Source organism: Bacillus sp. 3255 (assembly GCF_031456485.1).
Classification (GTDB): Bacteria; Bacillota; Bacilli; order Paenibacillales; family NBRC-103111; genus Paenibacillus_E.
Genome location: NZ_JAVDUS010000008.1, coordinates 173,015 through 230,685, shown reverse-complemented (window position 1 = coordinate 230,685; position 57,671 = coordinate 173,015). Strand labels below are relative to the sequence as shown.

The 57,671-nt window shown below is 53.2% G+C and carries 52 protein-coding genes and 1 riboswitch (2 of these 53 running past the window's edge); of the genes, 35 read left to right on the top strand and 17 right to left on the bottom strand.

Features of this window, described 5'->3' with window-relative positions:
* The 3 genes from J2X61_RS14645 to J2X61_RS14635 form a co-directional block, all read right to left on the bottom strand.
* Window positions 1–519, bottom strand: partial view of a zinc-binding dehydrogenase gene (locus tag J2X61_RS14645; RefSeq protein WP_310188606.1) — the 5' portion only. Its footprint begins 474 nt before the window's first position; only the first 519 of its 993 coding nucleotides appear in the window; the start codon lies at window positions 517–519; the stop codon falls past the left edge of the window.
* 150 nt (window positions 520–669) lie between these two features.
* Complete coding sequence (locus J2X61_RS14640; RefSeq protein WP_274467349.1) at window positions 670–1,500, bottom strand: hypothetical protein; 831 nt, start codon at window positions 1,498–1,500, stop codon at window positions 670–672.
* 285 nt (window positions 1,501–1,785) lie between these two features.
* The gene (locus tag J2X61_RS14635; RefSeq protein WP_310188683.1) at window positions 1,786–2,475 is read right to left on the bottom strand and encodes a response regulator transcription factor; all 690 of its coding nucleotides are present in this window, start codon (window positions 2,473–2,475) and stop codon (window positions 1,786–1,788) included.
* A 287-nt stretch (window positions 2,476–2,762) separates the two neighbouring features.
* On the opposite strand from J2X61_RS14635, the gene J2X61_RS14630 reads away from it, so the two are divergent.
* Genes J2X61_RS14630 through J2X61_RS14620 form a run of 3 tightly spaced genes read left to right on the top strand, consistent with a single transcriptional unit; the run spans window position 2,763 to window position 8,292 of the window.
* A complete protein-coding gene (locus J2X61_RS14630; protein WP_274467347.1) occupies window positions 2,763–4,049 on the top strand; it encodes an EAL domain-containing protein in 1,287 nt (428 codons plus the stop codon).
* 24 nt (window positions 4,050–4,073) lie between these two features.
* A complete protein-coding gene (locus J2X61_RS14625; RefSeq protein ID WP_310188601.1) occupies window positions 4,074–7,322 on the top strand; it encodes a response regulator in 3,249 nt (1,082 codons plus the stop codon).
* A gap of 55 nt (window positions 7,323–7,377) precedes the next feature.
* Window positions 7,378–8,292 (top strand): PhzF family phenazine biosynthesis protein, encoded by a 915-nt coding sequence (locus J2X61_RS14620; protein WP_310188598.1) that lies wholly within the window; start codon window positions 7,378–7,380, stop codon window positions 8,290–8,292.
* A 15-nt stretch (window positions 8,293–8,307) separates the two neighbouring features.
* Here J2X61_RS14620 and J2X61_RS14615 read toward each other — a convergent pair whose 3' ends face one another.
* The 7 genes from J2X61_RS14615 to J2X61_RS14585 all read right to left on the bottom strand — a co-directional run bounded on the left by J2X61_RS14615 (window position 8,308) and on the right by J2X61_RS14585 (window position 15,400).
* A complete protein-coding gene (locus J2X61_RS14615; protein ID WP_310188597.1) occupies window positions 8,308–8,622 on the bottom strand; it encodes a DUF5658 family protein in 315 nt (104 codons plus the stop codon).
* A gap of 548 nt (window positions 8,623–9,170) precedes the next feature.
* Window positions 9,171–10,727: an ABC-F family ATP-binding cassette domain-containing protein gene (locus J2X61_RS14610; protein ID WP_274467341.1), complete on the bottom strand. Its 1,557-nt coding sequence runs from the start codon at window positions 10,725–10,727 to the stop codon at window positions 9,171–9,173.
* A 116-nt stretch (window positions 10,728–10,843) separates the two neighbouring features.
* Window positions 10,844–12,298, bottom strand: coding sequence for a stalk domain-containing protein (locus J2X61_RS14605; RefSeq protein WP_310188594.1), 1,455 nt, complete (start codon window positions 12,296–12,298; stop codon window positions 10,844–10,846).
* A 164-nt stretch (window positions 12,299–12,462) separates the two neighbouring features.
* The gene (locus J2X61_RS14600) at window positions 12,463–12,966 is read right to left on the bottom strand and encodes an SRPBCC family protein (RefSeq protein ID WP_310188591.1); all 504 of its coding nucleotides are present in this window, start codon (window positions 12,964–12,966) and stop codon (window positions 12,463–12,465) included.
* A gap of 61 nt (window positions 12,967–13,027) precedes the next feature.
* Window positions 13,028–13,363 carry an ArsR/SmtB family transcription factor gene (locus J2X61_RS14595; RefSeq protein ID WP_274467335.1) on the bottom strand — a complete coding sequence of 112 codons (336 nt, stop codon included), beginning with the start codon at window positions 13,361–13,363 and terminating at the stop codon, window positions 13,028–13,030.
* Window positions 13,364–13,594: 231 nt separating this feature from the next.
* On the bottom strand, window positions 13,595–14,419 hold the full coding sequence (locus J2X61_RS14590) for a DUF2935 domain-containing protein (RefSeq protein ID WP_396135448.1): 825 nt from the start codon (window positions 14,417–14,419) through the stop codon (window positions 13,595–13,597).
* A 75-nt stretch (window positions 14,420–14,494) separates the two neighbouring features.
* Entirely contained in the window at window positions 14,495–15,400 is a 906-nt protein-coding gene (locus J2X61_RS14585; RefSeq protein WP_310188588.1) for an AraC family transcriptional regulator, read from the bottom strand.
* Window positions 15,401–15,523: 123 nt separating this feature from the next.
* Here J2X61_RS14585 and J2X61_RS14580 point away from each other — a divergent pair, with 123 nt between their 5' ends.
* The 3 genes from J2X61_RS14580 (at window position 15,524) to J2X61_RS14570 (ending at window position 18,031) form a co-directional block, all read left to right on the top strand.
* Window positions 15,524–16,600, top strand: coding sequence for a Gfo/Idh/MocA family protein (locus tag J2X61_RS14580; RefSeq protein WP_274467330.1), 1,077 nt, complete (start codon window positions 15,524–15,526; stop codon window positions 16,598–16,600).
* A gap of 22 nt (window positions 16,601–16,622) precedes the next feature.
* Complete coding sequence (locus J2X61_RS14575; protein ID WP_274467329.1) at window positions 16,623–17,459, top strand: sugar phosphate isomerase/epimerase family protein; 837 nt, start codon at window positions 16,623–16,625, stop codon at window positions 17,457–17,459.
* A gap of 287 nt (window positions 17,460–17,746) precedes the next feature.
* Window positions 17,747–18,031: a hypothetical protein gene (locus J2X61_RS14570; RefSeq protein ID WP_274467328.1), complete on the top strand. Its 285-nt coding sequence runs from the start codon at window positions 17,747–17,749 to the stop codon at window positions 18,029–18,031.
* An 84-nt stretch (window positions 18,032–18,115) separates the two neighbouring features.
* Here the strand turns inward: J2X61_RS14570 and J2X61_RS14565 are convergent, their stop codons facing one another.
* Complete coding sequence (locus tag J2X61_RS14565; RefSeq protein ID WP_310188584.1) at window positions 18,116–20,440, bottom strand: helix-turn-helix domain-containing protein; 2,325 nt, start codon at window positions 20,438–20,440, stop codon at window positions 18,116–18,118.
* Window positions 20,441–20,595: 155 nt separating this feature from the next.
* On the opposite strand from J2X61_RS14565, the gene J2X61_RS14560 reads away from it, so the two are divergent.
* From J2X61_RS14560 to J2X61_RS14505, 12 genes are all read left to right on the top strand, one after another.
* On the top strand, window positions 20,596–22,110 hold the full coding sequence (locus tag J2X61_RS14560; RefSeq protein WP_274467326.1) for an extracellular solute-binding protein: 1,515 nt from the start codon (window positions 20,596–20,598) through the stop codon (window positions 22,108–22,110).
* A gap of 622 nt (window positions 22,111–22,732) precedes the next feature.
* Window positions 22,733–24,265 carry an extracellular solute-binding protein gene (locus tag J2X61_RS14555; protein ID WP_310188582.1) on the top strand — a complete coding sequence of 511 codons (1,533 nt, stop codon included), beginning with the start codon at window positions 22,733–22,735 and terminating at the stop codon, window positions 24,263–24,265.
* A 115-nt stretch (window positions 24,266–24,380) separates the two neighbouring features.
* Window positions 24,381–25,313 carry an ABC transporter permease gene (locus J2X61_RS14550; protein ID WP_310188580.1) on the top strand — a complete coding sequence of 311 codons (933 nt, stop codon included), beginning with the start codon at window positions 24,381–24,383 and terminating at the stop codon, window positions 25,311–25,313.
* 21 nt (window positions 25,314–25,334) lie between these two features.
* On the top strand, window positions 25,335–26,210 hold the full coding sequence (locus tag J2X61_RS14545; protein ID WP_274467323.1) for a carbohydrate ABC transporter permease: 876 nt from the start codon (window positions 25,335–25,337) through the stop codon (window positions 26,208–26,210).
* A gap of 17 nt (window positions 26,211–26,227) precedes the next feature.
* Window positions 26,228–27,313 (top strand): hypothetical protein, encoded by a 1,086-nt coding sequence (locus J2X61_RS14540; protein ID WP_274467322.1) that lies wholly within the window; start codon window positions 26,228–26,230, stop codon window positions 27,311–27,313.
* 61 nt (window positions 27,314–27,374) lie between these two features.
* Entirely contained in the window at window positions 27,375–28,478 is a 1,104-nt protein-coding gene (locus J2X61_RS14535) for a glycoside hydrolase family 88/105 protein (RefSeq protein ID WP_310188576.1), read from the top strand.
* Window positions 28,479–28,493: 15 nt separating this feature from the next.
* Window positions 28,494–30,011: a glycoside hydrolase family 28 protein gene (locus tag J2X61_RS14530; RefSeq protein WP_310188574.1), complete on the top strand. Its 1,518-nt coding sequence runs from the start codon at window positions 28,494–28,496 to the stop codon at window positions 30,009–30,011.
* 145 nt (window positions 30,012–30,156) lie between these two features.
* A complete protein-coding gene (locus J2X61_RS14525; protein ID WP_310188570.1) occupies window positions 30,157–35,310 on the top strand; it encodes a bacterial Ig-like domain-containing protein in 5,154 nt (1,717 codons plus the stop codon).
* A 77-nt stretch (window positions 35,311–35,387) separates the two neighbouring features.
* Window positions 35,388–35,618, top strand: coding sequence for a hypothetical protein (locus J2X61_RS14520; RefSeq protein ID WP_310188568.1), 231 nt, complete (start codon window positions 35,388–35,390; stop codon window positions 35,616–35,618).
* 26 nt (window positions 35,619–35,644) lie between these two features.
* On the top strand, window positions 35,645–36,010 hold the full coding sequence (locus tag J2X61_RS14515) for an RpnC/YadD family protein (RefSeq protein ID WP_310188565.1): 366 nt from the start codon (window positions 35,645–35,647) through the stop codon (window positions 36,008–36,010).
* Between the two features lie 157 nt (window positions 36,011–36,167).
* Window positions 36,168–36,878: a metallophosphoesterase family protein gene (locus tag J2X61_RS14510; RefSeq protein WP_274467317.1), complete on the top strand. Its 711-nt coding sequence runs from the start codon at window positions 36,168–36,170 to the stop codon at window positions 36,876–36,878.
* A 93-nt stretch (window positions 36,879–36,971) separates the two neighbouring features.
* Window positions 36,972–37,877, top strand: coding sequence for an effector binding domain-containing protein (locus J2X61_RS14505; protein WP_310188561.1), 906 nt, complete (start codon window positions 36,972–36,974; stop codon window positions 37,875–37,877).
* A gap of 159 nt (window positions 37,878–38,036) precedes the next feature.
* On the opposite strand, the gene J2X61_RS14500 is transcribed toward J2X61_RS14505, so the two are convergent.
* From J2X61_RS14500 to J2X61_RS14490, 3 genes are all read right to left on the bottom strand, one after another.
* Entirely contained in the window at window positions 38,037–38,804 is a 768-nt protein-coding gene (locus J2X61_RS14500; RefSeq protein WP_274467315.1) for a DODA-type extradiol aromatic ring-opening family dioxygenase, read from the bottom strand.
* Window positions 38,805–39,031: 227 nt separating this feature from the next.
* A complete protein-coding gene (locus J2X61_RS14495; RefSeq protein WP_310188560.1) occupies window positions 39,032–39,415 on the bottom strand; it encodes an ArsR/SmtB family transcription factor in 384 nt (127 codons plus the stop codon).
* A gap of 1 nt (window position 39,416) precedes the next feature.
* On the bottom strand, window positions 39,417–39,839 hold the full coding sequence (locus J2X61_RS14490) for an SRPBCC family protein (RefSeq protein ID WP_310188556.1): 423 nt from the start codon (window positions 39,837–39,839) through the stop codon (window positions 39,417–39,419).
* Window positions 39,840–40,035: 196 nt separating this feature from the next.
* Between J2X61_RS14490 and J2X61_RS14485 the strand changes: the two genes are divergently transcribed.
* Entirely contained in the window at window positions 40,036–40,770 is a 735-nt protein-coding gene (locus J2X61_RS14485) for an AAA family ATPase (protein WP_310188553.1), read from the top strand.
* 355 nt (window positions 40,771–41,125) lie between these two features.
* Complete coding sequence (locus J2X61_RS14480; protein WP_274467310.1) at window positions 41,126–42,589, top strand: hypothetical protein; 1,464 nt, start codon at window positions 41,126–41,128, stop codon at window positions 42,587–42,589.
* A gap of 24 nt (window positions 42,590–42,613) precedes the next feature.
* Here J2X61_RS14480 and yyaC read toward each other — a convergent pair whose 3' ends face one another.
* Window positions 42,614–43,219 (bottom strand): spore protease YyaC, encoded by a 606-nt coding sequence (gene yyaC, locus J2X61_RS14475; RefSeq protein ID WP_274467308.1) that lies wholly within the window; start codon window positions 43,217–43,219, stop codon window positions 42,614–42,616.
* A 154-nt stretch (window positions 43,220–43,373) separates the two neighbouring features.
* Here yyaC and J2X61_RS14470 point away from each other — a divergent pair, with 154 nt between their 5' ends.
* The 12 genes from J2X61_RS14470 to J2X61_RS14415 all read left to right on the top strand — a co-directional run bounded on the left by J2X61_RS14470 (window position 43,374) and on the right by J2X61_RS14415 (window position 51,833).
* Window positions 43,374–44,120 (top strand): creatininase family protein, encoded by a 747-nt coding sequence (locus J2X61_RS14470; RefSeq protein ID WP_310188551.1) that lies wholly within the window; start codon window positions 43,374–43,376, stop codon window positions 44,118–44,120.
* Window positions 44,121–44,124: 4 nt separating this feature from the next.
* A complete protein-coding gene (locus J2X61_RS14465; protein WP_310188550.1) occupies window positions 44,125–45,528 on the top strand; it encodes a hypothetical protein in 1,404 nt (467 codons plus the stop codon).
* A gap of 124 nt (window positions 45,529–45,652) precedes the next feature.
* Window positions 45,653–46,363 (top strand): iron-containing redox enzyme family protein, encoded by a 711-nt coding sequence (locus tag J2X61_RS14460; protein ID WP_274467304.1) that lies wholly within the window; start codon window positions 45,653–45,655, stop codon window positions 46,361–46,363.
* 109 nt (window positions 46,364–46,472) lie between these two features.
* The gene (locus tag J2X61_RS14455; protein WP_310188548.1) at window positions 46,473–47,942 is read left to right on the top strand and encodes an aldehyde dehydrogenase family protein; all 1,470 of its coding nucleotides are present in this window, start codon (window positions 46,473–46,475) and stop codon (window positions 47,940–47,942) included.
* 28 nt (window positions 47,943–47,970) lie between these two features.
* Complete coding sequence (locus tag J2X61_RS14450; protein WP_274467302.1) at window positions 47,971–48,444, top strand: GlcG/HbpS family heme-binding protein; 474 nt, start codon at window positions 47,971–47,973, stop codon at window positions 48,442–48,444.
* 51 nt (window positions 48,445–48,495) lie between these two features.
* Entirely contained in the window at window positions 48,496–49,086 is a 591-nt protein-coding gene (locus J2X61_RS14445) for a chromate transporter (protein ID WP_274467300.1), read from the top strand.
* Entirely contained in the window at window positions 49,083–49,613 is a 531-nt protein-coding gene (locus tag J2X61_RS14440) for a chromate transporter (RefSeq protein WP_274467299.1), read from the top strand. Before J2X61_RS14445 ends, J2X61_RS14440 begins: the two co-directional genes overlap by 4 nt.
* A gap of 78 nt (window positions 49,614–49,691) precedes the next feature.
* The gene (locus J2X61_RS14435; RefSeq protein WP_310188544.1) at window positions 49,692–50,369 is read left to right on the top strand and encodes a GntR family transcriptional regulator; all 678 of its coding nucleotides are present in this window, start codon (window positions 49,692–49,694) and stop codon (window positions 50,367–50,369) included.
* A gap of 44 nt (window positions 50,370–50,413) precedes the next feature.
* Window positions 50,414–50,698 (top strand): 2Fe-2S iron-sulfur cluster-binding protein, encoded by a 285-nt coding sequence (locus J2X61_RS14430; protein WP_274467296.1) that lies wholly within the window; start codon window positions 50,414–50,416, stop codon window positions 50,696–50,698.
* Window positions 50,699–50,742: 44 nt separating this feature from the next.
* Complete coding sequence (locus tag J2X61_RS14425) at window positions 50,743–51,222, top strand: RidA family protein (RefSeq protein WP_310188540.1); 480 nt, start codon at window positions 50,743–50,745, stop codon at window positions 51,220–51,222.
* Window positions 51,223–51,258: 36 nt separating this feature from the next.
* Entirely contained in the window at window positions 51,259–51,558 is a 300-nt protein-coding gene (locus tag J2X61_RS14420) for a hypothetical protein (RefSeq protein WP_310188536.1), read from the top strand.
* Window positions 51,559–51,683: 125 nt separating this feature from the next.
* Window positions 51,684–51,833 (top strand): hypothetical protein, encoded by a 150-nt coding sequence (locus J2X61_RS14415; RefSeq protein WP_274467292.1) that lies wholly within the window; start codon window positions 51,684–51,686, stop codon window positions 51,831–51,833.
* 477 nt (window positions 51,834–52,310) lie between these two features.
* On the opposite strand, the gene J2X61_RS14410 is transcribed toward J2X61_RS14415, so the two are convergent.
* Window positions 52,311–52,646, bottom strand: coding sequence for a 2Fe-2S iron-sulfur cluster-binding protein (locus J2X61_RS14410; protein ID WP_274467290.1), 336 nt, complete (start codon window positions 52,644–52,646; stop codon window positions 52,311–52,313).
* Window positions 52,647–52,781: 135 nt separating this feature from the next.
* Between J2X61_RS14410 and nadX the strand changes: the two genes are divergently transcribed.
* The 3 genes from nadX to J2X61_RS14395 all read left to right on the top strand — a co-directional run bounded on the left by nadX (window position 52,782) and on the right by J2X61_RS14395 (window position 56,114).
* Window positions 52,782–53,588, top strand: coding sequence for an aspartate dehydrogenase (gene nadX / locus J2X61_RS14405; RefSeq protein WP_310188532.1), 807 nt, complete (start codon window positions 52,782–52,784; stop codon window positions 53,586–53,588).
* A 26-nt stretch (window positions 53,589–53,614) separates the two neighbouring features.
* Complete coding sequence (locus tag J2X61_RS14400; RefSeq protein WP_310188681.1) at window positions 53,615–55,018, top strand: NAD-dependent malic enzyme; 1,404 nt, start codon at window positions 53,615–53,617, stop codon at window positions 55,016–55,018.
* 109 nt (window positions 55,019–55,127) lie between these two features.
* The gene (locus J2X61_RS14395; protein ID WP_274467288.1) at window positions 55,128–56,114 is read left to right on the top strand and encodes a Gfo/Idh/MocA family protein; all 987 of its coding nucleotides are present in this window, start codon (window positions 55,128–55,130) and stop codon (window positions 56,112–56,114) included.
* Window positions 56,115–56,177: 63 nt separating this feature from the next.
* On the opposite strand, the gene J2X61_RS14390 is transcribed toward J2X61_RS14395, so the two are convergent.
* Window positions 56,178–57,509, bottom strand: coding sequence for an APC family permease (locus tag J2X61_RS14390; protein WP_274467287.1), 1,332 nt, complete (start codon window positions 57,507–57,509; stop codon window positions 56,178–56,180).
* A gap of 91 nt (window positions 57,510–57,600) precedes the next feature.
* Window positions 57,601–57,671, bottom strand: a riboswitch (guanidine-I (ykkC/yxkD leader); it runs 31 nt beyond the window's last position.

Below are 57,671 nucleotides of genomic sequence, written 5' to 3'. Positions count from 1 at the left end.
GATGACGGCGAGGTTATGCGCTTTGGCGAGCTTCACGAGTATTCGGCCAAGCGCGCTGGCGCCGGCTGTCTGTACGATCGCCTTGGATCTGTGCTGCTTGGCGATCTTCACCATGGCCAGGGCACTCGCGGGATTCACGAAGAAGACCGCGCCCTGCTCGTCCGACACGTGGTCCGGCAGAACCATGCAGGTCATGGCGCTGGCTTTGGTATACTCACTCCAAGAGCCGTACACTTCCGAAACGAAGGCTACGCGCTTTCCTTTCAGCATACGGGCGACAAGACTGCTGCCGGTTGCAATGACCGTTCCGCAGCCTTCCATGCCTCCAACCGAAGGGAGTGCCCGCTTTATGCCGTAATTGCCGGAAAGAAATAATAAGTCCGCAGGATTAATGGAAGCTGCATGCACTTTAATGAGGACTTCATTGTTTCCGATTGCCGGAATCGGCGTTTCGCCGAATTCTATCCCCGAAACCCCGCTGTACTGCTTGATCAGCGCGGCTTTCATCATTTTCGACATACGTAATGACCCACCCGTCCTAGATGAAATGTTTACTAATGTTCACTGTATTATATAATACAGGGTGATTGGGTGGGAATAATGGCTAACATCAAATTTGCATAAAGATTTGATTAAGTGGGTGCCTTCGAGGCACCCTTTTGCATGAAATTATAATTGCTTCATAAAGCCATGGGCGATATTCAGGTCGGAGGGCATGAATTTGGCGGTGCCCGATTTGATCAGGCCGGCAAGCACAATGCAATTCGAGGCGATGGCGCCGCGCATCCAGTTGGGATCGAAGGGAGAGTTCGCTTCAAGCGAGCCGAGATCCAGCATGGCCAGCTGCTTGGTGAATAAGGTGAAGTCGCTTCTCAGGCAGTATAAGTCTTGTTCCAGCTCGATCTGGAAATGCTTCAGGTAAGTCTTCTCGCCGCCGGTATATGCAAATGGGCCTAACGTAGCGGGGAAGCGGGAGGATAGCCATTTGATGCAGGTGGTTATTTGCCTCTGGTGCGGGGGGCAGAGCAAGTTGAATTGCTGATTCAAATCGGAAATCCCGAAGGGGATCAGATAGGGAGCCTCGCACTCATGCGTAATAATCTGGATGCTGCCGCTTCCGGCGTGGATGACGTCGAGATGGCTGGGGATATCGGATTCGGCTATCGCTTTGCGCAGCAGCTCGGCTTCTTCCTTCTGGGAGATCGTCCGGTAAGCGATGCGGAGATTTCGGCATATTTCCTCCATATGCTCGCACAACTGCGGCGACCTCCGCATCGCATCGGTCCCGATCGCCTCGACGTGGCCTTGCAAGTCCCCGTCCGGCATGGAGCCTTGGCTGGACAACAGCGATTTGATCTGGTTCTCAATCGCCGGCAGACAAACCTCGCTCTCTAGCAGTTCCCACGTAAGAACATCGATTTGCTCAATTCCCTCATCTGACTTCCTGAATACTTTGGCGCTGTGACTGCCCAGATCCAAAATTAATTTATCACTATGCATAAGATTTCACCCGTTTGTTCCTTTGTCATGGTTTACGCGTCTGTGAATCCATGTTAGTTTGCTAGATGCTGTATAATTGGCATTCTCCTGTAAAATAAAGGCTCTCAGAAGTCCAATCATATATGATAAATGTTTCCTGTGTCAACCAGTTTTTGCTAAAAATTAGGATAAGTTCCGATAAAAGAAATTCCAACAAAATGTAAGTATTTCCGACATCGGGCAGCTGATTAGGAGGGGGCGGAACGCAAAAAAAGACCCGTTCCAAGAAAGGACCGGGTCGTTATTTTATAGAACAAATTTATAGCCTACACCCCAAACGGTTTTGATATATTTGGGCTCTTTGGGGTTGACTTCAATTTTCCTTCGCAGGTTCGTAATATGTACATCAATGGCGCGATCGTTGACGTAAGAGTCGAAGCCGCGCAAGGCATTGATCAAGTCCTCCCGGCGGTAAACGCGTTCGGGATGCTCGTACAGCAGCCGCATCAGTTCGAATTCGGAGAACGTCATATCGACGGATTCGCCTCGTACGTAGAGCGTTCTTTTCTCCAAATTGATGTTCAAATCCATGGGCGGCACCGTCACAGGCTGAGGAGCCTGCTGGTCTTCGGACGGTTGGGTTTGCTTGAACCGGCGTAAGAGCGCCTGGATTCTGGCCTTCATCTCATGCATGCTAAACGGCTTGCATAAATAGTCATCGGCACCGACGGTAAATGCCTCGATCTTCTCGCTGACTTTGGAGTTGGATGAGATGATAATGATCGGAACGGGTGTCAAGCTGCGCAAAGAGTTGCATAAGTCCGTTCCTTCGAAGTCGGGAAGCATGAGATCCAGAAGAATCAGATCCGGGTTAAATTCTTGCAGCGCTGCGAGGCCGTCTTGACCATTGTGGGCTCTGTGGACGAGGAAGCCTTCTTCCGTCAGATACATGCAGACCATTTCACCGATTATATCGTCGTCCTCAATTAACAGCACTCTGTCCAATTATAAACTCCCCCAGACTAAGCTTATTTGTAATTCTAAATTGTGAATGAACAGAGGGATCTTAAGTCCTAACAATTAACTCATTAATTCTATTATAAGGTGTCGAAAATTAAGAGTAAACCGCTCACACACATATTTTATCGGGTATTTGTTAGTAAAATGTTAGCGAAAAACCGCTGAGAAATCATACCTTTTAGGTAAGTAACCTAATAAGTGGAAGCTACAATAAGAGACAATACGGCTTTTATGGAAATTTGCATGCAGGAGGTGTTAATGGAATGGGTCTTATGGATAGGTATGGAGTCCTGATTGTAAGTGACTCAGTGGAACTGAGAGAGAACCTGCTCCCCGTCTTCGAACGGGATGAACAGTTCCGGGTTACCGGGCTCGCCAAGCACGGCAACGCCGCACTGGACGATCTGTTGGCAGGGAGACCGGACTTAGCCGTGATCGATCTGGCAATGCCCAATCTTGGCGGTCTTACGGCGCTTCAGCTTATTATGAATCATAGTCCAATTCCAATCGTTGTGCTTAACACGCATACACCCGAAAGTACCATGCAGACCGTCCAAGCTATGCGGATGGGGGCTGCGGATTATTATCATAAAGATATGCTTGTAGGGCCATCCTCGCACGAAATGATGATCTCCTACTTCTTGGAGCGCTGCAAAATGGCGGTGCTGAACGGCATTCAAGGCGTCTATGAATCTCCGGTCAATACGGCTGGAATTGCGGAGGCTGCGCTTACGGACACGCTGCAGGTGAAGCGGCAGCAGTTCCAGAAGCGGATGGACATTGAGTTCCATCTGCGCAAGGCGATCGCCAATCAGGAATTTTATCTGGTGTACCAGCCTGTTGTGGATGTCTATATGAACCGGATCGTGGGATTGGAGAGTCTGATTCGTTGGCGCAATCCATCGCTGGGGCAAGTGCCGCCTTGCGATTTCATACCGGTGGCGGAAGAAAGCGGCCTGATTCATGAGATTGGGGAGTGGGTGCTCCGGGAGGCCTGCACGCAGAACAAGAAATGGCAGGATGCAGGCCTGCCGAAACTGTTCGTAGCCGTCAATTTATCCCGGCGCCAGTTCAATGACAGCGGATTAAGCGTGACGATCCAGAAGATTTTGGAGGAAACGGGCTTGCAGCCGAAGTATTTGGAACTGGAAATTACCGAGAGCATGAGCATGGAAGTGACGTTGGCCGCAGATGCGCTCAGTCAGCTGAAAGGGCTAGGCGTGCACGTAGCGATGGATGACTTCGGCACCGGGTACAGCTCGCTCGGGTACTTGAAGGATTTCCCAATCGATAAGCTGAAGATCGATCAATCCTTCATTAAGGGTTTGAAGCACAGACAGGTGAATGCGGCTATCGTGAATACGGTGATTACGATGGCCAAGAATTTGAATCTGCTCGTCGTAGCCGAAGGGCTGGAGAGCGAGGAGGAGCTGCAGGTGCTGCGGGATTGCGGCTGCCGGTTCGTGCAGGGCTATTATTTCAGCAAGCCGGTACAGGCGGATCATATCGAGGAGCTGCTGCACACGGATACGCGCGTAGTCAACAAATAGGGTAGGCAAGATGAAGATAGGCAGGTGATCGTTCTGCTGCGCGATCTGGTTACGAATTTCGCCATTATTACGGTTTTTGTATTATTCGTCGAACAGTTTTTCATCATGACGAAGCTCGATGAGAAGCCGTCATGGTATTATAAGATTTACGTCGGGATCACGCACGGCATTCTCGTCCTGATCCTGATTAATTCCGGGGTGACGGTTGACGGCCAGTTCTCGCTGAATTTACGTGGCATTGGGTTTCTGCTGGCCGCTTACCTGGGAGGATATCCGTCCATTATCATTGCCTTCGTGGTGTTATGGCTATGGCGCTTCTTCACGGATAGTTTCAACTCACTTCCGGTCATTTTCATCGGACTGGCGGCGATTACGGGCACAGCGTTTATTTTTGCCAGAACGCGTACGTACTGGTTCAAGTGGTTATACGGTGCCACCTTCTTCTATACGTTCTATTACGGGATGATTTGGCTTGTTTACCGAACCCCGGCGACAATCATTTGGAGATACGTGTGTTACCAGATGGTGTGTGTAGCGGTAGTGGCTTGCTTTCTCGGCTATCTGATCCGCGCGCGGGAGTACAAGCAGCAGATTCGGCAGGTGGAGCAGGAGCTCATCGATATGCTGCGCTTCCAGCCGGGCTTAACGTTCAAGTACCATAAGCACCGGGAACATTTTATCTACATATTAATCGAAGGTCAGTTACTCTATCAGCTCGGAATGAGGCCAAACCAATTCATCGGTAAAAGCATACAAGATATCCAAGCGCCAGGCAGCAGCTTCCTGGAACCGTTGCATCCGTTCTTCGAGCTGGCTTGGCAGGGCGAACGGGTTACCTACGAGTATGATTTTGACGGCACCACGCTGCTAGTGACACTGCAGCCGATTAGCAGATTCGGCAGCGTAGCGGAGGTGATCGGATCGGTCGTCGACGTGTCGGAACACCGGGCCGTTCAGATGAAAGCAAGGGTTAGGGACGAGCAGTACCGGACGTTGGTGGAGAATTCGGAGGACTTCATATTCAGGTTCTGGCTGGATGGGAGCATTGCCTCGGCTAATTATAAAATGTATGAGACCTACGGCCTCAAGCCGGACCTGGTCAAAGGCAAGCAATTGACCGAAGTGATACAGATGAACGATCCGCAGAAGTGGGAACGGGCTTTCACACAATCGATTGCCCAAGGCAAGACACAGCAGTTCGATATGAACCTTCTGCTGCCGGACGGCACCGAGCATGCGTACAATGTCACGCTATCTCCGCTATTCGATGAGAAGCGAACCGATATTATCGGAGTGACCGGTACGGTCCACGATATAACGGACCTGAAGAAGCGGGAGGAGGCGGATGAGTCCAACCGGGCGAAAAGTCAATTCCTGGCCCGGATGAGCCATGAAATCCGCACGCCGCTGAACGGCATTATGGGACTGTCGCTGCTGCTGCAGAGAACGGAGTTAACGGCGGTACAGAAGGATTATTTATGCAAAATGGATGCTTCATCCAGCGTCCTGCTCGCTGCGATTAACGATATTTTGGACTTCTCGAAGATCGAAGCCGGCAAATTGATTTTGGAGAAAGCGGACTTCTCCCTGGAAGAGTCGCTGCAGAAGGTGGCGGATCTGATCAGCGTTTCCTTGGGCAATAAGCATATCGAGATTTTGCTGGACACGTCGGCCGATATGCCCGATTTGGTTAACGGCGATTCCTTCCGCTTGGAACAGATTCTGATTAATCTAATGAATAATGCGATCAAATTTACGAATTACGGCCATATCCGGCTGCAGGTTCAGCTGGAGGAGTACGTGGAGGAAGGCGTCGTCATCTCCTTCGCTGTGGAGGACACGGGAATCGGCATCTCCAAGGAGCAGCTGGCTTTGCTGTTCCAGCCATTCTCGCAAGCGGATACATCGACAAGCCGTAAATATGGCGGCACGGGACTTGGCTTAGTGATCTGCCAGCACTTGGTGCAGTCTATGGGCGGCGTTCTGCAGGTGGAGACGATGCCGGGGAAGGGCAGCTGTTTCTACTTCAGCTTGATCTTCGGGCACGATCAACGCGCAGAGGAAACGCTTCGGCGGCAGGGGCTCCCTCCTGCCGCACACCGGCCCGGCAATAAGCTGGCGCTGATCGCCGAGGATCATCCGATCACCGCACGGCATCTGTCCGGACTGCTTGCCGATTGCCGGCTTGAGGTGACAGCTGTGCCGGCGGCAGCGGACATCTTCACTGCGTTGGAGCAGCAGCATGTGCCCCGTTATCTGTTCCTGGATATGCAGATGTCCGCTATGCAGGACCCGTCCGTATGGCAGCGGCTGGTGGATTCGGCCGACCGCTCCCGGACCCAGCTGATTGCGCTAACAACGCTGCAGGGACGTGAGGACATGGCAGCCTTGCGGGACGTTCTGAAGGCGGATGCGGTTCTCGTGAAGCCAGTGAGCAGACTGTCGGTGCGGAAGATGCTTCAGGCGCTGGATACGGACTCGCCATACATGGGGACGGCTGGCATGCCAGCGGAGCAAACCAGGACAATAAGCCATTGCCCGCCCTCCAAAGGGTATATCCTGGTTGCCGAGGACAATGAAATCAATCAATTGGTGATCACACAGCTTCTGGATCAACTGGGGTACACGGCTGTCATTGCGAATAACGGGCATGAGGCGTTGTCGCGAGCGGAGGAGCAAGCGTGGAAGCTGATTCTCATGGACATTCATATGCCTGAGATGGATGGTTATGAGGCGACGCAGAAGTTAAGGCAGCTGAAAGCGATGAAAAGCGTGCCGATTGTTGCTCTGACGGCAAACGGTTTCGTGAAAGAGCCGATGCAAATGCTCAAGCTCGGACTCAACGATATGCTGGTTAAGCCGGTGAACGAGCAGCAGCTTTCGAATATGCTGGAGAAGTGGCAGGATTTAAGCTGGTTGTTGAACCTGCAAGGGCTCGATACGGAGCGCGTGCTGCGCAATATCGATGGGAAAATACATATTTATCAATATATGATCGAAAAATTTAAGCTGGATTACCGGCATTTCGCAGAAAACCTGCTCGCCTGTATGGTCCATCGCGAGGATGCGGCGGCACGCCGTATGGTGCATACGCTCAAGGGGGTTGCCGCGAATTTCTATGCGGAATCGCTGCACAGTGCCGTGATCGCTTTGGAGCAAGAGATGGAGGAGGAGATCAGGCTGGAGGCCTGCAAGGAGGGCATTGTGCGTGTTCAGTACGAGATCGATCAAATTCTGGGAGTGGCGGTAGGCGGCCGGATAAAGAAATACTAGGCTGGATTTCGTGGTATGATAGCAGAAAAAGGAATCGGAAGGTGATTCATAACAAATGGTCACAGTTCATCATTACGATGCTTTCAGCCAAATTCCGAATAAGGGGAATCCGGCTGGTGTCGTGCTTACGGGAGAAGCGCTGACAGCGGATGAGATGCAGCGTATCGCCGCGCAAGTCGGCTTTAATGAAACGGCGTTTCCGCTGAAGTCCGATAAGGCGGATCTGCGCATCCGCTTTTTTACGCCTGGTCATGAGATTAACCTGTGCGGACATGCCACGATGGCTACGATCTATGCTATGCATGCCAGAGGTTTGTTGAACGGTCAAACCGAACTGACGATTGAAACCGGAGCCGGTGTTTTGCCGGTGCACATTCAGGCGGCGGACCCAGCTCCGGCTGAAGCCGAAGCCAGGCGAACAGACGGGGGAGTCATCATCAGGATGCAGCAGGCTCCGCCGCAATTTCAAGCCTTCCATGGCTCTATGGGCGATCTTGCGGCATCTATGGGCATTACCGAAGACGACATCGAGACTTCTCTCCCGACGGTGTATGGCAGCACTGGAACATGGACTTTGCTGGTTCCCGTCAAGTCGCTGGCCGCATTCCGGGCGATGAAGCCGGTTAACGAGCAATTCCCTGCGGTGCTGAAGGAGATGCCGAGGGCTTCGGTCCATCCCTTTTGCTTGGCAGCCTATGACGCCCGTGCGCATATGCATGCCCGCCATTTCTCATCGCCCTACTCCGGCACGGTCGAAGACCCGGTGACGGGGACGGCGTCAGGCGTAATGGGGGCGTACTATGCCAAGTATATCGAGAGAACGACGGGCTCGTTGTTGTCGCTGACGGTTGAGCAAGGCCATGAGATCGGCAGAGACGGGCGTATTGGCGTTTCGGTCGATACCCGGCGTGAGCCGTGGGAGATCGCAATTACGGGGACGGCGGTGCACGTGAAGGATTTTGAGGTGTAGCCGGCAGGCAGCCGCCTAACTGTTCGCAAGGTAAGACAAACCGAACGTCAGCCACACGAAGTGATACACATTAACGGCTCCATAAATAAGAACGGTGGCGGTCAGTGAGGGCTGTACCCAAGCTCTTCTGCGGATATAAGGGTAGAAGGCCATCAGCAGCAGAGGAAGGATGGTTTTTAGCAGATAATACCCTCCGACATGCCACTCGTAAACACTTCGTATCAAGGGGTTCAATTCCTCAATCAAGCGAAGCTGGAGTCCGATGTCCGTGAAGATGGCATCGCTAAGACAAAAAATAAGCAGCCAGACTAATGTTCTACTCTTGAACAAATGCCGAAAGAAGGTCATAGGCGTCCTCGCTTTCCGATCGAAGGAGTGAGTGGGGCGTTCTGGCATATCTTTTATGATACACTTCGTATCGTGGGAATGCAACCGATGCAGCACGCGCGCTATGCCTGGACCGGACAGGACCCGACGAGACCAGACGAGACCAGACGAGACCAGACGAGACCAAACCCGACGAGACCAGACCCGACGAGACCAGACCCGGTAAGGCTCTTGTGTCCGCAGCCGGTTAACGGTTCTAACTGTGTCCGCAACTCTCCGCCTGGTGGGGCGGTTAAGCGGAAATATGGTTCGTAATCAAGCCGGAAACAACGGTTTTTGAGGCTGAAGCGGAAATACAATGCGTTATTTGCATTGATTATGGGGGGTTGACGTTAAAATCAACCCAATAGAGCATCCAATTTCCGCTCAGGTGACGAAAAGGTCAATGTGGGGAGCAATAAGGATCTGTATTTCCCTTTGGCAGAGTGAGCGGCACAACAAAAAGGCCGCCCCGTGCAGATCCATCTGCAGGGAGCAGCCCTTTTTATTTTTTAGAACACTTTTGTTGTCCAGGACTCACAATTCCACGTCTCGGTGACCACGTCGCGATAGAAATCCGGTTCGTGAGAGATGAGCAGGATGCTGCCTTTGTACGCTTGAAGCGCGCGCTTCAATTCATCCTTGGCATCCACGTCCAAATGGTTCGTCGGCTCATCGAGCACGAGCAGGTTCGTTTCGCGGTTGATCAGCTTGCAGAGGCGCACCTTGGCTTTCTCGCCGCCGCTGAGCACGACCACTTTGCTCTCGATATGCTTCGTCGTCAAGCCGCATTTGGCTAGCGCTGCACGTACCTCGAACTGCGTGAACGAAGGGAACTCGTTCCAGACTTCCTCAATACAGGTGTTATTGTTGGAATCTTTGATTTCCTGCTGGAAGTAACCGATTTGCAGGTTATCTCCCTTTTGAACGGAGCCGGATACCGGTGTGATTTCGCCCAAAATGCTGCGCAGCAACGTCGTCTTCCCGATTCCGTTCGCTCCGACCAAGGCAATCTTCTGGCCGCGCTCCATGCGCAGATTCAGCGGTCTGGACAACGGCTCGCCGTAGCCGATCACCAGATCCGTCGTTTCGAAGATCAACTTGCCCGACGTACGGCCCTCTTTGAAATTAAACTGCGGTTTCGGCTTCTCCCGCGCCAACTCGATGACTTCCATCTTGTCGAGCTTCTTCTGTCTGGACATCGCCATGTTGCGTGTCGCTACGCTCGCTTTGTTGCGGGCAACGAAATCCTTCAGCTCGGAAATTTCTTGCTGCTGGCGCTTGTAGGCTGATTCCAGCTGCTGCTTTTTCATTTCGTACACCTGCTGGAAGTGATCATAATCGCCGACATAGCGGTTCAACGCTTGATTCTCCATGTGATAGATCAAGTTAATAACGCTGTTTAGGAACGGAATGTCGTGGGAGATCAGAATGAAGGCATTCTCGTACTCCTGCAAGTAGCGTTTCAACCATTCGATATGCTGCTCATCGAGATAGTTCGTCGGCTCGTCGAGGAGCAGAATGTCCGGCTTCTCGAGCAGCAGCTTCGCCAGCAACACTTTGGTCCGCTGTCCGCCGCTCAAATCGTTCACGTCTTTGTCCAGGCCGATATCGGTAAGACCGAGACCGCGAGCGGTTTCCTCCACCTTGGCATCGATCATATAAAAGTCCTGATTCGTCAGCATATCCTGAATCGTGCCGACATCCTCCAGCAGCTTCTCCAGCTCTTCCGGCGTGACGTCGCCCATGCGGGCGTACATATCGTTCATTTCCTGTTCCATGTCGAACAAATATTGAAAAGCGCTCTTGAGAACGTCGCGGATCGTCATCCCTTTGCTAAGCACCGCATGTTGATCCAGGTAACCGACACGCATGCGCTTGGACCATTCGACTTTGCCGTCATCCGGCTGCAGCTTGCCTGTAATGATGTTCATGAAGGTCGACTTGCCTTCGCCGTTCGCACCGATCAGTCCGATGTGCTCGCCTTTGAGCAGGCGGAATGAAACGTCGTTGAAGATGGCGCGGTCTCCAAAGCCGTGGCTTAATCTTTCTACATTTAATATACTCATGAAACGACACCTTTTCTTTTAAACTTTGTCTCGTTTTATTATAAGCGCTATGGGATGGAAAACTCAATGAACGGCGGGTAAAATTGTTGCAAATCCGCGGCCCCGGGGCTTGGTCCTTACGGCAGTCGCACAGACGCCCGGTACAAGGTGCTGTTCCAGTCCACCTTGCTGTTCAGCGACTCCGCTACGAGACGGAGCGGAACATACATCCGGCTGTCCGCCATGATTTGCAGCGGGACGGGCACGGCGACGCTCTTGCCATTGAGCGTAGCGGTAGAGCTGCCGTCCTTCAGCTTCAACGTGACGCCGGCGCTGGTGATCGTTGCGGTTCGCGCAGCGGCGTCCCATTGGAAGCCGGCGTTCATCGCGGTGATGAACGGGCGGATCGGAACGACCGCCGTCTCCTTGACGATGAAGCCGCTGTAATCATACACCGGCTGCCCGTTGATATCGATCTGCACCTTCGGCTTGTCCAGCTTGCGCACGACAAGCGCATTGCTCAGCTCGCGGCCGGGATAGGTCATCATCGTGTTATTGGCATACAAGCCGGAGCTGGCTCCGCCATCCATGTTCATCGCTTCCTTCAGCCCCAGCTGAATGGCGATGGCGGCGAGCTGGGAGAGCGTTGCGCTGGGCACCGTTCCCATCACGAGACGGTCCGAGCCGTCGATGCCGATGAAGCTGCGGGCGGCCGCGGATTGCGTTACTTTGGGATCGGAGAATCCGTCCCGTTTGACATCAAGGTCGACGGCGCCGCCGGTCACCAGCTTCGGTCCGACGCCGATCGCGGCCAGCCACGACTTGGCGTTCAGCGAAACGCCGCCTTCGCCTTTGGCGACGAGCTCCTTCGTGACACGGTCGCCGACGTCCAGATTCGGCAGCACGTGCTGCCGATTGTTCGCGCTGTTCCCGACGAACAGCACATACCCGCCGTCCGGAACCTGGACGGAATCCGTCGTGATGCGCGTGATGAGCCCGTCCTCGATCACGACTTTGGTGCCGTTCGGGAAGCCGATCCAGCTCCCGAAGTCCGGCGTGTACCAGACGACTTGGTCCGTGCTGGCGTCGCCGAAATATTTGTTCACACCCCAGGGGCTAATGGGGTATGTACCCGATCCTTCGCTGACCCGAACGGCGATGTCGAGGTCGACGAGCTGAATGTCCGGCACCTTGTCCCGGTTCAGGATGAAGGTTTGGTTTTCGCCGGAGTGCACAGCTTCTCCAGCCTCCACCAGGGCTCCGTTCGGATAGCGGACGTACGGGTCGGATTCGTACGCGTTGAAGAACGTGCCGTTAATGGCGGCAACGGCGCCTTCGCGTTCGGCTATGGCCTGCAGCGGTGCATCGTGGCCGATGCCGCCGTCTGCCAGGGCGGGGGCGAGCTCCAGCGTCGGATCCGTCAAGTCGACGGTGACGACGTTGACATTGAAGCTGCGGCCGGAAGCGGAGACCGACTTCGTGACGGCGTTCACGGAGGGGGAATACAGCGCCGAAGCGGGGGAGCCCCCGGCGAACAGGGCGGCAGTCAGCAGCAGGGCGGCACCGGTTTTCATATATCTATAACGGAACATGTGCGTTAATCTCCTTCTTCGGTCGAATGCTGCCGGAATTCGTTCCGGCTATTTATATTATTCGGCCGATTGAGCACGATTTGTGACGTTTGGAGGCTCAATCGCGCCTAGGAGATTGATGGCAACAAAAAACACCGGCTCAAGATGAGCCGGTGTTAGAACGCTTAAGCAAGTTTGGTCAAGTATTCATCCAATTGGCTGAATGTGCCGCCGAAGCCTTGCTGCATGCTTAACTCCATGGATGCGAAGAAGGCAGCTTCCTCTTCGGTTGGGTTGACGGGTGCACCGTGGACCGTGATAACCGTCTTGCCGTCTTGCTCCTCGAACGTCACGGTGTTCATCGCTTCCAACGGGAAAACGGGGCTGAACGGAGCGCGTACCGTGTTGGCATCCGCATCGGAGAACGCATTCGTGTAGACGAGCTTCTCCGGCGGCGTAATTTCGTAGTAGACGAACTTCGCCCACATTTGGAATCCGTCGGGAGATGTCATGCTGAAGTGAAAGGCGCCGCCGGGACGCAGCTCGTGCGAAGCGATGGCCAACTCCATCCCGGTCGGACCCCACCACTGCGCAAGATGCTCAGGCCGAGTCCAGCATTGGAAGACGAGCTCACGCGGAGCGTTGAAGGAACGGGTGATGACGAATGGCTTGGCCGTTGTTTCGGACATGGGTAGATACCTCCCTATTTGGGTTATAGGATAGTACGGAGCGCGGCTGGCGGCGGCAGCGCTATGGCTTGCCGCCGGACTTTTTGTCTTGTTCTTGGAGTTCCTGCAAATAGGCATCCAAACGGTCGAATCGCTCTTCCCATAATTGGCGGAAAGACTTCACCCAAGCATCCAGCTCTTGAAGAGGCTGGGGCCGCAGCTTGTAGATTCGCCGGTTGGCAATCGGTTGTACCTCGACAAGTCCGGCCTCGCTGAGAACGCGAAGATGCTTGGAGGCTTGAGGCTGGTTCATCCCTAGTCGATCGGTGATTTCCCCTACGGTCAGGGGGCCGTCACGCAAGAGTTCGACGATGTGTAATCGGTTAGGCTCAGCGAGTGCGCTCATAGTCGAATTCATAAATGTAATATACCTCACTTGGAATATTCCAGTCAAGGAATACTTAAAATCAAGCCGGCGGGAGCCGGCATCGTATGTCCGAAAGATCCTGACGTTATTGGAGAAAAGGAGGGATCTTGGGTATCTCTCTATCATACATCAAAAATGCAATGCGAGGTATCAGGGCAGTTGAAATGAACGCATAGCAAAAAGGCTGCAGCCTGTGCAGCCTCCGTCCATTCGCAGATAGGCTCATCCAACCTGCCTACCCTTTAGCATGGCTTCAAATTCATCGATGATGAACAGGAATCTCTCTGCCTCCCGGAACACGTGGTCAGCGAGCAGAGGATGGATGATGCTTTTGATCCGGCAAGCTTCAATGAGCTCCCGCGCCGTCTTCTTGAAATCCCGGAGAGACACGACGGATACGCGATTCTGATCAAGGAACTGGCCGAGCAGCGGTTCCGTCTGAGATTGCGGACGCATACCGCTCAAATCAATGGCTTGAAACAGCAGCTGATCGAAATCGTGGCTGAAATTGCGCGCTTGCTCCACGAGCTGCCGTTCCGACGGGTCGAGCAAATGACCGATGAATTTGGCGTGGTCCGCCATAATGCGAAGGAAGAAAACGTTTTCGTTAATAATAGCATCAGGCAGAGCATCCAGGTTCCCGGCGTTCAATTCCTCCAGCCGGTTTCTGAAGTAGTTGGCTTCCCTGCTGATATGATCGACTAACAGAGGGAAATTGTTCCCGCCGGGCAGTTTGCATTGAATAATCAATCCAAGCACCTTGCGTTTGAACGCCCAAATATGCGTAGCTGCCGAATGCACCTCCAGATTGAACCGGGCTATCTGATCCGGATCCGCCGCCTCCGTAAAGGCATGCGATCTGGCCTCGATGTGCTCGAAAATCTGATAAAACTGGTTAGCCTCCTGAATTAACTGCGTATCCTCACAACGAAACCCGAGCTTCAGAAAGAGGGAATGTTCTTTCATAATCCGTGACCAGAAACGAATTTCCTCCAATGAACGCGCAACAAACTCGTTTGACAAGGTTAGCACTCTCCCCACGGTCATATGTTCATAAAATATGTATAGTAACCTGTGGGGACGGATATGCCAGATCCGTTACATTCGCATGAATCGCCGCCGTTATTTCCGCCCTTCGCCGACCATTTTGCGGTAATCCTTCGGGACGATTCCTTTGCTTTCCCGGAAAATACGGGAGAACGTTTTGTACGATCCGTAGCCCACCTCGTGAGCGATTTCCGTTACGCTCATGTCCGTGGATACGAGCAAGGAGCAAGCATGGCGCAGGCGCAGATCGTGCAGGAAATGCACGAAGGTCTGCCCTGTCGTCTGCTTGATTACCTCGGAGATGCGGGAGATGCTCATTGAGAACCGCGAGGCGAGGTCCGATAAAGCAAGCTCCTCCTGGTAGTTGCGGTGAATGTAGTGGATGATCGGCCAGACGGCATGGCTCGTCTTCGCACCGGACTGCGGCTGAAGTTCCCGGGCGGCCTGAGCCTCCGCCTCTTCCATAGGGCCGGCCTGTTTCCAACGGTGCCGGTCGAAGCGAATGAGAATTTCTTTGAGTCTGCTCTTCAGCAGCGTCTGTCTGTAACGTTCGCTGCCGCTATACTCCTGGTACATCTCCTCCAGGAGAGCCAACATAAGCTGTTGGTCGCCACCGCTCAGCTGTACATAGGCCGGCAGGGACGTGATATCGTTCAAGAGGCCGGACAGACCGGGATCGTTCCCCGATTCCATGAGCATATCCATGGGAAACATGCAGTTGTACAGAACGAGCTTCTGCCCGGGATCGGTAAATATTTCATGCACCTGATAGGGCAGCACGAACGTGAACGTGCCGGTCTTCATGTCATGCTTCACATCGTTGACGCTCTCCGATCCCGTTCCTTCGATAACATAGGAGAACTCCAGGAAATCATGGCGATGGGCCCGGAAGCCATGCTCCAGCGTGTTTTTGCTGAGATGAAGAGGAAATGCCGAATGCATATTTGGATACGTTTTCAGGTAATCGGGGAAGTACGTCATAACCAGGCTAAGCTCCTTCGAAGAAATGGGACGTTTTCCGAAATATAAGGTACGTTTCTTTGCTGGCTTTATTTTAACATAAAAGGAGATCGAACAGGATGATCATATGAGGAGGAACGGGCAGTGGGTAGCGATAACAAAATCAGAATCGGCATTATTGGTGCCGGTAATATTGGCGGCGTGCATATTAGGGAGTTCTCGAAACTGGCGGATTCTTGTGAGATTACGACAATTACGGACGCATACCTGCCTCTGGCGGAAGCGAAGGCTAAGGAGTACGGCATTGCAACCGTTGCGGCCACTCCGGAAGAGCTGATTCGAAGTGCGAATGTAGACGCTGTCATTATCGGCGTTCCTAACCAGCATCATGCATCCTTGGCTGTACAAGCCATTGAGGCCGGCAAGCATGTACTGATCGAGAAGCCAATGGGCATTCATGCTACGGCGGCCAAGCAAATCTTGAAAGCCAGTGAAGCATCGGACAGAGTCGTCATGATCGGTCACCAGATGCGCTGGGAAGCCGTGCCGCAGCTGATCAAAGAGCAGGTCGATGCCGGCGAGCTGGGCAAAATTTATACGGCCAAAACCGGCTGGTTCCGCCGCAAAGGCATCCCGGGCTGGGGGACTTGGTTTACGAAGATGAACGAATCGGGCGGGGGCCCGTTGATTGATATTGGGGTTCACATGCTCGATCTTGCCTTGTATTTGATGGGCAATCCGAAGCCTGTGTCGGTATTCGGCGCCACGTATGCCGAATTCGGCCCGCGGAGGAAAGGGATCGGCACTTGGGGGACACCGAACTGGAACGGCACGTATGATGTCGAGGATCTGGCTACGGCGCTCATCCGCATGGAAGACGGCAGCACGCTGACGCTGGAAGTCAGCTGGGCGGTTCACATGGATACGGACAATACGCCGTTCATTCATCTGATGGGCTCGGAAGGCGGAGCGAGCTATAAGGGCGCGACCGGCAAGCTGCTGACGGAGAAGTTCAACCGGGCGATTGAGACGGATTTGAAGAAGCCGGAGAATGATGAAGGCGAACGTCAGCGTCTTAGCCGCCACTTCTTGACTTGCATCCGCGAAGGCAAACAGCCGATCACTTCCGCTCTATCGGGGTACACGAACAACCTGATTCTGGATGCGATCTATGAATCTTCCCGCACAGGAAACGAAGTGAAGCTGAACTGGGACATTTAATTCATATTGGGGAGGAATTACGATGCTAAGAGGGTTAACGGGAGCAGGACTCGGTAAGCTGGAAAGTACGGAGCAATTCTTGGAGCTGGCGGCTCGATACGGCTTCGCGGCCGTCGATCTCGACGCGTTGGCGCTGGTCGAGAGCCATGGCGTTGACGGAGCGCGCGAGCTGCTGAGCAAGCACGGTCTCGTCATCGGCTCGATCGGCTTGCCGGTGGAATGGCGCGGCAGCGAGGAGACGTTCCGCGCCGGCCTGCCGAAGTTGACGCAAGCCGCGGCTGCGGCTGCGGCACTCGGCTGCACGAGCTGCTGCACATACATTCTGCCGTCCACCGATTTGAATGCCGCGCACTTCATGGCGCTGGCGACGCGGCGGCTGCGCACTTGCGCGCAAATTCTCGGCGCTTACGGCATCCGCCTCGGTCTGGAATTCGTGGGACCGCATCATCTGCGCACACGCTGGAAGCACCCGTTCATCTGGACGGTCGAGGAGACGTTGGACTGGATCGATGCGATCGGCGAGAGCAATGTCGGCCTCCTATTCGACGCGTACCATTGGTACACGAACGGGCTCACCGTGGCCGACATTGAGAAGCTTCGCCCTGAACAGATCGTCCATGTCCACATCAACGACGCGCCGGATGTGCCGGTGGAGGATGTGCTGGACAATGGACGCGTGTATCCGGGCGAGGGTGTGATTGACCTGGCGGGCTTCCTGCAGGGCTTGGCGCGCATCGGGTATAAGGGCGCCGTTTCGCAGGAGATATTGACGGCGACTCCGCCGACGGACGCTCCCGAGAGCTTGGCGCAGCGTTCCAAGGCCGGCTTCGATAAAGTTTACGCGGCGGCGGGCCTGTAGACGGATGAACGATGCCAGCGGCCGGCTAAGTCAGCTGGGGAATTCGCGGTTCATGCATAGCAGTGAGCGGAGGACAGGTGCCGAAGCTTGCTAACGGACAGAGAAGCCCCTATTCGGCGAATAGGGGCTTCTTTAAGCATGTAACGGACACCACCCCCGTTCCCTGCCCATTCGACAAAGGTTCCTATATTCCATCCACACGGTCCGACAACATTTTCAGGCATTCTCGTATACTATGGTCCTGTCCTCTTAAATATGCCTATTTTTAATGAAAAGGAGACTGGATCATGCAAATTAAGAAGAAGGATGACATTGGCCTGATTTTGGACAACTTTTCGTCGTATGCTAAGTGGGATCCTTCGGGCCAGAAATTATACCTTGTGTTTGCCGATAAAAAACGCGGAGGTCAATGGACGCTCATGAACTACGCCGATGACCGGTTCAGTGTGCATGGGCGGGGGCAAGACTATTTGGACGAAGACGAGGCCTTTTTTGACGAGCGCAATAGCGTGGTGTCGTTCCTATGGAACAACCGCGCTGCCCTGAAAGCGGCCGTAGAGCCGGGCGAATAGCGGCAGGGAAAGAGGCAGAAGCCTCCGAAACCACCAACGAACGATCGTGGTGGCTCCGGAGGCTTTTGGCGTTTTGGCGGGCGTCTACAGGCTTTGTGGGGCGCCGCCTTCCTTTTGCTTATCGCGGTACTGCCCGGGCGTAAGGCCCTCCTGCTTGCGGAAGGAACGGATGAAGTTCTGCGAGTTGTTATAGCGCAGCTTCGAAGAGATGTCCTTGATCGGCATATCCGTTTCCGAGAGCCACTTCTTGGCCATGTTGAACCGGTACGTCGATAAGTAATCGCTGAAGGAGCAATTCGTCTCCTTGCGGAAAATGCTGCTCAAATAGTTCGCGTTATAGTGCAGTCTGGAGGCGCAGTCCTCCAGCGTCAGGTCGGTGTCGTAATATTTGTGCACGAGATCGATAATCTTCTCGGAGATGTTGTGATACTGGGCATCCTGCCTGTCGCGGTAAATGCGGATCAACGGGTGGACGACCTCCGTCCAGAACCAGTCCTCAATCTCCGCCGTCATATGCAGGCCCAGCAGCTCCTCGAACAGCGAGCCCTTGTTCGGATGAATCTGATTCAGCGAAATGCCGGATTCCTGCATCACCATGAGCAGGTTGTTGAGCAGCCGCGCCAGCGGAATTTGATATTCCTGCGGCGAGAGCGGAGCGGCGAAGACGGCTTGCAGGAGTTGGCGCAGCAGCTCCTTGGACTTATCCTTCTCGGCGAGTTTGATCGCGTCGGTCAATTCGTTCTCAAGCGGCTTCGGATAGTTCAGATTCAAGAAATGCTTGCCGGAGTTGATGTTCTCGTACTGGATGATGATGCCCTCGCCAAGTTTGATGCGGTGCTTCAGCGCCTCCAGCCCTTCCTTGTAGGCAATCGACATTTGCGTGAAAGTATGAATCGGCAGACTCATCCCGATGCTCACATGCAGGTTCAGGTAACTGAAGATATGCTGCTGCATTTGCTCGGTCAGCGCATACACTTTGTTGCGGAAAGCTTCGGCTTCGCTGTCCGGACTGCCGATGAGCGTAACGACGGTCTGATCGATAATGACCGGAGCGAGACGCTGGTCGGAAGGGATAAGCTCCTCGATCATGTTGTGCGCGGCGAACAGCAGCAGCTCCATGTCTCTCTTCTCGTATCGCGTATTGTCGATCGAGTCGATCTGCAGCGTAATAACGGACATCGTTTTCCACTCTTCAATGTGCTTCGTATAGCCGAATTGGGCCAATTTCTCCAGCAGCTCGCTCGGTTTGATATGCCCTTGGAACGCTTTGATCAGGAAGAAGGTCCGCACTTGCCCGATATGCTGATGAACCTCGCGTTCCAGCTGGGACTTGGATTGAAACAGCGTATGGACATGCTCGCTGATCATCTGGAACTCGTTGGCCTTCCGCTTCTGATTCACGGTGACAAGGCCTCCGATCTGATTGAGCAGGAGCTGGATCGGCGAGTACATTTTGCGCGACCCGAGCCACGCCAGCAGCATGGACAGGAGCAGCATCAGAATACACACGTAGATCGTGTAGATTCCGATTTTGCGGGATTCCTTGGTCAGACTGTCGATCGAAGTCAAGGACAGATAAGTCCAATTGTTCAGATTGGAGTGCAAGAAGCTGACGGAATAGCGCTTTTGGTTGATATCCGCAGTGAATCGCCCCGTAGGAGCCGCGAGCTGGCTCACATCCTTCAGTCCCGCCTCGGTGATGGATTTGCCGATCAGGCTGGCGTCCGGATGCACGAGAATCCGGTTCTGCTCGTCCAGAATGAGGATATCGTCCAGATGCTCGGTATCGTTGTGGATCAAGTCCTGCAAGGAGCAGGCCGGAATATTCGCCATCGCCAGACCGTATTTCTCCAGGCCTGTCGTCGGCAGCTTCTTAACCAGCGAAATGCTGTAATCGCAAGTCACACTCCGCGCATTTTCCTCGGTGAAAAACCACTTCGACGGATTCAGCACCCACGTGCTGTTCTCCTGCGTATTCGTCAATTCCAGCAGCTTGTCGTAGAAGGGGTAGCCGTCGAAACGGTACAACCCCGAATTTTTGATCATCCAGTTCTCGCGGGCATTGATCAGGATGACATCCTCGAGCTTCGTGTCAAAGGACTGCATATACCGAATCTCGCTGCGCAAATCGTCATACATCATGAAATCGTTTACAGTTAAAGGCATATCCATCGCCTTTTTGAGAACGGTGGAATTTATGACCTGATTTAGCGTATGGTTGACAGTTGTTAATTTCTGCTCTACATTGGAGTTGATTTGGGTGATCAGCTGCATTTTGCCATCGCTGACATTCTTCTGAATCTCGTTTGACGAGGTCATGAAGGCGAAAGCGCCGATAAAAATAACCGGGAGCGTGCTGAGCAAGAACCCGAAGATGGTCATTTTGCTTAAGAAACTTAAATTGGGCATCGCATCCAACACCTTATCTTAGGATGAACATTTCTGTATCTATGTATTGTAGTCAAGTCTGGCGTTTTGGGCAATAATCATCTATTGGCAGGATAATCATTATCTCTGATTATGGCCATGAAACGCTGCTGCAGCAAGGGAAAGGGGTCATGTGAATGGTTAGTCGCTCGAAGCTTCGGCAAGGTTGCACCGTCCTTATCATCCTTATGTTAATAGCCGTATTGGCCGCCGGCTGTACCAACGGAAGCACCCGGGAGGCTGCTTCGGACAGCGGTGACCGCCCGGTCATTTCGATCATGGCGCCGCTGCATTTTCCGCATCCGCCGATTCCGGAGCTCGTTCAGGAGATCGAGAAGCGCACGAATACGAAGCTTGAATTGAACTGGGTGCCTGACGGCATCTATACCGATAAAATGAACACGGCACTCACCACGAACTCGCTCAAAAAAGCGACGTATGTGAAATATACGGACTACATGCTGATGAAAAACTCGATTCGTTCCGGCGCATTTTGGGATATCGGCCCCTATTTGGCAGCATACCCGAACCTGAAGCGGCTGAACAAGGAAATTTTGGGACAAGCTGCTGTCGACGGCAAAATCTACGGTTTATATACGGAACGGCCTTCGTCCCGCCAAGGTATCATTATTCGCGAAGACTGGCTGAACAATTTGAAGCTGGCCAAGCCTACGAATGTGAAAGAGCTGTATGAGGTACTCAAAGCTTTCACATACGGCGACCCGGACCGCAACGGCAAGGACGACACGATCGGGCTGACCGACCGGAACGATCTGGTGTTCGGCGCTTTCAAAACGCTGAGCTCCTACTTCGGCACGCCGAATAATTGGGGGATGGCGGAGGGCGGGAAGCTGATGCCGGAGTTCGAGACGCAGGCCTATATCGACACCATGGATTATATGAAAAAGCTGTACGACGAGAAGCTCATCAACTCGGACTTCGCCGTGACGAGCAAGGAAGTGCAGCGCGATAAGCTGATCCGCGGCATCGCGGGCGTTTATATCGGCAGCATGCAGGATGTGCAGCGGCTGTCGGACGAGGTCCAGCTCATCAATCCTGCGGCGAAATTTACGCTTGTGAATCATATCGAGGGACCGCAAGGATTCCGGATCTGGTCGATTCCGAACTACAGCGCCTTATACCTGTTTTCCAAGAAGGCCATTCGCACGGAGGCGGAGCTGAAGCAGGTCCTGCAGTTTTTTGACCGGACGATGGATAAGGACGTCGCCAATCTCATGAAGTATGGGCTGGAGGGGCGTCACTATAAGACCATTGGGGACAAAGTCCAACTGTTGGAGGAGACGTCGAAGATTCGCGTGAATGAAGTGAATGCGCTCTATGCGCTGATGATTGCGGATCTGAACAATCCGCAGGTGAAGCAGGTGGCGGAGAGCGAATCTCTGTCCCAGCTGGCGGATAAGCTCAGCTTGGATAATGAGAAATATGTCGTTAAAGATCCGACGCTGGGATTGGAATCGAAGACGTATGACGAACGCGGCGTGGAGCTGTACAAAATCATCTCTGACGCTACCTACAATTATATGCTGGGCAAACTGGACAAAGCAGGCTTCAAGCAGGAGATCGAGCGCTGGAAGCGAAACGGCGGCAGCCAGATTGTGAATGAATATAACGAAGCTTATTCGACAAAATGAAAGCTAGGAAACCGCATGCGCTGGAACGCTGCGGTTTTTTTATATAACAATACGCCAAGTTTTCACACGCAAACGGAACTATAGAGCGTTATTTAGGCAGAATCTGCAGCTTTGGGGGTTGAAGCGGAAATATAGTACCTTATTTGTTCGATGACGGAGGAATTTCCACCAAAAAAAGCAAAATAACGCTCCCTATTTCCGCCTCATCGGCTGAATGGCAGCCTTTCGGCCAATTAAGGGCCTGTATTTCCTTTTCCGCCGAACTTTCGCAAACAAACAAGTACCCTCTACCCTGCCATCCCCTGAACTGTCGCGAACCAGCACCATATATCTCCCCTCACCGAACTTGCCCCCTAGAAACAACTCTACTATACCGCCTATCCACGTGCCCCATCCTGCATCTTCCCGCCTGTAACCGCCATTCAATAACCTTCAACCGCTCGTAAACACCCGATGCAGCGCCTTTGCGCCACCGCGATAATCATCTCCTTCGCCAATAATCATCATCTCATATCCCTGGTAGAACTAGGTCCTTATGAGTAAATGATTATTTCGGCACCTACCTTGGACCCTGTACTGTAGAACCTGTAGCACACCATCAATTCACGGAGGTCTAACAAATATGAAGAGAAAACTAGTCTCGATTCCGCTTAGCATAATGCTCGTATCCAGCTTTGCGCTGGCAGCTTGTTCAGACGGAGGCAAGGCAACTCCAGCAGCTGCGACCGCGGGGTCAGGCACAACGGCACCGAAGGCGACGGACAACTCACCGACAGCGATCACCATCATGGCGCCGCTGAATACGGCACAAACGCCGCCGGATACGATCATTAAAGAACTGGAGAAAATGACGAACACGAAGTTGACCTATCAGTTCTTCCCGGCTGACACATATGAAGAGAAGCTGAATACGACATTCGCAACAGGCGCGCTGCCGCAAGTCACGTACCTGAAAAACCAGGCGACATTCATTCAGATGAAATCCGCCATCCGTGACGGTCAGTTCTGGGAGATCGGGCCGCTGCTCAAAGACTTCCCGAATCTCAGCAAGCTGAAATCGACAACGAATACCAATACGATGGTCGACGGCAAGCTGTACACCTTGTACCGCGGTGTAGATATCGCCCGCCAAGGACTTATCTACCGCAAAGACTGGGCGGACAAACTGGGCCTCAAGCCGCCGGCCAACACAGAAGAACTCTATGCGATGGCGAAGGCATTCACGGAGAAAGACCCGGACGGCAACGGAAAGAAAGACACGATCGGCTTAACCGACCGTAATGATCTGATCTACGGTTCTTTCAAAACTATAGCGGCTTGGCTCGGCACTCCGAACAACTGGGGCGTCAAGGACGGCAAGCTGCAGCCGGAGTTCATGTTCCCTGAGTATGTCAAATCGATGGATTACATCAAAAAGATGCGTGATGAAGGTTTAATCAATAAAGACTTCGCCGCCACAAGTAAAACGGATCAGCAAAAGCTGTTCACCAACGGTACGGCAGGTATGTACATCGGAGCGATGACTGACGTTTCGTCCTTGAACAAAGATTTGGTCAAAAACGTGCCGACAGCAGTTGTAGACGTACACAGCATGGTTGCCGGACCGGATGGCAAATTCGCCGCATGGGCGCTTCCGGGCTACGCGAACGTGGTGCTGTTCCCGAAATCCGCCATCAAGAACGAAGCTGAGCTGAGAAAAGTTCTCGCCTTCTTCGACAAAATGATGACGCCTGAAGTTGCGAACATTGCCAACTGGGGAATTAAAGATGTGAACTACAGTGTTGTTGACGGCAAAGCGAAGAAGCTGGATGAAGAGAAATGGACGCGCGAAGTGAAACCGTTCACGGATGCAGCGATCGGTGACGAAGATACGACAGGCAGATTGCTCGGCATTCCTTCCATCCCGGCGCAAGGCAAAGCGGATGAGTTGAAAATCGCCAACCTGAAGTACGCGGTACAGGATCCGGCAGCGGCGCTCGATTCCAAAACAAACTTGGAAAAAGGTGTACAGCTTCAAGATGTGATCAAGGATGCAACGAACAAATACATCTATGGCAGCATCGATAAAGCCGGCTTCGATAAAGCGATCGAGGATTGGAAGAACCGCGGCGGCAACAAAATTATCGAAGAGTACAACGCACAGTATAAAAAATAAGAAGCGGACAGGAATTCAAACTGGTTGAAAGGCGGGGGGCTGCGGCCATGAGAAGCGGTCCTCCGTTTTAAAGAAACACCAGGAAAGGAAGAGAACTATGCAGGAAGTACATGCCATGAAAAGCGTGGTGGAGAAGAAGCAAAGCAGTGAGCTCGGCAGGCGTCTATGGAGAAATAAATGGATTTATGTCATGCTGCTGCCGGGCATTTTATATTTTATCGTCTTTAAATACATCCCGATGTACGGATTGATTATTTCATTCCAGAACTACAAGCCGTTCAAAGGAATCATGGGAAGCGAATGGGTGGGTTTCGAACATTTTCAGCGCCTGTTCACGGAGCCTGACTTCTTAAATATTTTGAGCAATACGTTAATTTTGTTCGTGATGAACATTTTGTTTTATTTTCCGATTCCGATCATTATGGCTTTGATGCTGAACGAAGTGAAAAACGATTTTTTTAAGAAAACGTTTCAGACCATCGTCTATATTCCGCATTTCATGTCTTGGGTCATTATTGTTTCGATTTCTTTCGTTATGCTGACGATGGACGGCGGGATCATCAACGACATTATCGAGTATTTCGGGTTTGAGAAAATTAATTTCCTGTTAGCTCCGGAATGGTTCAGACCGATGTACATTCTTCAAGTCATCTGGCGGGAAGCCGGGTGGGGCACGATCATTTACTTGGCGGCGATCGCTTCAATCGATCCAGGGTTATATGAAGCGGCGCGTATGGACGGCGCGGGACGCATGCGTCAAATGTGGCACATTACGTTGCCGGCGCTGCGCAGCGTGATTATCGTTTTATTAATTTTGAAAATTGGTGCGGTTCTCGAACTCGGTTTCGAACATGTCTACTTGCTGCTCAACTCTATGAACCGAAATGTTGCGGAGATCATTGATACTTATGTATATACGGCAGGTTTAAAACAAGGCCAATTCAGCTACAGTTCTGCGATCGGATTGTTCAAATCGTTCATCGGACTCGTTCTGGTCATGATTGTCAACCGCATTGCGAAGAAGATGGGCGAAGAAGGCGTGTACTAAGAAAGGCAGGAGGGCTGCAGCATGGTAGAAGATAGAACATTAGGCGGGCGAATGTTTAGCATCATAAATTATTTGCTCTTAACCATAATCGGTTTAATTACATTAATTCCTTTCGTGCACGTCGTGGCAGGCTCGTTCACGACCAGCGCGGAGCTTGCGGTGAAGAAGTTCGTTATTATTCCGACCGATTGGAGCCTGGAGGCATACCGGTTTATTTTCTCGACGAATACGATCTTCAAAGCGATGGGCGTTTCCATCTGGACAACCCTGCTGGGGACGGTAATCTCGATGTTCATCACGGCGCTAATGGCGTACGGCTTGTCCCGCAGAGATGTGGACGGCCGTAAAGTGATCATGTTCCTGGTTGTTTTCACGATGCTGTTTCATGGCGGTCTGGTGCCGACGTTCCTCGTAGTGAAAGAATTGGGGATGATTGACTCCTATATGGCGCTCATTTTGCCGTCGGCGGTGTCTGCGTTTAACTTGATTATTTTGAAAAACTTCTTCCAGAACATCCCGGAAGGGCTGGAGGAGTCGGCCAAGATCGACGGCTGCAGCGATTTCGGCATTTTGTTCCGTATCGTCCTGCCGTTGTCGATGCCGGCGATCGCCACGATCTCGTTGTTCTACGCAGTGACGTACTGGAACACGTACTTGAGCGCCATCCTTTATTTGAACGAAAGCGCCATGTGGCCGATTCAGGTTCTCCTGAGACAGATTGTCGTACTGGCCAGCGGTATGGATCATAGCGTAGATCTCGACAGCGTGACTCCGCCTCCGGCGCAATCGATCAAGATGGCGGTAATCGTTGTCGCGACGCTGCCGATCCTGGTTGTCTATCCGTTCCTGCAGAAGCACTTTGCCAAAGGAGCTATGATCGGTTCCATCAAAGGGTAATAAGAAAGGACACCACCATGCAGACGCATACGCACATCGATGAAATCCGCGGGCTGCTTGCGAACATGGACGAATTGTTTGCCGGTTTCCGCGGTTGGTTGAAAAGGCAGTACGATGAAGACAGCGGCGGCTTTTATTACGCGCCAAGCTCCCGAGAAATGCCGGGCACCGGGCCGGACATTGAATCGACCGCGCAAGCGCTGGGCATCCTGGAGCGTCTGGAGGTGCCGCTGCCGGCAGAGATGAAGCGAGGGTTGATCCGCTTCTTCCAGCGCCGGCAGGATGCCGCCTCCGGGTACTTCTACGACGCGGATCCGCTCATGCGCGAGGATGAGGTGATGGTCTCGCGGGCCATCTCCTATAGCGTCGGCGCGCTGAAGAAGCTCGGCGGGCAGCCGCTGTATCCGCTGCCCTACGAGGCGAAGCAGGCCCCGGCGTACATGGATTCGCCGGAGAACTACCGCGCGTGGCTGCAGTCGGTGCCGCTCGTGAACAGCTGGCGCGGCTGCGACCGGCTGTCTACCTCCAGCGAGTATGTGCGGCAGGTGGAGCCTGCGGCGCGCCGGGAGGCTTACGCCAGAGCCGCGTTCGAGTTCTTCGCGCACACACAGCATCCGCAGACGGGGCTCTGGGGCGAAGGCTCGTATTATGTGCGGATATCGGGAACGTTCAAGCTGCACATTTTCTATGACCGCTTCGCCGTGCCGCTGCCGCGGGAGGAGCAAATATACGAAAGCATCCTAACGGCGCTTCGGCAGGAGGAAGCGGCGGATATGTGCTATATCCGCAATCCGATTCACTTGCTGTCGTACATGAAGCTGGACATCCCTGCGCACGAGCTGCGCGAAATCATCGGGATCACACTGACGAATATGCGCAAGCTGCTTCGCGCGGATGGCGGCTTCTCCCGCGAGCTCGCGCATTCGCCGACCGCCCCGAATGTCGCGCAGGTCAAGCCGGGCGAGTACTATCCCGGCATGCCGGAGGCAGTCCATATCGGCGGCGGCAAGGTGGAAGGCGATATGAATGCGGGGACACAGGCGCTGTTGATCCGGGCGGTCTGCTACCGGCTGGCGGGAATTGAAGCCCCGCGCCTTCTCTAAGCTGGATCCCCACTGAATCATGGGTGGGGTATTTGAATATTAATCGAGAGGAAGATTCACGATGATCGAACGTTCTGCCAAATCACCGATAGCGTGGGCGCGTGCCGCCTGCGATTCCATAATGAGCACCTATGCACCGATGGAGCTGCCGCCCGCCGGGCGCTGGCATTATCATCAGGGTGTGTTCCTGTGCGGCATGGAGATGCTCTGGGAATCGGATCGGGACGACCGATATGATGCATACATTCAGGCCTATGTCGACGGTCTGATTGACGATAACGGCAATCTGTACTTCGCGCGCGATGAACTGGATGCCGTACAAGCGGGGCTGCTGCTGTTCCGTTTGGAAGCCAAGACGGGGCGCAGCAAATACAGGATCGCCGCCGACAAGCTGAGAAACCTGCTGAACACGCTGAATCTGACGTCCGAGGGCGGGTATTGGCATAAAGACAAGTATGCCTATAACATGTGGCTCGACGGCTTGTACATGGCGGGCGTCTTCTCATTGAAGTATGCCAACGCCTATGGGGATCTCGCGCTGCGCGAGACCGTGCTGCATCAAGAAGGCCTGATGCGCAAACATATGAAAGATGACGCAACCGGCCTGCTGTACCATGCGTGGGACGAGAGCCGCAGAATGCCGTGGGCGAATCCGGAGACCGGCTGCTCGCCGGAATTCTGGGGCCGTTCGCTCGGGTGGTACGGTTTGGCGCTGGCCCAATTCCTCGATGAGCTGCCGGCGGATGAGCCGGGACGCGCCGTGTTGGCCGACTCCTTGCGCGAGTTCGTTCATGCCTTGATCCGCTATCAGGATGCGGAGAGCGGTCTGTGGTACCAGGTCGTGGACAAAGGCGATCAACCGGACAACTGGTTGGAATCCTCCTGCACGAGCCTGTTCGTTTATACGATCGCCAAAGCGGTCAAGCATGGCATTGTCGGCGGGGAATGTGCAGCGGCAGCGGTGAAGGGCTATGAGGGGTTGATCCGGACGTTGAAATTCGACGAGCAGGGACGCGTCATTCTGCCGTTAATCTGCATCGGTACGTCAGCCGGCGACTATGAGAATTATGTGACTAGGCCGACCAGTGAGAACGACCTGCATGGCGTGGGGGCTTTCGTCATGGCTTGTGTGGAAGTAGAATCGTTCGTGAAACAGACGGTATAAGGGAGCGTTCAGGATATGGCTAACTACGACATCTTGGCGTATGGTGCCGTTGGCGACGGTCTAACGGACAATAGCGCAGCCATTGCGGCCGCCATTGAAGCTTGTGATGCCGGAGGCGGAGGCACCGTAGTCGTGCCTGCCGGCACGTACGTAACGGGCAGGATTGAGCTCCGCAGCCGCATGACGCTAGAGCTGGAGGCGGGCTCGCTGCTCTTGTTCGATACCGACTTCGAACGGTATCCGGTTGTCCCGACGCGGTGGTCGGGCTATGAATGCTGCGGCGTTTCGCCGCTTATTTACGGCAGAGGCTTGAAGCAGGTCACGATCAAAGGCCAAGGAGTCATAGACGGTCAGGGCAGCGCCTGGTGGCAGGTCTACCGGCAGCTGCGCCGCGGCGAGAAGGTAGATAACGCTTTAACGCGCGAGATTGCCGCCAAGAATGCGGTTCTTACAGAAACGGTCAGAAGCAACATCGTGGAGTGGGATTCGCAATTTCTGCGGCCGCCGCTGCTGCAGTTGATCGATTGCGAGGAGGTCAGCTTGGAAGGGGTTACGCTGCAGAATTCACCGTTCTGGAATACGCATCTGGTGTATTGCAAGGACGTTCACATCCATGGCGTTAAAATCAAAAACCCGAGCGACACCCCTAACGGCGACGGCATGGATATCGATTCCTGCACGAATGTGCGCATCTCCGACTGCTTCTTCGATGTCGGCGATGACTGTCTATGCATCAAATCGGGAATCGACGAGGACGGACGCCGGGTGGGCAAGCCGTCGGAGAACATCGTCATCACGAACTGCACGATGCTGCGAGGCCACGGCGGTGTCGTGCTGGGCAGTGAAATGGCGGGAGGCATACGCAACGTCGTGATTTCGAACTGCATCTTCCTCGGCACGGACCGCGGCATTCGCATGAAGACGAATCGCGCTCGCGGCGGCTATATTAAGAACATTTTGGTCAGCAACATTTATATGGAAGATGTATTCTGTCCGTTAACGATTAATTCGTTCTATCGCCATGGTGTGGATGAGAGCAACCCGCTCATTGTTTCACCTGCGGCTGTTGCCGTTACGGAGAGCACGCCCGTCATCGATCACGTCCGCATCCAGCAGGTGACGGCCAAAGGCTGCCGGGCTTCGGCGGGCTTCATCTACGGCCTGCCGGAGATGCCGATTCGGGATGTGCAGCTGAGCCATGTGCACATTGAGATGACGCTGGACCCCGAGGAGAAGGGGGATGAGCCGGACATGGTGCGCGAGAAGATCATCATGGCGGGCGACGGCATGCTGTGCAAGCATGTGGAAGACATGGAGCTGCATCATGTGCGGATCGAGACGCGCCAAGGGCCGGCGCTCCGGTTAGAGAATGTTAGGGATATGGAAGTGCATGATCTGAGAATGAAGCGGCTCCACCCGGATACGCCGGTTATTGCGGCAGCTCGCGCAGAGGGCTTGTTCGTTACGGGCCGGAAATCGGCGGAGAACGGTTACTTGCAGACAGAGAACGGAACCGTCAGCTTCTGCGGCTAGCCTGTCCCACGCAGCGAAGAGAAACAGACGATAAGCAGATGATGAAACGCTGTGACACGTCTGTTTCTTTGTGTTCGTGGGAGCGACGGATGCTAGTATTGCAATGTAAGCGCATACATAAATTGATATAAAGGGGACATGTAACTTGAATAACATACGTCGTGTGATTGCGATAATGATGTCATTGGTTTTGATGTTTGCGATGCTGCCTGCGGCATGGGCTGCGGATCCGCCTCCCATGATCAGCATTCCGGGCGGGAGTGAGTGGAAAGGCAGCGTGTTCGGAGATATAGGCGGAACGCCGACGTCAACGAATTTTGGGATTACGGAGAATGCCGGAACGGGTGCCGTTACGCTGACGGCCAAATCCGATAAAGGCAAGATTGCCTCCTCTTCGAGTGCATCCGAAGGCATCGCCTACTACTTCAAAGAAATAAGTCAGAACGATAACTTTGAACTTTCGGCCCTAGCGACAGTGAATACGTGGACGGCTAATAATCAAGTTTCTTTTGGCATCATGCTGCGAAGCAACGTTCTAGAGAATACGTCGACAAGCGGGTACACCGGTGACTATGTAGCTGTCGGCGCCCTGGACCAGAAAATGGAGGCGTTTCATAAACAAGGAGCTTTCAATGCGAGTACCAATCCTGTGAAAAAAATAACCTCGTTCACGGCGGCTCCACCGGCCAAGGACATTGCTTATCATTTAAGCATTAAGAAAACGGGCAATGTTTATCTGATCAAGATCGGGAACGAATCCACGATCATCGATCATTTTACGGGGACTCTTGCCTATGCAGGACTGTATGCGGCTAGAAACACTGTCGTCACCTTCACGGACATCACTTTCACAAAAGACTCTAGAACACCTAGCGGGCTTAAGCTCAATACGTCAGCGATGAAAACGGAGTATTACGTCAAGGATAGCTTGAACCTCACAGGTTTGAAAGTGACTGCGGTATACCCGGATCGCCATGAGGAGTTACTGTCGGCTAAGGATTACATCGTCACTGGCTTTGACAGCACGCAAGCAGGCCCCAATACCATGACCGTGCATTTTAACGGTCAGACGGCATCCGCCTCATTGGCCATTAAACCTCTAGTCGTCACCGCCATGGACATCCGTTACAAGCCGGCCCAAACCGACTACTACCTCCAGGAGTCCTTCGATCCTCAAGGATTAGTCGTGCGGGGGCAGCTCAATGGCGGAAGCGACTGGTCCGACATGGCCGATACGCAGTATACGCTCTCCATTCCGCCAGCGGCTGCAACGGTAACGGGCGCAACTTACAAATTTACGGCTGCAGGAACCCATACGGTAACCGTAAGGTCCACTGTGACATCAACGACCTATGCAACGTTTGATGTGCGAGTGAGAAGTGCCGAGCTAACCGGGCTGGAGGTCAAACAGGGGCCGCTGAAGGCGGGCTATTTCATCGGGCAGACATTCGACCCGGCCGGTTTGATCGTGGAGGCCCAATATAGCGATGGTTCCGCTGTTCGTCTGTTAAACGGCGATTATACGCTGACTGCGCCGGATATGAGCACGGCAGGTACGAAAAACATCACAATATCCTATAAAAATGTTCCGGATAAGACGGTGACATTCCCTATCACGGTAAAAGCGAAATCCATTATAGGCAGCCAAGTAACCCAATATCCGCAAACGACCTATCCGATTGGCGAGCCCTTCAACCCGGCCGGTCTGGAAGTAAAGACGGTGTATGACAGCGGAGAGACGGAACTGTTAAGTGCTGGCGACTATGTGATAGATACATCGGCTTTCGACAATTCCAAGGCTGGCGTCTACGGGATCGGGATCCGTCCTGTTAGTGCAGCTATTCCGCCGACTGTACTCCAAGTGACGGTCGCCCAGCCCAGAGAGCTGGAATGGAAGACGATCCGGTTCGGACAATCGACCTCCAATACGAACAACACGGTGACGGTGAACGACGATCCATCCTTCATCAAGCTTGTCGCTTTGGAGGGCGGAGGCAAAGTAACCGGAGATCATGACGGGATCTCCTTCTATTACACGGAGCTGAACGCAAAGGCGGATAACTTTGAACTCTCGGCAGATATCAAAGTGCTTGCATACGCCAAAGATCCGCACGACGGCCAGGAATCGTTCGGCCTGATGGCCAGGGATGCGATCGGCACGGCCGGCGACTCCGCTGTCTTCGCTTCCAATATAGCCGCCGTTGGCGGATACAGCGGCGGTACAACGAAGCAGAATGGCACGCAGCTGTTCGTCCGAACCGGCGTAACGGCGCCGAACGGTACGGGCAGCCAAGGCATCCAAAGCAAAATGCTGAATCCCGTGAAGCCTTCACCGGATAACACGTACCCGGCAGCCAATTATCGATTGACGATGCGGAAGACGAATAGCGGCTTCGAAGGGCGGATCAACGATGGGATAGCGGAAAAAATTTTCGCTCCTGACATCATGACCGTTCAGGATGGCGACAACATGTACGTCGGCTTCTTCACAGCCCGGCTGGCGACGATCGAAGTGCATAATCTCCGTCTGAAAGTGACGTCAGCGCAAACCGATGCGCCGATGGAGGAGCCCGAGCAGCTTCCGGTCACGCCGAACTTGAGCTTCACCGGGCTTGCTAGAACGTCCAGCACCGCATACGCCTTAGGCGTAAAGTCGAATGTGAATGGCGTGGTGACGATCAAGCAAGGAGAGAACTACCTTGTCCGGGATGCCCAAGTGCAAGCGGGGGTTAAGCTTGTTTATAACACGACCGTTACAGCCAATACGTATACGAACTTTAGCGCAGCTTTCATTCCCGATAACACACAGAAACTAACAGGTTACGATAAAATCGTCGAGAATTTCACCGTGGATATGCATACCTTCGCGGATAACGGCGATATCTATGTCTCGCCGACGGGAACTAGCGGCGGAGACGGTACGGTCGGCAGCCCGCTTGATCTCGATACGGCCGTCGATTATGTGCAAGCAGGCCAGTCGATCATCCTGCTCGACGGCCGGTATGTACGCAGCGCCAAACTGGATATTCAGAAAGGCAATGACGGTACGGAGGCAGCTATGAAGTCGTTGATGGCGGCGCCAGGGGCGAAGCCGATTATCGATTTCGATAAGAAGTCGGAGGGCGTTGTGCTCAGCGGTAATTACTGGCATGTGAGAGGGATCGATTTCACGCGTTCCGGAGCGAATACGAAGGGCTTTACCGTAGGCGGGAGCCACAATATCGTCGAGTTGAGCAGATTTTACGAGAATGGCGACACAGGCTTGCAGATCAGCCGTACGGACGAGGCGGATACGGATATCTCGTTATGGCCCTCGTACAATTTGATTCTGAATTGCGAATCGTTCGATAATGCGGATCCGTCCAATAACAATGCCGACGGCTTTGCGGCGAAGCTGACTTCGGGCGTGGGCAACGTCTTCCGGGGCGATATTTCCCATAACAATATTGACGATGGCTGGGATCTCTACACCAAATCGGGCACGGGTGCGATCGGCCCCGTTATCATTGAGAACAGCATCGCGTACAACAATGGTACTTTGACGAACGGAGCGGTTGGTGCCGGAGATAAGAACGGCTTCAAGCTCGGCGGCGAAGGCATCCATGTGCCGCACATCATCCGGGGCAGCATCGCATTCGGGAATGGTGCGTACGGCTTCGCGAGCAACAGCAATCCGGGCGTTATCGCGGAACGTACGAACATCGGCTATAACAATGCCAAGGGGAATATGAACTTCACGACATATACGGGAATTCAGACCGATTTCCGCATCGATGGCTTTATTTCCTACCAGAAGAATTATACGGCCAAAGACACCTACCCGGCAGCGTTGAATTCGGCCTCCAACTATATGTTTAATGGGGTTAAAAGTGTCAACGCGAATGGCGTGCAGTTAAGCGACGCCAACTTCGCCAGTCTGGTTCCGGTACTTCCTTACCGGAGAGATACGAAGGGCGATATCATCTGGGGCGACTTCTTGCGCCTGGTCACTCCGGATACGTCGTCGGACTCAGGATTAGGCGGTTCGGCTTCGGGCGACGGGGTGGCGCCAAGCAGCGCGGTTCAAGAGGTTGCAGGCGGAGTAGCCATCACAAGCGCCGTAACGGACACCGTCATAGAAGGTACCAAGGTCGCGAGAGTTGCCGTCGGTGCAGATCTGTTGATGAAGGCGATCGACCTCCTGGTCAAGAGCGATAAACAAACGATCATCGTTGATGTTCCAGGTGAGGGGCCTGCCATGGTTGATATTCCGGCAAGCAGCGCTCAGTCGGTGGCACAAACCATACCCGATGCTGAACTATCGGTTAGAGCGGGCGGTATCATCTACAATTTGCCTCTTCGCGCCCTGGATGTGAGTACGTTAGCCAAGCGTCTAGGCACAGAAGCAGCCCATGTGACCATCAGCATCACGTTGCAACAAGTAACGGGCTCAGCTGCTGACGGGATCACGGCCAGAATGAAAGAAGCCGGCGTCTCGCCTGTGGCAGCTCCGGTGGCATTCAACCTGGTGGCCGAAGGCAACGGGAAGAAGGTTGTGGTTACCGATTTCGGCAGCACATATGTGTCTCGGGTTGTGCACTTACCGGGCACGGTAGATGCGAGCCGCACCACAGCTTTATGGCTGAATCCGGCGACCGGAGAGCTGAGCTTCGTTCCGGCTGTATTCAGCACGGAGGAAGGCGGGCAATCGATCGTGACGATGAAGCGTCCGGGCAACAGCCTGTATGCGGTCGTTGCTTCCTCGCAATCCTTTGACGATTTGACAGGCCATTGGGCCAAAACGGATGTGGAGCTGCTTGCCTCCAAATTCGTCGTGAAGGGTGTGACGGCGCACACTTTCGCACCGGATGCGCCGGTTACACGGGCCGAGTTCGCCGCCCTGCTCGTGCGGGCGCTTGGCTTGAATGAATCGGCGCCCAACGGTTTCACGGATGTGCCGGCGGACAGCTGGTTCGCAGGGGCCGTTGGGGCTTCGGCGAAGGCCGGCCTCATCGAAGGCTTCGAAGACGGCTCATTCCGCCCGGGAGACCGCATCACGAGAGAGCAGATGGCGGTCATGCTCGTACGGGCGCTGGCTTTCGCCGGCGTGACGGCGGCGCCGGACCTTGCACAGCTGGCGTCATATACCGACAGCTCGAGCATTCAGGCATGGGCCCGCGCGGCCGTATCCAGTGCGGTGGGCGCAGGCCTCGTGAACGGCGTCACGAATTCGACGTTCGCGCCGGGAGCTGCTGCGACCCGCAGTGAAGCGGCGGTTATGCTGGTAAGATTGCTGAAGGCGGCGCAATTTATAAATTGAAAGAAGGACGCCCGTGAGGGCGTCCTTTTATGCTATATTATAGTAGAATATATCAAATCTAGAAATAGGAGGGTAATTTGGCGAACGAAAATAATAGGATGAAAGTAGGGAATAAAGAGGCTGTGCCTCATGATGAGGCATTCAAAAAGTTATTGCAAACCTTCTTCAAGGAATTTATCGAATTGTTTTTTCCCCACCTGGATTTGCTGCTTGATCATAGTCAAACCAGATTTCTTATGCAGGAGCTTCTGGTTGATATTGTCGGTGAGGAGTCACGAAACCTTGACTTGCTGCTGGAAACCCGTTGAGGATGCTGCTAAGATTACAAAATAAATTGGATAGTGCCCGGTTGGCGCTCATTATGTCAGTGGCGGATTTATATTTCAAGCCCAATAAAGAAGAAGAGGAAGAAACGATATTAGCATTACTTCGCGAGCAGTATCCAGAGGAGGGAGAAGCCATTATGGAATTGATGCCTGCATGGAAACGTTGGGGATATGAGGAAGGCATGGAAGATGGGATAGAAAAGGGAATAGAGAAGGGAATCGAAAAAGGAATCGAGAAGGGGATCGAACGGGGAATTGTGCAAGGGAAAGAAGAAATCATTCGGAAATTCCTTCATAAAGGATTCTCTCCGGAGGAGATTGCCGAGACCATTGAGGTCCCCGTGGAAGAGGTTCGGAAGTTAATGAAGCAATAGGTTGAGTATGCGCGGCTGCCTCAGAAGGGCAGCTTTTTTGCTGCGCTTTTGGTATCTTCCTGCGACTTCTTCGACTCAGACAGGGAATCCCTATGCTACAATAGAATCATAGAGTAGAGTCCATAAGGTGTAAAGCCTGACATCAGGGGGATCGTAGATGAAGAGAACTTTAGTGATTAGCGATATACATGGCTGCGTCGATGAATTCAAGCAATTGCTCGAGAAAGTCGAGTTCAATGAACACGAAGACCAGCTCGTTCTGCTGGGCGATTATGTAGACCGGGGGCCGAACAGCCGGGAAACGGTCGAATATGTCATGGGGCTGGTGCGGGACAAAGGAGCGATTGCGCTCAAAGGTAACCACGACCAACGGTTCGTCGATGTGCTGGGCGAGGTAGATGCTTTGACGGAGATGAAGTTTTTTGAGCATGGCGGCATTCAAACGTTCAAAAGCTTCTGCAGCGGGGAGAATCTGGATTTGAAGCAGTCCAAAGAGCACATCAAGTCGGCATGCAGCGATCATGTATCGTTCTTGAACAGCCTCCCGCTCTACCACGAGGACGAGGGTCACATATATGTGCATGCCGGATTGAATCCGGCCTACGTCGATTGGAAAACCCAGCCGGAGCGGGATTTCCTATGGATACGGGCGCCTTTTGTCCAACAGCGCACAGTAGTGAAGAAGACGGTTGTCTTCGGTCACACCCCGGCCAAAGATATTCACGGCAAGGCGGACGTCTGGTTCGACCGCGATAAGATCGGCATCGACGGCGGCTGCGCCTACGGCCTCCAAATCAATTGCCTTGAGATCAAGGGCAAGAATCAGTACAAGACGTACGCCGTCGCTTCCAAGGGCAGCTGGAAGTAGAGCTGCGGCATGGCTTTTAGCAAGAAACATCAAGAATCGGCAGACGGTGATGCGTACACTTGAGTAAGTGGGGGGACGTGGGAGGTGCGAACGATGAGCGCGGACTATTATGGGCAGATCCAGAAAACATTGGACTATATCGAGGAGCACCTTGCCGGGCCGTTGTCTGTGGAGGTGCTTGCTCGGGTGGCATGTTTCTCTGAATTTCATTTCCATAGAGTGTTCCAATCGATGGTGGGAGAAGCGGTGATGGACTATGTCCGCAAAAGACGGCTCGCCAGAGCAGCCTACCAAATCGCGCATTCGGATCAGAAACTGATCGATATCGCCTTCGACCACGGGTTCCAGTCCCACGAGAATTTCACCCGGGCATTCAAGAAGGTGTTCGAGCGTACGCCGCTCGCCTATCGGAAACAAGGCATTGCGACACCGCTCTACGCCAAGGTGAATGTGCTGGGGAAGAAATTTAATCCCTATTTAGGAGGCATACGCATGGAATATCAATTAGTCACGAAGCCGGCTTTCAAGCTCATTGGGTACGAATTGAGAACGACCTGCAAGGAGGGGCAAAATCACCGCGATATCCCCGCATTCTGGACGACATATCTGCAGGAGAACAAAGGAAGCCGTATCGGCAATCGCGTTCATGAGGATTCACCGGTGGAGCTGGGGATTTGCACGGATTTCAATATGGAGACCGGTGAACTGACCTATATCATCGGAATGGAAGCGACAAGCTTCGAGAATGTGGCGGAGGATTTGGTCTGCCGTGAGTTTCCGGAGGCTCATTATGCGGTGTTCACAACGCCGAAGGTGCCGGCGGAGCAGTTTTCGGCGTCTATTCAGAGCACGTGGAAATCGATTTTCGAGGAATGGTTCCCTCATTCGGGGATGGAACATGCAGGAGGCGTAGAATTTGAGTTGTACGATGAGCGCTGCCACACTGCCCTGCATGAGCTCGTGCAGATGGACATCTACATTCCAGTGAAGCCTAAATAACAGCTTGTAAACAAATATCCATCTTTTGTAATCAAAATGCAATCTTGTTTTCAGCTTCATTTAAGGTTCGGGGCCTATAATGAAATTCGACCCCCTTTTAATATATATATACCTTAAGACCCGCAGCCCGTTGCTGTGGGTCTCTTTTTGTCAAAATAGTTAGAACGACACAGCCAAATAACTAAGCGACCCGAGCTCATAGCTGCGGTGAATAACTTGCGGCTTGCGAGCCGGGTCACCGCTGCCCATCGCGATATAGAGCGGAATGAAATGCTCGGGCCTCGGCACGGCGAGGCGTGCATGGGGAGCTTCCGCGGCGTAGTTGAATAAGGCCTCCAGGTTTCGCTCCTGCATGTTGTTCACGAGCCAATCGTCGAAAGCGACCGCCCAGGCGTCCGGTTCCGCCGCTTCCCAGTTGAGCGCACGCAGGTTGTGAACGGTCGCGCCGCTTCCGACGATCAGAATGTCCTCCTGATCGAGGCCGCGCAGCGCTTCTCCGATGCGGTACTGCTCTGCAGGAGGGAGGTAAGGATGGACCGACACTTGAATGACCGGGCAGACGGGTGTAGGGAACATGCGCAGCAGCGGTACCCAGGAGCCGTGGTCCAGTCCCCGCTGGGTATCCAGATTCACCTGTATGCCGCTCGCTTGGAACCGTTCGGCAAGCTGGCCGGCGATCGCTTTGCTGCCTTTGGCCCCATATTTAATCTGGAACAGCTCCTTCGGGAACCCGCCGAAATCATAGATGGTCTCATACTCATCATCGGTAGAAGAAATGGTTAGAACTTCGGTCTCCCAATGGGCTGTGAAGATAACGATAGCTTTGGGGGAAACGCTGCGGCCATACTCGGATAGGAACTCGGTGCATGCTGTATGCTGAATAGCCATCATGGGGGAGCCATGACCTATGAAAATCGGTGAAATCATTCGAATTCGCTCCTTTTTAGTTACATTTAATAACTTAGTTACTTTATGTAACTAATAGTAAGCTATTATGGGGTGTGGGTCAAGTAAGTAATTTACTTTTTGTAAGAGGTCATACCCCTTGGATCGCTTCATCCTATTATCTCCGTTTCTCACGGCAAGTACGCAAAGGTGGGTATACGAAGTCATTTGCTTACAACAAGAAAACCTGGCCCCATAAGGCCAGGTTCTCATGAATCCTGTTTCGCAGGATCAACTAACTCCAGCGGGGAGAACGCATTCCCGCCATTCTCGTCGTCGGACTCCACGAATCTTTTCAATGCGTTTAATTTGTTTTCCCAATAACGCTCATAATAGGAAAGCCAACGCTTCAGCTCCAGCAAGGGCTCGGCCTCCAGCCTGTAGCGAGTCTCGCGTCCGACCTTCCGCTCCTTCACCAAACCCGCGTCGGCCAGGATGCGCAGATGCTTGGACACCGCGGTGCGGCTCATGGGGAAATGGCCGGAAATCACGGTAACGGGAAGCTCCTGTTCACGCAGCATCTTCAACACCTGACGCCGCGTCGGATCGGCAATCGCTTGAAACACGTCATGTTTCTGCGATGGAATAGGCATGTTAGGCCTCTACGTAAGCGCTCAGCTTCTTCACGATGCCTGCCCAGCCGTTAGACATCGTCTCGCGAACAGCCGTGTGCGGTTGGCCGAATTCCGTCACCTTATCGATATCCCAGCCGGAGTGGATGAGAGTGAATTCCGTCCGGCCATCGAGATCCTTCAATTCGAACGTCAGCGACCAATCCTTGCCCCAGGAGAAGGAAAGGCGGTTCGGAGGCGTGATGTCCGTCACTGTACACGGGGATTTGCCGAAAGGACCGGCTTCCAGATGAAACTCGTAGCCGGTTTCCGGCTTGAAGTTGTTCGGCATGAACCATGCCGCGATGCCTTCGGATGTAGCGACGGCATTCCATACTTTCTGAATCGGCGCATTGAATACAAGAGTTTGCCGAATATCCGGCAATGTGTTTGTCTGATTTCCCATAATTGAGATGACCTCCAATGAATGTTCTTGCCAATTGTGAAACCAAATGGTTGCATAACAAATTATACGAAACCTTTTGGTTTCATGTCAAGCGATTGCCCTGACGCTGCTCGTGCCAGCGTATTTATAAATTTTCCTTTTTATATAATGGGACTTTATAATGTAGGTATATCAAGTTTGTGAAGGGGATCGGCAAATGTATCTTAGGAAGGTAACCATGCTGAAGAAGGACATGCCCAATCATCGGTCATATCCGTTCTCGCTGCCGCTCGTGCAGAAGTTGGAATCCTTGGAGCTCCGGAGCAGCGTAACTTTCTTCGTAGGGGAGAATGGGTCGGGCAAATCGACGCTGCTAGAGGCCATCGCCTATCAATGCGGGTTCCATACGGCAGGCGGGGGAAGAAACAATGCTTATTTCGTCGAATCATCAGAAGCGGCAATGGGGAATTACATTCGGCTATCGTGGCTGCCCAAGGTAACCAGCGGTTTCTTCTTGAGAGCGGAATCGTTCTTTGAGTTTGCGACGCACATCGATCAAATCGGACGGTACGATGCCTACGGTGGCCGTTCGCTGCACAGCCAATCTCATGGCGAGTCGTTCCTGAATCTGTTTAAACACCGCTTCCAAGAGAAGGGGATTTATTTACTGGACGAACCCGAGGCCGCGCTGTCGCCTTCCAGACAGCTCTCCTTGCTGCGGATTATTAAAGATTTGTCAGGCTACTCGCAGTTTATTATTGCCACTCATTCGCCGATCCTCATGGGTTACCCGGATGCCGAGATTTTGAGTTTTGACAACGACACGATCTCGCCGATGGCCTATGAGGATACGGACCATTATCAGGTTACAAGAAGATTCCTGGAGAACAGGAAGAGCATGCTTCGGTATCTGTTTGACGATAGGGAAGACGATGAGCAGGAAGAAGGATAAAATCCTGTATACCAAATACATATTTATCCTTCCACTCGCAAATGAAATCTGTTAAAATAACACTGAAATCGCTTACAGTTTCTATCAGGAATGTGAGCTAATCTGAATATGTTGAGGTGAGAAGGACATAAGCTCATAACGGACAGCAGGCATTCAACATGAAAATCGGCAAAATTGAAGCTTTTGTTAGCAGCGCTTAATACTGTGTCATGTTTTATCACGCATCATCCGCCAGATACATCTTTTCAGGGCCTATTTTTAGAATATTTTTGTATACAATGTACCGAATATCTATTCACAAGGCAGAAAATAGGGTATAATTTTCATCGAGGGTCAAAAATGTTGAAAATGGGGGATGCGGATGATTACCTTATCACATGTAATGTATGCTTTAGTGACATTAAGTGTTATCGTCGTTATGCTTTTGAAACGAGGAGTCGTCATTCCCACATTAATCGGTACCTTCTTAATCGGATGGATTTACAAGGGGGATGTGATCAGCGGATTCAAAGCGGTGTACAATGCCAATCTCACTGCTGCCAAAGAGTTATTCACGATTTTCTTGATTATTACGTTTATGGTTGCTCTGCTTTCTTCCCTCAGGGATATCGGAGCAGACAAGCGCATGATTCAACCTATTCAGAAGTTAATGGTCAACGGTCACATCGCTTACATTGTTCTGGCAGTCGTTACATATGTGATTTCTCTGTTCTTCTGGCCGACGCCTGCGGTTCCGCTAATCGGAGCGCTGCTCATTCCGGCGGCCATCCGGGCGGGCTTGCCGGCCATGGGGGCGGGGATGGCGATTGCTATAGCCGGGCAGGGGATGGCGTTGTCCTCGGACTATGTCATGCAGGTCGCGCCGATGCTTAGCGCCAAAGGCGCTGGCGTCGATACCGCCGCGGTAGCCGACAAAGCGATGGTCCTGTCGCTGATCACAGGCGGAGTATCGCTTGTTGGCGCTTACCTGATGAACAGGAAGGCGATCCGCAAGCCTGAGCAGATCTCGCCGGAGGCGCGGAATAACGTACAAGCTCTCCGCAGCGTACAGACGGCTGCCGAGTTTCCTGAAGCGGCGGCAACGGTGGAGACGCTCAGTCCTGCGGTCGTGCGATGGTCCAAAATATTCGCGGTCCTCGTGCCGCTTTCCATGCTTGCCGTTATGGTTGTCATGATCATGAGCAAGATGGGCCATGAAGGCATGAGCGGCTTCGAAGGCGGTGACGGTGCGGCGTTTATCGGCGGTGTAGCCGTCATCTTGTTAATCCTGTCCTGCACCCTATTCTCCAAGGTGCAAGCACTGGATAAGATCAGCGAGCATTTGACGGAAGGCTTCGTCTTCGCGTTCAAGGCGATGGGACCGGTCATTCCGATCGCAGGCTTCTTCTTCCTCGGGAATGAAGATTTCTCGAAGAGCATCCTTTCTCTGGGCGAAGGGGATAAAGCTCCCGCCATTCTCTATGATCTGGTCATGTCCGTCCAGCACTTGATTCCATCCAGCAGCATCCTGACTTCGTTCGGCTTGCTGATCATGGGCATCATCGCCGGTTTGGAAGGATCGGGCTTCTCCGGACTTCCGCTCACTGGATCGCTCTCCGGTGCATTGGCGCCTGCCGTAGGGATGGAGCCGTCCACACTGGCCGCGATCGGTCAGATGGGCTCGGTATGGTCCGGCGGCGGTACGCTCATCGCCTGGTCGTCGCTCGTGGCGGTTGCCGGCTTCGCCGGCGTCTCGGCGATCGAGCTCGCACGTAAAAATTTCCTGCCCGTAATCATCGGTCTAAGTGTTTCAACGATCGTTGCCGTTATCATTTGGTGATAATAAAGAAGAGCGCCCGGCCATTTACGTCGCAGACGATAGATGGTCAGGCGCTTCATTAGCAACATCCGGAACCGGCAGCAGCCCGGGGATGATGTCTTGACACGATTTGACGAGAATCCGGCTGATTACGGCCGACATCTCATTCACGAACGTAAGACTCGTATGCTCCATGACTTTATGGTTGAGCAGGCTGTGATTGTTAATAATTCCTTTCACATGAATGTGTCCGATCGGCGGAAGTTCTTTGTCCATCGAGATACCGGGCTGCAGCGGCTCCTCCACCAGCTGAAGCGTTCCGATCTTATAGAACTGGCCCAAGGCGGCATCGACGGCAATCATGTAAGCTTGTTTGTGCGTTTTGCTAATATGGGCAATTGTTTTTTGCAAATTAAGGGCGTGCACAGGCTGGTCCAGCGTTCCATACAAGTGAACGTGCCGATGGCCTTCGAATCGTTCGGATAACCGCGTCCCGACCATCGGGCCGAGCGAATCCCACGTATAACGGTTCGTACCGACGCAGATAATGACAATTTCCGTGAATTTCGGTGTCGCATAATAATGGTTCGTTAAAGCTTCGGACAAGTAAGCGACAGATTTCTTATCCAGGTAATGAATATGGCGCATCATGAGGTCTAATCACCACGCTTTCTGTAAGTAATATACTCGGCAAACCTGTAAAATATTAGAGGATCTCCGCAAATGAAAAAATCATAAATCAGGCCAAACCCAAATATAATTTGGTATACAATATACAATGGTAGTCATGAAGGAGAGTGGAAGTATGTTGAATGCCTATATTTTAACACAAATGACATGGCCAGAGGTAGAAGAAGCGCTCAAAACCGTCAAAATTGCTATCATTCCGCTTGGAGCTCATGAGCAGCACGGACCCCATATGGTGGAAAGCTGCGACGCCGTCCTTGCCGAAGAAATGGGCAAGAGGCTGGCAGCCAAGCTGTATCCGCAGGCTCTGGTAACGCCTACGATTAATATGGGAGTCTCGCCGCACCATCTTCATTTCCCAGGGACCATTTCGTTGGAGCCGTCAACGGTTATTGCCATTCTGCGCGATATGATCAAATCGTTAAAAAGCCAAGGCATCGATAAATTTCTCGTCATCAACTCGCATGGCGGCAACCAAGCGACATTAGGCGTCGCTGCGGATACGCTTACAGCGGAGCTGGGCGTCTCTTTATTTTACGCGAAAACAACCGCCTCCGCCAAAGACGTGATGGATCGACGCATCACATCCAAGCTCTATGGGCACAGCTGCGACCGTGAGGTATCCGAAGCGATGTATTTGGCGCCGCATCTGGTCCGGACGGAATTGCTGGAGAAAGGGGATATTCAAGAGGGAAGATGGCGCAAGCTTCGTCCCGGCAGTCCGATTCAAGGCTTCTATTATTATGAAGAAATGACCCGTAACGGCTGCATCGGCGATGCGACCCAGGCAAGCCGGGAGATCGGAGAGGAGATTGTTGACACGGCTCTGGATCGGTTGACGCAAGCTGTCAGAGACATGATATAACCCTATGAAGCAAGCACTTTCCCTTGCAGCTGTCGCAACCTATCTGATTTCGCAGATTTATCCCGCCGACTGGCTTACCTGGGCTCAATCCGTGCTTAGTCTGGTCATTATCTTCACGGTGTTCCGTTCGGTCAAGCCGTTCGTCCGCATCCTGGGGGCAGCGTTCATAGGCGTCGGCGTTATCCTTCTTGCGGCCAATGGGGCTTCATGGACGAGTTACATACTTGGGTTCGGCAGCATGCTGGGCGTCTTAAGCTTATTCGTATTAATCCCGATGATCGCTCTTCCGATTGAACTGGGGCAGTATGCGGTTAGCATTCAATCGATGCTGTACAGCAAGGTGAAGCATTCAGGCGTGCTGTATTGCATTACCTCCTTATTGTCGTACGTGATGAGCTCCTTTATGAATTTGGCTACGCTGCCCATGGTATACCACAGCATACAGCCCTCTTTGCAATATTATCCGATCATGCATAAGGAGCGGTTCATTAGCCGTGCCATCACTCACGGGTACAGTATGCCGATATTGTGGACGCCTGTCGCACCGATCGTAGGGATCATCGTCGAGATGACCGGCGTAAGCTGGAGCTCTATTCTGCCCATTGTCATTCCGTTCAGCTTGCTTGGGCTTGCTTTGGATTGGTTCATGGCGGTCTGGGTCGCCAGCCGCAGGCTGAAGAAGCTGAGCTTGAACACGCTCGAGGAAATATCGGCCGCCAGGGAAAACGCGGGGGGGCATAAAGGAGAGTGCTCCGATGAGAGGAAGGGGCATCATCCCGGGCAGATCGTTGCCGCCGTTCTCGCCCTGAACCTGCTTGTCTTTGTGCTGGAGCCTTTGACGCATATGAGCTTTCTGCTGCTCGTCTCCATCATCGTAATTCCGTTCGCCTATGTGTGGTCCCTCGTGCTGGGGAAGGGGAAAGCGTTTCTAGCCAAGAGCAGGACCTTACTGCCGTCCCACGTGCTGAAAATGAAGGATCAGTTCGTCGTCTTCCTGAGCGCCGGCTTTATGATTTTCGCTATGAAATCAACCGGAAGCACGCATGCCATCAATGAAGGCATTATGGCTGTCCAGCATGTTCTCGGATCCGACCTGTTTCTGCTTATCATCCCGCTGATTCCGCTCACGCTGGCTTTTATCGGGCTGCATCCGGCGGTAGGACTCGCGCTGGCGGCGGAATCCTTGAATCCGCAGGCATTGGGCATTTCCGTGCAGTTAATGGCGATCGCCATGCTGACAGGGGCCTCCACCGCATTCTTAATGGGGCCTTATAACGCTACCGCAGGGATGATGTCCAGTCTGATCGGCAAGAGCGCGTATAAAGTATCTAACTGGAATGCGCCGTTTACAATAGCCTATTTGCTACTGTCCATGCTGCTGTTATTGATTCTAAAAAAAGTGGGTTGACAGTTTAGCCCAAACTAAGTCATAATAAACCCAAGATAAATTTTTGGTATACCATATACCAAATACCAAATAACCAAAAAGCTCATCTACTACAACACTTTACATTTTGAGAGGAGAGTTTTATATGACAGCAACAGCATCTGAATCCCGTTTGATGAACAAAGAGGAATTCCGCCATGCACTCGAGCAAGCAATCGAAGGTAACGCCGTCGCGAAAGCTCCTTTTACAACAATGTGGGCGAACGGCGAACTGAAGAAAGAGCATTTTGCCAGATGGGTGGAACAGCATTACGCCTATGTAGGTCCTTTCGCCGAGTATCTGGCCTACATCTATGCCAACTGTCCGCATGAAGATGCAAGAGACTTCATCCTCCAGAATATGTGGGAAGAAGAGCTTGGCGGTGACCGTCATACCGATCTGTTAATCCGCTTCGGCGAAGCTTGCGGGACGACGCGCGAACGTATTGAATCGATGGATCATTTGCTTCCCGAAACAATCGGTTTGCAATCGTGGTGCTACCGCATGGCGTTCAAGGAGAACTTTCTGTTCGCAACGGCTGCCCTGGTTGTGGGACTGGAATCCCAAGTGCCTGCCATCTATCGCAGACAAACGCCGACACTTCGCAATCACTACGGCTTCACCGATGAAGAAGTGGAATTCTTCGATCTACATATCGTATCCGACGAGATTCACGGCGAGCGCGGCTACCAAATCGTACTCGAATATGCGAGAACGGCGGAAGATCAACAACGCTGCATCCAGATCGTCGAAGAAGCTACGAAAATGCGCAGGATGTACATCGCTGCCATCTCACGCGAGTTTTGCCTGGAATAGTCCTCATACCTCATACCATACATGTTCGTAGAAAAAAGATGTCTGCACGGTTCCCGGGAAGTCCGATTCTCGGGAATTGTTTCTAACTTGCAGGGGAAAGGGGAATGGCATGACAGCGACGGAGACGGCAGTTCAAACTTATAAAAATCTGATTAACGGGGAATGGGTAGAGGCGGCAAGCGGTGAAACCTTTACAACTGTGAACCCCGCTAATGTCAAAGACATTGTGGGGCGGTTTCAGGCATCGGCGGAAGCGGATGTCATCCAGGCGATGGAAGCCGCTCAGCAAGCTTTCGCAGCGTGGCGTCAGGTTCCTCCAACGAAGAGAGCCGAGATTCTGTATCGGGCGGCCGATTTGCTCGAGGCAGGCTTAGAGCAGTACGCGGAAGAGCTGACCCGCGAGGAAGGGAAGACCATCGCAAGCTCCCGGATGGAGGTCAAACGTTCCGCACAAACCTTGCGATACTACGCCTCCGAAGGATTGAACGTTGCCGGTGAAACCCTCCCATCCGACGACGCTACGACGTTCGTATACACGCGCAAGGAACCGCTCGGCGTTATCTCGGTCATCACACCGTGGAACTTCCCGATCTCGATTCCGGTACGCAAGATTGCGCCGGCACTCGTCACAGGCAACACGGTGGTATTCAAGCCGGCATCGAACACACCGCTGATCGCTTACCGCCTGGTGGAGGCGCTGCATCAAGCCGGACTTCCGGCCGGTGTCCTCAACTTCGTCACAGGCTCCGCCTCGAAGACCGGTACCCCGCTGGTCACGCATCCTGCGGTCAAAGCCGTTACCTTTACAGGTTCGACGGGCGCAGGAGAGAAGATCAACCGCCAAGTGCGGTTGTCAACGCGCGTTCAGCTCGAGCTGGGCGGGAAGAATCCGCTGATCGTCATGGAGGACGCGGATCTGGATTACGCCGCAGGGCTTGCCGTGAAGGGCGGCTTCGAGCTGACGGGCCAAGCCTGCACGGGCACGAGCCGGGTTGTCGTCATGGACGCCGTGCATGACGCGTTCGTTCGGAAGCTGGTGGAGAAGACTCGGCAGCTGACGGTTGGCAACGGCCTCGCCAAAGGCGTGGAGGTCGGACCGCTGGCGAATGAAAGCCAGCTGCGGAATGTGCTGGATTACGTCGCAATCGGCCAAGCCGAAGGCGCGGAGCTCGTCATTGGCGGCGAACAGCTGACCGAGGGCGAATACGCGGACGGCTATTATGTGACTCCTGCCGTGTTCACAGGCGTAGCGCCTGATATGCGGATTGCCCAGGAGGAGATCTTCGGTCCGGTCATTTCCGTGATTCGCGTGGCGAGCTTCCAAGAAGCGATGGACGTTGCGAACGATGTGGAGTTCGGTCTGTCGGCTGCGATCTGCACATCCGAGGCCGGCCAAATTCAGCATTTTATCCAAAACATCGAAACCGGCATGGTGAAAATCAACCGTCCGACGACCGGTAATGCCTACAATGCGCCGTTCGGCGGCATGAAAATGTCCAGCACGGCAACGTACCGTGAATCCGGTCGCGCAGCGTTGGATTTCTATACGCAAATCAAAACCGTATACCACGGCATATAAACCATAGACGCCTAATGGAGGAGCATACATGAAATCGGTATTGAAGCTTGAGCTAGAAGAAGCAAAGGTGATGATCGAAGCTGCCAAGAAAGCGGCTGCAGCCGTGAACGCGTTGGAATCGATCTGCATCGTGGATGACGGCGGGTACGTTATTGCGCTGGAGCGCATGAACGGCGGGCGGATTACCGGTCCGGAGATCGCGACGTCTAAGGCTTTCACAGCGAGCGGTCACAAGCGCTCTACGCATCTGTTCAACCAGCCGGGCGGACCGGCCTCGACGACGGGCGAAGCCTTCGGCATTCATGCGATGCTGCCCGGCAAATTCGCGATCTTCGTGGGCGGATTCCCTATCGTGGTCAATGGCGAGGTCATCGGCGGCGTGGGTGTCAGCGGCGGCAACGGGGAGCAGGATACGGCTGTCGGAACGGCGGCGCTCCAAGCGCTGCAGCAGCACCTGGGCGGCGAGTACGAAGTCATGACACAGGCGGATATCAAAAAATAACGCGTTCGTTCCTTGGATAAAGGAGCTGCACATGGAGAGGAAAGAGGGAAGATGGTTTACTGGAATCTGTTCCTCGGCTTTTTCCGGATCGGGCTGCTCGGCTACGGCGGCGGGCCAACGATGATCCCTTTGGTTCATGCGGAAGCTGTCCAGAAGTACCAATGGATGACGGACGATGAGTTCACCGACGTGCTGGCTATGGGCAATGCGCTGCCCGGACCGATAGCCACGAAGATGGCCGGCTATATCGGCTACAAGGTGAAAGGCTACTTGGGTTCGTTCATCGCCATAACGGCGATGGTCATCCCCGTGCTCGTCGGCATGATTCTGCTGCTTGGACTGATTTATAAATTGAAGGATTCCGGCATCGTCGGCGGCATGACGCACGGTATCCAGCCGGTCATCGGCGTCATGATGGCGGTAATGGCCTACGATTTCTTCAAGAAAGCCTGGCAGAGCTGGGTGAAGAGCAAGACGGTGGCATGGACGCTCATTTCCATCATCGCGCTTGTACTGCTGAAGCTGAATCCCGGCATACTGATCGGCGTCGCGCTTGCTTACGCATTCACAGAGTCCACCTACCTCACGAATAAAAAGAAGCGCAGGCAAGAGCGCGAAACGGACAGGGGTTTTTCCGCATGACGCTATTCGAAGTTTTCTGGGCGTTCTTCGTCCCGAACATCTTGGGCTACGGCGGCGGTCCGCCGATTATCCCTTTGCTGCAAGCGGAGGTCGTGGACCATTATGGCTGGATGACCATAGAGCAGTTCGGCGATGTGCTGGCTCTCGGCAATGCGCTGCCAAGTCCGATCGCCACCAAGCTTGCAGGATATATCGGCTATCAGGTTGCCGGTATTCCAGGAGCCATCGTTGCACTTATTGCCACGATCCTGCCTACGGCGCTAGCCATGGTCCTGTTGTTCAAGTTCATCGACTTCTTCAAAGGTGCTCCGCAAGTGACGGCCATGACACTGATTGTCCGTCCGATCGTCGCCGTGCTTCTCGCCACATTGGCGCTGCAGTTCTTCACCAGCGCGTATCAATCTGCGGGCATCTGGCAGACGGCCTTGCTGGCGGCAGTCAGCTTCCTGGCCTTGGAGAAGTGGAAAATCCACCCGGCGGCCGTTGTGGGATTAGGGTTGGTATACGGAGCGCTCGTACTGGGTTGATCCGGTGTGAAGACTTGGTTGATTGGTTGTCGCGTATCGATTACACTGTAAGAAAACGCATACGCGGAGGTATACCATATGCCGGACAATCCAGTCATTTGGAAAGATGAGGAATTAAGCCCGATCAGGGATAAAGTGTATCAATATATTAAGCAAGCCATTGTTCAGGGGATTTATAAATCCGGTGACCGCATTATCGAGAGAGAGCTGGCCGATCAATTGAACGTCAGCCGTACGCCGATCCGGGAAGCATTGTTCCGGCTTGAATCGCAGGGCTTCGTCAAGACGCTTCCGCGCAAGGGCGTGGTCGTCTCCAAGCTTTCGCCGGAAGAAATTATCGAGATCTTCACTATTCTGTCCTCGCTTGAAAGCTTGGCGGTGAAGCTGGCCGTGAAGAAATTGGAGCCGGTGCACCGCGAAGAGCTGGGGCGGATCGTAACGGAGATCGATCATGCCGTGGCCAAGCCGACGTTCGAGCCGTCGGACTGGAAATATCATTTTGAAGCGAATGAAGTGATCTTCCGGGCTGCTCGGAGTCCAAGATTGACGCAAATGCTGGACGGCTTGTCCGATTACATCCGTGCATTCGTTCACGTAGGCTACGAGCTTCCCGGACGCCAGCGCAAAGCGATGGAAGAACACCGGGAAATTATCAAAGCCGTGCTGGGCGGAGAAGCGGAGTTTGCCGAGAACTTGACGAAGATCCACGTCGAGAACTCGAAGAAAGCCTATATGGAAGCCTTGGAAAGAGAATAATCGCCGTCATTGCCTATTTCGTGCGGCTGTATGGAGGTTGGGACATGCCGAATGTGACTTTGCACCAGAATGGCCAAGTTTATCAGCAAGAAGTGAACGCGAACAGTAACTTGGTAGTTTTAGCGGGAATTAAAAAGTTCCCCCATCTGAAATACGGCTGCGGAATGGGGAAGTGCACAAAATGCATGGTGCAGGTCGTTGCCGGAGCCGATAAGCTCCAGGAGCCTAATTGGAAAGAAAATAAAATGCTGGGCGAGAAAATCGGGGAAGGATACCGCTTGGCCTGCCAGCTATATATTTCGGAAGACATTGAGCTTCGCCAGGAATAGGGAAGAGGGAATAGGGACAGTCAGATCAACCGTACATATGGGGGATGACCGACGTGCACGCACATGGACAAGCTGAAGCCAAGCTGGAGGAAATGAACATCCTGTTGGGAACGCCGCCGAAGCCGAGTGGAAATTATTTGCCTTATACGATGCTGCCGCCATTCGTCTATTTGAGCGGAGTGACGCCTAAGGCGGGAGGCGTTCTCCAGTATAAGGGCAAGGTAGGCCTGGAACTCACGAAAGAGGAGGGCTACCAGGCGGCCAGGCTATGCATGATCAACCAGTTAAGCGCATTAAAGTCCGCTTTGGGAGACTTGAACCGTGTCACAAACATCATCAAATTGGAAGGCTTCATTAATGCCGATCCTGCGTTTGGGGATTTGCCCTATGTATTGAACGGGGCTTCGGACTTGTTAGTTGAAGTGTTCGGAGACAAAGGTTTGCATGCCCGTTCCGCCATCGGCGTTGCCGCTTTACCCGGCGGAGCTGCTGTCGAAGTCGAATTAATTGTCGGATATAAGTGAAGTGGAACATATAAAACAAGTAGCGGAGGGTTTCCTATGAGCGAATATATTTTGGTATCCACAACAGATCGTTACCGGACGGTTACAAATAATCCGAATCTAGAGCTAGTGGCCGCTTACGAGTATCACTTCTTCGGGAAGAAGAAAACGCTGTTTGAAATATGCAAAATTGTGGCCGACGATGCCAGGATCATCATCCAGGGCGTCTCCGAGAAGTTCGCCGATAACAGCATTCCGATCAAGGTATTTCCGAAGTTTGAATCCACGGCTCAAATTGAGAAGGAAATCTATGAGCTGGATATCGATAAGGACAGCAAGATCGTTAAATTGTCATAAGGAAAAGCGCAGGCTCTGGGGCCTGTGCTTTTTTTTATGTGGCGTGAAGTGAGGGTGTGTGATGAGAAGTAGAGTGATGAGAAGTAGTGTGATGGGAAGTAGTGCCTCGTGGGAGTAATGTGTGGGTGTGGGACGATCCAAGGAGCTCCCGCTTGGGCATGGCGCTGCTGCACCAGGCGATGTACCAAATGCTAAACCAATTGAAGCACCAGCGGTACACCGATTGCTACGCAAGTTTGAGAACGGCCGGGGATTCCCTGGACAGTAACGTCTAACGGACACAGCGGCCGTTATAGTTGATGTTTACCAAACGGATTGAGGCTAACGGACTGAGGAGACGTTATTTCTAAAGTTTTGCTCTTTTTTGGGGTTGGAATCGGCTAATAGCGGTAACTGTGTCCGTTACATCCAAGAAATGCTTCAAAAGTGGCCAATAGCAGCGCTGCAGTCCGTTAGAATAAGCGTTACTGGAATTTCTCCCTTTATTTTAAGCAGATGATGCGCGTACGGGCGAGATAACTGGAAAATCTCCTGTTAAAACCGCGAAAAGTAGCGCGTTACGCCGTTATCTTCCTTTTTTAACTGGAGCAATTCCTGTTATTTGCCCAACAAGTCAATTAGACGCTAGAATAGCGGGAGTTTTTCCTTTTATCCCCATACTAGAGAGCTGGAGTCCAGCAAGACTATACAAAAAAAGCAGTCCACTCGGACTGCTTGCTTCTTGCTGCGCACCAATGCATCGCACAGCTCACTTACTGAGCCGCGTTAATTCTACGCTGAGCAATTTTGTTGAGACGGCTTAAATCCTCTTCGCCCCAGGATATGGTCACATCGCCGGTCACGAACGTCTGGCACGCAAGACGGAAGCCTTGATCCAGCTTCTCTTGGCCGAGCCGGTCCACTTCCTTTTTCATCACTCTGCTCAAGTTCTCGTGTCCGTCCACAATTTGCACACGGCAAGTTCCGCAAAGGCCACCACCGCATTTGTAAGGGACAGACCCTTCGTAACGGATCGAGGTTCTTAAGAGATTCGCGTCTTTCTCGACTTCTATCGTTTTCCCTGACGTTTGATAAGTCACTGATGGCACTTGGCATCCCTCCATGTTTTGATAGCGTAAGTATATCACAAGTTTTTGGTTTATGGTATACCAAATACAGTTTTTTTGATATGATAGAGAAACAAAGAGGGAAACTTGCTACCTTCAGAGGAGGAATGAACACGTATGCTGCGAGTTGGCATTATCGGTTATGGAACCATCGGTCAGGATGTGGCGCATGCGATTGTGCAGGGGAACGCCGGGGCCGTTCAATTGAAATCGATTCTGGTCCGTGATGAGGCCAAATATCAGGAAGCAGGCTCCCTTGCGACTGTGATGACTTCGAGTGAAGAGGTGTTCTTCGCCCAAGATCTCGATGTCGTCGTGGAAAGCGCCGGTCACGGAGCGGTAGTCCGGTACGGCGAGAAGGTATTGGAGAGCGGAGCGGACCTGATTCTCGTCAGTGTCGGCGCGTTGGCGGACGAGTCCCTGCAGCGCGACATCATGAACAAAGCGCGGGAAACGGGACGCAGAGTGCTGGTGCCCTCAGCCGCCATCGGAGGACTCGACCGAATCGCCGCAGGGAGTGTCGGCCCTATGGACGAGGTGACGCTTGTGACAAGGAAACCGCCGAAAGCCTGGAAAGGCACGATCATCGAGCAGCAGGTGAATTTGGCGGAGCTGTCGGAACCTTACTGCGCTTTCGATGGGGTAGCGAGAGATTCCGCCCTGTTGTTTCCCGAGAGTGTGAACGTTTCGGCTGCACTCAGCCTGGCCGGTGTAGGATTTGACCGCACCAAAGTGAAAGTGTTCGTAGATCCTCACATTAGCCATAACACGCATGAGATCGAGGCGAAGGGGAAATTCGGGCAAATCCGTTTGCAAATCAGCAATACGCCTTCCGCCGGAAATCCCAAAACGGGATACATCGTGGCGATGAGCGTGATCAAAGCATTAAGGGATCTAACCTCTCCATTTGTCATCGGCATTTAAATTAATAGAGAAGCGGGGATATGGATATGGCCTATAACAGCATCATTTTGCGTTTGGAATTGACTCTGGGGCGTGTGGATTTCGGCCAAGTAGCCTCGGCAATCAGCTCGGCTGGCGGAGATATTACCTCCATCGATATTATTCGCCCGGGGCATGAAGTGACGGTCCGCGATGTAACGGTGCATGTTGCGGATACGGGTGAGTCCAAAGTCGTGGAGGCCCTTCAAGCGCTGGACGGCATACGGCTCGTCAACGTATCGGACCGAACCTTCCTGGCTCATCTCGGCGGCAAAATCTCCATCCAACCAACGCTTCCAATCAAAAATCGGGACGAATTGTCCATTGTCTATACGCCAGGCGTGGCACGTGTGTGTACGGCCATCCATGAAGATCCCCAGAAAGCGTATTCCTTAACGATCAAAAGGAATACCGTTGCCGTCGTCACGGACGGGACCGCCGTCCTCGGACTCGGCGATATCGGGCCGCACGCTGCCGCTCCGGTGATGGAAGGGAAAGCGATGCTGTTTAAACAGTTGGCGGGGGTGGACGCATTCCCGATCTGCTTGGACACGCAGGATACGGAGGAGCTCATCCGCACGATCAAAGTGATGAGCCCGATCTTCGGCGGCATTAATTTGGAGGATATCAGTTCTCCGCGCTGCTTTGAAATTGAAACCAGGCTGTCCGAAGAGCTGGATATTCCGGTGTTCCACGACGATCAACATGGGACAGCCGTTGTTGTCATCGCGGGCTTGCTCAATGCGCTGAAAGTAGTGGGCAAGCGAATGGATCAGGTCCGGATCGTCGTGAACGGCATCGGAGCGGCAGGCGTATCGATTTGTAAAATGCTGCTGGCTGCCGGCGTGAGAAGGCTTGTCCCCGTCGACAGAGACGGCGCGATCGTTCGCGGAGGGGACTACTCCCATCCGATGTGGACGTGGCTGGCCGAGCAGCCTCAGGTCGAAGCCACCCCAGGCGGGCTGCGTGACATCATCGGCGGGGCCGACGTCTTCATCGGGGTGTCGAGAGGCGGACTCCTCAGCGGCAGCGATGTGCAGAAAATGGCCCCGAACAGCATCGTCTTCGCGATGGCCAATCCGGTGCCGGAGATCGATCCGAAGGAGGCGCTCCCGCATGTCCGCGTGTTTGCTACCGGGCGGAGCGACTATCCGAACCAAATCAACAACGTGCTCGTGTTTCCCGGTATTTTCAGGGGGGCGCTCGACTGCCGCGCCCGCGTCATCAATGAGCCGATGAAGCTGGCGGCGGCGCGTGCGATCGCTTCGGTCGTGTCCGAGAACGAGCTTAATGACCAATACATCATACCGAGTATATTTAATGAGCAGGTCGTGAGCAAAGTACGCAATGCCGTCATCGAGGCAGCCATACTAACAGGCGTCTCCCGCCGAATTCCGCCGGACTTCAGATAGCACCTGTATGGGACTGTTGACAATGGTCAACAGTCCCATACAGGTGTTTTTTCCTATCTGAATCAGGTATAGTAGAAGCATTCGAAGATTAAACAATATGGAGGCATCTATGATACGTTTTGCCGTAATTGGAACCAACTGGATTACCGAAGAATTCATTCACGCTGCCCGCGAGACGGGAGAATTCGACCTGACAGCCGTGTACTCCCGGACGGAGGACAAGGCTGCGGAATTCGCCAATAAATTCGCTGTCCCGCACCGTTTTACAGATTTGAACCAGTTCGCGCAGAGCGATACGTTCGACGCGGTGTATATCGCGAGCCCGAACTCGCTGCATGCCCAGTATGCGGTTCACTGCATGAATCACGGCAAGCATGTGCTGTGCGAGAAGCCGGCCGCATCCAACGTGACGGAGCTGAGCGCGATGATCGAGGCTGCGCGCAGCAACAAGGTCGTCTTCATGGAGGCGCTGAAGTCTACGCTTATGCCGAACTTCCGGGCTATCCAGGACAATCTTCATAAGCTTGGCCCGATCCGCCGTTACTTCGCGAGCTACTGCCAATACTCTTCGCGTTACGATGCCTATAAGCAGGGGACGGTGCTGAACGCGTTCAATCCGGTATTTTCCAACGGCTCCTTAATGGATCTGGGCGTTTACTGCATATATCCGCTCGCCGTGCTGTTCGGCAGCCCGGAGCGTGTACAGGCAAGCGGCGTACTGCTGGAATCCGGGGTCGACGGCGAGGGCAGTCTGCTGCTTAGCTATAAAGAGATGGATGCCGTCATTATGCATTCCAAGATCTCCAGCTCATATGCACCGGCCGAAATCCAAGGCGAACACGCCACGATGATCATCGACAAAATCAACCAGCCGGAGAAGGTGGAAATCCGCTACCGTGACGGCTCGGTAGACAACCTGACGCGCGAGCAAAGCGCAAGAACCATGCGCTACGAGGCGGAGGAGTTCAGCCGCTTGATCCGGAGCGGATCGCTGGAGTCGGAGACGAATTCGCACCGCAATTCTACGATCGCTCTGCAGATCATGGACGAGGCGAGAAAGCAGATCGGGCTTGTGTTCCCCGCAGACGCCAAGTAAACAAGAAAACCGAGCGATCCCAGCAGTTTCCATAATAAGCTGCTGAGTTCTCTCGGTTTTTCTTTACTTCGTAGGCGTCAGGAACGGTTTGCCGGATACTGCCGGTGCGGCGGAGCCGGCTTTTTTGCGAATGAGGTGATACACGATGCCGATAAGGAGCCATACCCCGCCCATCCAGAGGGCGTCACGATCTAGCAGCGACAGCAGATAGCCGATGAAGCCGGCGCCAATGAGCGGAAGCGCGAGATACAGGAACGTCATCTTCACGGACCGCCTGCGCTCCTTCATATACTTTTGGGCGATGACCGAGATGTTGACGAAGAAGAAAGCCGTTAATGCTCCGAAGTTGACGAATTTCACGGCATTGTCGAGCGAGATGACCAGCGCCAGCAAGGAAACGCAGGAGACAATCACGATGTTGATGACAGGCGTATTTAACTTCGGGTGCAGGAAGCCGAACACCCGTTGCGGCAGAATGGAATCGCGGCCCATGACATACAGCAGGCGGGAGACGCTCGTTACGGACGACAGCCCCTGAGTGAAAATAGCGAGAATCAGCACAGTGATGAAAACGGTGCTAAGCAGGGCGCCGCCAACCAGCTGGACAATCTCGAACCCGGCAGAATCCACATGGACGAAGGTGAGGTGCGGATAAATGAGCTGGGTCAGTACGGACGGCACCAAGTAAAGGATGCTCGCGGTGATAATGATGATCATGATGGCGCGAGGGATCGTTTTCTGCGAATTCACCGTTTCCTCCGCCATCGTGGTTACCGTATCGAAGCCCAGGAAGGAGAAACAAATGATCGAAGCCCCGGCCAGTATAGTGGAGAAAGGGACGTCATTTTGCAGGAAAAGCCCCATTGGATGCTCATCGCCCGTCAAATTGCGGAAAAGGAACAAGCAGAAAACCGCGATGAACAGAATCTGAATCCATACGAACAGCTTGCTGATATTGGCGGAAAATTTGATCCCTATAATATTGACGATACCTAGTACGATGTTAAGCCCGACGATCCAAATATAAGCCGGGACGGACGGAAACTGCGCGTGCAGATAAATGCCGAAAGTGAGACAAGCGATGATCGGGGAGAAGAAGTAGTCCAGAAGCAGCGCCCAGCCGACGAGGAAGCCGAGGTACGGGTGGATGCTTTTTTTCGTATAGGTGTAAGCGGAGCCTGAGGTGGGATAAGCCTTGGACATGACACCATAGCTGTAGGCCGTGAAGAAGATCGCGATGAAAGCCAGCAGGTAGGCCTGCGTCAGCATCCCATGGGCATTCTCGTACGCAATTCCGTAGATGGAGAAATAGATCATTGGCGTCATCCAGGCCAGCCCCATGTAGACGACTTGATACAGGCTTAAAGACTTCTTTAGAGTAACTTGCGTTGTCATAATGGCGACACTCCTTTAACGTTGGTTCCTGTGGTCGGACAGCAGGGGCTGATATGCAAAAAAGCCAAGGAGATATCTAATAATCCAGATATCCTCCCGGGCTTTTGTCCCTCCGTGAACACAGGTGCGCTGTGCGTTTTCTCTCGGACCAGCTGAGCATAA

What these genes read in the sequence shown, in the direction of transcription:
- J2X61_RS14640 (WP_274467349.1), bottom strand. Translation starts at nt 1,500, where the DNA reads ATGCATAGTGATAAATTAATTTTGGATCTGGGCAGTCACAGCGCCAAA.
- J2X61_RS14630 (WP_274467347.1), top strand. Translation starts at nt 2,763, where the DNA reads ATGGGTCTTATGGATAGGTATGGAGTCCTGATTGTAAGTGACTCAGTG.
- J2X61_RS14620 (WP_310188598.1), top strand. Translation starts at nt 7,378, where the DNA reads ATGGTCACAGTTCATCATTACGATGCTTTCAGCCAAATTCCGAATAAG.
- J2X61_RS14610 (WP_274467341.1), bottom strand. Translation starts at nt 10,727, where the DNA reads ATGAGTATATTAAATGTAGAAAGATTAAGCCACGGCTTTGGAGACCGC.
- J2X61_RS14605 (WP_310188594.1), bottom strand. Translation starts at nt 12,298, where the DNA reads ATGTTCCGTTATAGATATATGAAAACCGGTGCCGCCCTGCTGCTGACT.
- J2X61_RS14600 (WP_310188591.1), bottom strand. Translation starts at nt 12,966, where the DNA reads ATGTCCGAAACAACGGCCAAGCCATTCGTCATCACCCGTTCCTTCAAC.
- J2X61_RS14595 (WP_274467335.1), bottom strand. Translation starts at nt 13,363, where the DNA reads ATGAATTCGACTATGAGCGCACTCGCTGAGCCTAACCGATTACACATC.
- J2X61_RS14590 (WP_396135448.1), bottom strand. Translation starts at nt 14,419, where the DNA reads ATGACCGTGGGGAGAGTGCTAACCTTGTCAAACGAGTTTGTTGCGCGT.
- J2X61_RS14585 (WP_310188588.1), bottom strand. Translation starts at nt 15,400, where the DNA reads ATGACGTACTTCCCCGATTACCTGAAAACGTATCCAAATATGCATTCG.
- J2X61_RS14575 (WP_274467329.1), top strand. Translation starts at nt 16,623, where the DNA reads ATGCTAAGAGGGTTAACGGGAGCAGGACTCGGTAAGCTGGAAAGTACG.
- J2X61_RS14570 (WP_274467328.1), top strand. Translation starts at nt 17,747, where the DNA reads ATGCAAATTAAGAAGAAGGATGACATTGGCCTGATTTTGGACAACTTT.
- J2X61_RS14565 (WP_310188584.1), bottom strand. Translation starts at nt 20,440, where the DNA reads ATGCCCAATTTAAGTTTCTTAAGCAAAATGACCATCTTCGGGTTCTTG.
- J2X61_RS14560 (WP_274467326.1), top strand. Translation starts at nt 20,596, where the DNA reads ATGGTTAGTCGCTCGAAGCTTCGGCAAGGTTGCACCGTCCTTATCATC.
- J2X61_RS14555 (WP_310188582.1), top strand. Translation starts at nt 22,733, where the DNA reads ATGAAGAGAAAACTAGTCTCGATTCCGCTTAGCATAATGCTCGTATCC.
- J2X61_RS14550 (WP_310188580.1), top strand. Translation starts at nt 24,381, where the DNA reads ATGAAAAGCGTGGTGGAGAAGAAGCAAAGCAGTGAGCTCGGCAGGCGT.
- J2X61_RS14545 (WP_274467323.1), top strand. Translation starts at nt 25,335, where the DNA reads ATGGTAGAAGATAGAACATTAGGCGGGCGAATGTTTAGCATCATAAAT.
- J2X61_RS14540 (WP_274467322.1), top strand. Translation starts at nt 26,228, where the DNA reads ATGCAGACGCATACGCACATCGATGAAATCCGCGGGCTGCTTGCGAAC.
- J2X61_RS14535 (WP_310188576.1), top strand. Translation starts at nt 27,375, where the DNA reads ATGATCGAACGTTCTGCCAAATCACCGATAGCGTGGGCGCGTGCCGCC.
- J2X61_RS14530 (WP_310188574.1), top strand. Translation starts at nt 28,494, where the DNA reads ATGGCTAACTACGACATCTTGGCGTATGGTGCCGTTGGCGACGGTCTA.
- J2X61_RS14510 (WP_274467317.1), top strand. Translation starts at nt 36,168, where the DNA reads ATGAAGAGAACTTTAGTGATTAGCGATATACATGGCTGCGTCGATGAA.
- J2X61_RS14505 (WP_310188561.1), top strand. Translation starts at nt 36,972, where the DNA reads ATGAGCGCGGACTATTATGGGCAGATCCAGAAAACATTGGACTATATC.
- J2X61_RS14500 (WP_274467315.1), bottom strand. Translation starts at nt 38,804, where the DNA reads ATGATTTCACCGATTTTCATAGGTCATGGCTCCCCCATGATGGCTATT.
- J2X61_RS14495 (WP_310188560.1), bottom strand. Translation starts at nt 39,415, where the DNA reads ATGCCTATTCCATCGCAGAAACATGACGTGTTTCAAGCGATTGCCGAT.
- J2X61_RS14490 (WP_310188556.1), bottom strand. Translation starts at nt 39,839, where the DNA reads ATGGGAAATCAGACAAACACATTGCCGGATATTCGGCAAACTCTTGTA.
- J2X61_RS14485 (WP_310188553.1), top strand. Translation starts at nt 40,036, where the DNA reads ATGTATCTTAGGAAGGTAACCATGCTGAAGAAGGACATGCCCAATCAT.
- J2X61_RS14480 (WP_274467310.1), top strand. Translation starts at nt 41,126, where the DNA reads ATGCGGATGATTACCTTATCACATGTAATGTATGCTTTAGTGACATTA.
- yyaC (WP_274467308.1), bottom strand. Translation starts at nt 43,219, where the DNA reads ATGATGCGCCATATTCATTACCTGGATAAGAAATCTGTCGCTTACTTG.
- J2X61_RS14470 (WP_310188551.1), top strand. Translation starts at nt 43,374, where the DNA reads ATGTTGAATGCCTATATTTTAACACAAATGACATGGCCAGAGGTAGAA.
- J2X61_RS14465 (WP_310188550.1), top strand. Translation starts at nt 44,125, where the DNA reads ATGAAGCAAGCACTTTCCCTTGCAGCTGTCGCAACCTATCTGATTTCG.
- J2X61_RS14460 (WP_274467304.1), top strand. Translation starts at nt 45,653, where the DNA reads ATGACAGCAACAGCATCTGAATCCCGTTTGATGAACAAAGAGGAATTC.
- J2X61_RS14455 (WP_310188548.1), top strand. Translation starts at nt 46,473, where the DNA reads ATGACAGCGACGGAGACGGCAGTTCAAACTTATAAAAATCTGATTAAC.
- J2X61_RS14450 (WP_274467302.1), top strand. Translation starts at nt 47,971, where the DNA reads ATGAAATCGGTATTGAAGCTTGAGCTAGAAGAAGCAAAGGTGATGATC.
- J2X61_RS14445 (WP_274467300.1), top strand. Translation starts at nt 48,496, where the DNA reads ATGGTTTACTGGAATCTGTTCCTCGGCTTTTTCCGGATCGGGCTGCTC.
- J2X61_RS14440 (WP_274467299.1), top strand. Translation starts at nt 49,083, where the DNA reads ATGACGCTATTCGAAGTTTTCTGGGCGTTCTTCGTCCCGAACATCTTG.
- J2X61_RS14435 (WP_310188544.1), top strand. Translation starts at nt 49,692, where the DNA reads ATGCCGGACAATCCAGTCATTTGGAAAGATGAGGAATTAAGCCCGATC.
- J2X61_RS14430 (WP_274467296.1), top strand. Translation starts at nt 50,414, where the DNA reads ATGCCGAATGTGACTTTGCACCAGAATGGCCAAGTTTATCAGCAAGAA.
- J2X61_RS14425 (WP_310188540.1), top strand. Translation starts at nt 50,743, where the DNA reads ATGACCGACGTGCACGCACATGGACAAGCTGAAGCCAAGCTGGAGGAA.
- J2X61_RS14420 (WP_310188536.1), top strand. Translation starts at nt 51,259, where the DNA reads ATGAGCGAATATATTTTGGTATCCACAACAGATCGTTACCGGACGGTT.
- nadX (WP_310188532.1), top strand. Translation starts at nt 52,782, where the DNA reads ATGCTGCGAGTTGGCATTATCGGTTATGGAACCATCGGTCAGGATGTG.
- J2X61_RS14400 (WP_310188681.1), top strand. Translation starts at nt 53,615, where the DNA reads ATGGCCTATAACAGCATCATTTTGCGTTTGGAATTGACTCTGGGGCGT.
- J2X61_RS14395 (WP_274467288.1), top strand. Translation starts at nt 55,128, where the DNA reads ATGATACGTTTTGCCGTAATTGGAACCAACTGGATTACCGAAGAATTC.
- J2X61_RS14390 (WP_274467287.1), bottom strand. Translation starts at nt 57,509, where the DNA reads ATGACAACGCAAGTTACTCTAAAGAAGTCTTTAAGCCTGTATCAAGTC.